Origin of the sequence: Clostridioides sp. GD02404, assembly GCF_045898275.1 — a bacterium.
Taxonomy (GTDB): domain Bacteria; phylum Bacillota; class Clostridia; order Peptostreptococcales; family Peptostreptococcaceae; genus Clostridioides; species Clostridioides difficile_A.
The window spans coordinates 1-50,514 of sequence record NZ_JBJOCA010000029.1 but is presented as its reverse complement, the minus strand read 5'-3'; the positions used below and the strand labels follow the sequence as shown (position 1 = coordinate 50,514).

General features: G+C 29.5%; 46 protein-coding genes and 2 riboswitches. Of the genes, 3 read left to right on the top strand and 43 right to left on the bottom strand.

Annotation, left to right across the window (positions count from 1 at the left end; all coding sequences use genetic code 11):
• Nucleotides 1–327 precede the first annotated feature (327 nt).
• The 7 genes from Q3287_RS15790 to Q3287_RS15760 form a co-directional block, all read right to left on the bottom strand.
• Nucleotides 328–3,252, bottom strand: a complete 2,925-nt coding sequence (locus Q3287_RS15790; protein ID WP_054270931.1) for a sigma 54-interacting transcriptional regulator — start codon at nucleotides 3,250–3,252, stop codon at nucleotides 328–330.
• 137 nt (nucleotides 3,253–3,389) lie between these two features.
• A complete protein-coding gene (fsa, locus tag Q3287_RS15785; protein WP_003423115.1) occupies nucleotides 3,390–4,040 on the bottom strand; it encodes a fructose-6-phosphate aldolase in 651 nt (216 codons plus the stop codon).
• Nucleotides 4,041–4,104: 64 nt separating this feature from the next.
• On the bottom strand, nucleotides 4,105–4,677 hold the full coding sequence (locus Q3287_RS15780) for a xanthine phosphoribosyltransferase (protein WP_054270932.1): 573 nt from the start codon (nucleotides 4,675–4,677) through the stop codon (nucleotides 4,105–4,107).
• A gap of 185 nt (nucleotides 4,678–4,862) precedes the next feature.
• Nucleotides 4,863–4,964: riboswitch (purine riboswitch) on the bottom strand.
• Between the two features lie 105 nt (nucleotides 4,965–5,069).
• Nucleotides 5,070–6,218, bottom strand: coding sequence for a mannitol-1-phosphate 5-dehydrogenase (locus Q3287_RS15775; protein ID WP_407964391.1), 1,149 nt, complete (start codon nucleotides 6,216–6,218; stop codon nucleotides 5,070–5,072).
• An 18-nt stretch (nucleotides 6,219–6,236) separates the two neighbouring features.
• On the bottom strand, nucleotides 6,237–6,659 hold the full coding sequence (locus Q3287_RS15770) for a PTS sugar transporter subunit IIA (RefSeq protein WP_021385085.1): 423 nt from the start codon (nucleotides 6,657–6,659) through the stop codon (nucleotides 6,237–6,239).
• A 30-nt stretch (nucleotides 6,660–6,689) separates the two neighbouring features.
• A complete protein-coding gene (locus Q3287_RS15765; RefSeq protein ID WP_407964390.1) occupies nucleotides 6,690–8,828 on the bottom strand; it encodes a BglG family transcription antiterminator in 2,139 nt (712 codons plus the stop codon).
• Between the two features lie 25 nt (nucleotides 8,829–8,853).
• Nucleotides 8,854–10,275: a PTS mannitol transporter subunit IICB gene (locus Q3287_RS15760; RefSeq protein ID WP_054270935.1), complete on the bottom strand. Its 1,422-nt coding sequence runs from the start codon at nucleotides 10,273–10,275 to the stop codon at nucleotides 8,854–8,856.
• A 594-nt stretch (nucleotides 10,276–10,869) separates the two neighbouring features.
• On the opposite strand from Q3287_RS15760, the gene Q3287_RS15755 reads away from it, so the two are divergent.
• The gene (locus Q3287_RS15755; protein WP_054270936.1) at nucleotides 10,870–12,369 is read left to right on the top strand and encodes an IMP dehydrogenase; all 1,500 of its coding nucleotides are present in this window, start codon (nucleotides 10,870–10,872) and stop codon (nucleotides 12,367–12,369) included.
• Between the two features lie 61 nt (nucleotides 12,370–12,430).
• On the opposite strand, the gene Q3287_RS15750 is transcribed toward Q3287_RS15755, so the two are convergent.
• The 9 genes from Q3287_RS15750 to Q3287_RS15710 form a co-directional block, all read right to left on the bottom strand.
• A complete protein-coding gene (locus Q3287_RS15750; protein WP_054270937.1) occupies nucleotides 12,431–13,588 on the bottom strand; it encodes a toxic anion resistance protein in 1,158 nt (385 codons plus the stop codon).
• Nucleotides 13,589–13,702: 114 nt separating this feature from the next.
• Nucleotides 13,703–14,623, bottom strand: a complete 921-nt coding sequence (locus tag Q3287_RS15745; protein WP_074178387.1) for a 5-bromo-4-chloroindolyl phosphate hydrolysis family protein — start codon at nucleotides 14,621–14,623, stop codon at nucleotides 13,703–13,705.
• A gap of 284 nt (nucleotides 14,624–14,907) precedes the next feature.
• Nucleotides 14,908–16,026, bottom strand: coding sequence for a 4-hydroxybutyrate dehydrogenase (locus Q3287_RS15740; protein WP_407964389.1), 1,119 nt, complete (start codon nucleotides 16,024–16,026; stop codon nucleotides 14,908–14,910).
• A 19-nt stretch (nucleotides 16,027–16,045) separates the two neighbouring features.
• Complete coding sequence (locus Q3287_RS15735) at nucleotides 16,046–17,353, bottom strand: acetyl-CoA hydrolase/transferase family protein (RefSeq protein ID WP_054270939.1); 1,308 nt, start codon at nucleotides 17,351–17,353, stop codon at nucleotides 16,046–16,048.
• A 25-nt stretch (nucleotides 17,354–17,378) separates the two neighbouring features.
• Complete coding sequence (locus Q3287_RS15730) at nucleotides 17,379–17,654, bottom strand: hypothetical protein (RefSeq protein WP_407964388.1); 276 nt, start codon at nucleotides 17,652–17,654, stop codon at nucleotides 17,379–17,381.
• 135 nt (nucleotides 17,655–17,789) lie between these two features.
• Entirely contained in the window at nucleotides 17,790–19,286 is a 1,497-nt protein-coding gene (gene abfD / locus Q3287_RS15725; RefSeq protein ID WP_054270941.1) for a 4-hydroxybutyryl-CoA dehydratase/vinylacetyl-CoA-Delta-isomerase, read from the bottom strand.
• Nucleotides 19,287–19,379: 93 nt separating this feature from the next.
• Nucleotides 19,380–20,771 (bottom strand): aldehyde dehydrogenase family protein, encoded by a 1,392-nt coding sequence (locus Q3287_RS15720; protein WP_054277115.1) that lies wholly within the window; start codon nucleotides 20,769–20,771, stop codon nucleotides 19,380–19,382.
• 31 nt (nucleotides 20,772–20,802) lie between these two features.
• Nucleotides 20,803–22,347 (bottom strand): acetyl-CoA hydrolase/transferase family protein, encoded by a 1,545-nt coding sequence (locus tag Q3287_RS15715; protein ID WP_407964387.1) that lies wholly within the window; start codon nucleotides 22,345–22,347, stop codon nucleotides 20,803–20,805.
• A gap of 26 nt (nucleotides 22,348–22,373) precedes the next feature.
• Entirely contained in the window at nucleotides 22,374–23,777 is a 1,404-nt protein-coding gene (locus Q3287_RS15710; protein ID WP_161803378.1) for a hypothetical protein, read from the bottom strand.
• A gap of 414 nt (nucleotides 23,778–24,191) precedes the next feature.
• Here Q3287_RS15710 and Q3287_RS15705 point away from each other — a divergent pair, with 414 nt between their 5' ends.
• Nucleotides 24,192–25,064 (top strand): LysR family transcriptional regulator, encoded by an 873-nt coding sequence (locus Q3287_RS15705; protein ID WP_054270945.1) that lies wholly within the window; start codon nucleotides 24,192–24,194, stop codon nucleotides 25,062–25,064.
• Between the two features lie 177 nt (nucleotides 25,065–25,241).
• Here the strand turns inward: Q3287_RS15705 and Q3287_RS15700 are convergent, their stop codons facing one another.
• The 16 genes from Q3287_RS15700 to Q3287_RS15625 all read right to left on the bottom strand — a co-directional run bounded on the left by Q3287_RS15700 (nucleotide 25,242) and on the right by Q3287_RS15625 (nucleotide 41,367).
• Entirely contained in the window at nucleotides 25,242–25,841 is a 600-nt protein-coding gene (locus Q3287_RS15700) for a hypothetical protein (RefSeq protein ID WP_407964386.1), read from the bottom strand.
• 112 nt (nucleotides 25,842–25,953) lie between these two features.
• Entirely contained in the window at nucleotides 25,954–27,033 is a 1,080-nt protein-coding gene (locus Q3287_RS15695; RefSeq protein ID WP_407964385.1) for a M24 family metallopeptidase, read from the bottom strand.
• Nucleotides 27,034–27,451: 418 nt separating this feature from the next.
• A complete protein-coding gene (locus tag Q3287_RS15690; protein ID WP_407964384.1) occupies nucleotides 27,452–28,027 on the bottom strand; it encodes a flavodoxin family protein in 576 nt (191 codons plus the stop codon).
• A gap of 253 nt (nucleotides 28,028–28,280) precedes the next feature.
• A complete protein-coding gene (locus tag Q3287_RS15685; RefSeq protein WP_054270949.1) occupies nucleotides 28,281–28,697 on the bottom strand; it encodes an arsenate reductase ArsC in 417 nt (138 codons plus the stop codon).
• Nucleotides 28,684–29,034 (bottom strand): thioredoxin family protein, encoded by a 351-nt coding sequence (locus tag Q3287_RS15680; protein WP_407964383.1) that lies wholly within the window; start codon nucleotides 29,032–29,034, stop codon nucleotides 28,684–28,686. The genes Q3287_RS15685 and Q3287_RS15680 overlap by 14 nt, the downstream gene beginning before the upstream one ends.
• 19 nt (nucleotides 29,035–29,053) lie before the next feature.
• Nucleotides 29,054–30,070, bottom strand: a complete 1,017-nt coding sequence (locus Q3287_RS15675; RefSeq protein WP_074178389.1) for a permease — start codon at nucleotides 30,068–30,070, stop codon at nucleotides 29,054–29,056.
• Nucleotides 30,071–30,148: 78 nt separating this feature from the next.
• Complete coding sequence (locus tag Q3287_RS15670) at nucleotides 30,149–30,451, bottom strand: helix-turn-helix transcriptional regulator (RefSeq protein WP_407811546.1); 303 nt, start codon at nucleotides 30,449–30,451, stop codon at nucleotides 30,149–30,151.
• Between the two features lie 451 nt (nucleotides 30,452–30,902).
• Nucleotides 30,903–32,048, bottom strand: a complete 1,146-nt coding sequence (grdD, locus tag Q3287_RS15665; protein ID WP_167639962.1) for a glycine/sarcosine/betaine reductase complex component C subunit alpha — start codon at nucleotides 32,046–32,048, stop codon at nucleotides 30,903–30,905.
• A 10-nt stretch (nucleotides 32,049–32,058) separates the two neighbouring features.
• The gene (grdC, locus tag Q3287_RS15660; protein WP_054277120.1) at nucleotides 32,059–33,591 is read right to left on the bottom strand and encodes a glycine/sarcosine/betaine reductase complex component C subunit beta; all 1,533 of its coding nucleotides are present in this window, start codon (nucleotides 33,589–33,591) and stop codon (nucleotides 32,059–32,061) included.
• A gap of 253 nt (nucleotides 33,592–33,844) precedes the next feature.
• Nucleotides 33,845–35,155, bottom strand: a complete 1,311-nt coding sequence (gene grdB, locus Q3287_RS15655; RefSeq protein ID WP_407964382.1) for a glycine reductase complex selenoprotein B — start codon at nucleotides 35,153–35,155, stop codon at nucleotides 33,845–33,847.
• 31 nt (nucleotides 35,156–35,186) lie between these two features.
• Complete coding sequence (gene grdA, locus Q3287_RS15650) at nucleotides 35,187–35,660, bottom strand: glycine/sarcosine/betaine reductase complex selenoprotein A (RefSeq protein WP_079739759.1); 474 nt, start codon at nucleotides 35,658–35,660, stop codon at nucleotides 35,187–35,189.
• Between the two features lie 112 nt (nucleotides 35,661–35,772).
• Nucleotides 35,773–37,059 (bottom strand): glycine/sarcosine/betaine reductase component B subunit, encoded by a 1,287-nt coding sequence (locus Q3287_RS15645; RefSeq protein ID WP_054270955.1) that lies wholly within the window; start codon nucleotides 37,057–37,059, stop codon nucleotides 35,773–35,775.
• Between the two features lie 268 nt (nucleotides 37,060–37,327).
• Nucleotides 37,328–37,645: a thioredoxin TrxA gene (gene trxA, locus Q3287_RS15640; RefSeq protein ID WP_021385220.1), complete on the bottom strand. Its 318-nt coding sequence runs from the start codon at nucleotides 37,643–37,645 to the stop codon at nucleotides 37,328–37,330.
• 68 nt (nucleotides 37,646–37,713) lie between these two features.
• Nucleotides 37,714–38,661, bottom strand: coding sequence for a thioredoxin-disulfide reductase (trxB, locus tag Q3287_RS15635; RefSeq protein WP_021385149.1), 948 nt, complete (start codon nucleotides 38,659–38,661; stop codon nucleotides 37,714–37,716).
• 95 nt (nucleotides 38,662–38,756) lie between these two features.
• On the bottom strand, nucleotides 38,757–39,128 hold the full coding sequence (locus Q3287_RS15630; protein ID WP_054270956.1) for a GrdX family protein: 372 nt from the start codon (nucleotides 39,126–39,128) through the stop codon (nucleotides 38,757–38,759).
• A gap of 103 nt (nucleotides 39,129–39,231) precedes the next feature.
• Nucleotides 39,232–39,342, bottom strand: a riboswitch (glycine riboswitch).
• Between the two features lie 330 nt (nucleotides 39,343–39,672).
• Nucleotides 39,673–41,367, bottom strand: coding sequence for a M3 family oligoendopeptidase (locus Q3287_RS15625; RefSeq protein WP_054277123.1), 1,695 nt, complete (start codon nucleotides 41,365–41,367; stop codon nucleotides 39,673–39,675).
• A gap of 512 nt (nucleotides 41,368–41,879) precedes the next feature.
• Between Q3287_RS15625 and yidA the strand changes: the two genes are divergently transcribed.
• The gene (yidA, locus tag Q3287_RS15620) at nucleotides 41,880–42,701 is read left to right on the top strand and encodes a sugar-phosphatase (protein WP_054270958.1); all 822 of its coding nucleotides are present in this window, start codon (nucleotides 41,880–41,882) and stop codon (nucleotides 42,699–42,701) included.
• 135 nt (nucleotides 42,702–42,836) lie between these two features.
• On the opposite strand, the gene saoL is transcribed toward yidA, so the two are convergent.
• The 11 genes from saoL to Q3287_RS15565 form a co-directional block, all read right to left on the bottom strand.
• Entirely contained in the window at nucleotides 42,837–43,478 is a 642-nt protein-coding gene (gene saoL / locus Q3287_RS15615) for a MerB-like organometallic lyase SaoL (RefSeq protein ID WP_243192665.1), read from the bottom strand.
• A gap of 12 nt (nucleotides 43,479–43,490) precedes the next feature.
• Complete coding sequence (gene saoA / locus Q3287_RS15610; RefSeq protein WP_054270961.1) at nucleotides 43,491–44,243, bottom strand: ABC transporter ATP-binding protein SaoA; 753 nt, start codon at nucleotides 44,241–44,243, stop codon at nucleotides 43,491–43,493.
• Nucleotides 44,243–45,049, bottom strand: a complete 807-nt coding sequence (gene saoP / locus Q3287_RS15605) for an ABC transporter permease subunit SaoP (protein WP_243192666.1) — start codon at nucleotides 45,047–45,049, stop codon at nucleotides 44,243–44,245. Before saoP ends, saoA begins: the two co-directional genes overlap by 1 nt.
• Nucleotides 45,010–45,798: an ABC transporter substrate-binding (seleno)protein SaoB gene (gene saoB / locus Q3287_RS15600; RefSeq protein WP_407964393.1), complete on the bottom strand. Its 789-nt coding sequence runs from the start codon at nucleotides 45,796–45,798 to the stop codon at nucleotides 45,010–45,012. Before saoB ends, saoP begins: the two co-directional genes overlap by 40 nt.
• A gap of 13 nt (nucleotides 45,799–45,811) precedes the next feature.
• The gene (gene saoX / locus Q3287_RS15595; protein ID WP_054277130.1) at nucleotides 45,812–46,903 is read right to left on the bottom strand and encodes an ABC transporter substrate-binding subunit SaoX; all 1,092 of its coding nucleotides are present in this window, start codon (nucleotides 46,901–46,903) and stop codon (nucleotides 45,812–45,814) included.
• Nucleotides 46,904–46,937: 34 nt separating this feature from the next.
• The gene (gene saoC, locus Q3287_RS15590) at nucleotides 46,938–47,396 is read right to left on the bottom strand and encodes a Cys-Cys-COOH (seleno)protein SaoC (protein ID WP_407964381.1); all 459 of its coding nucleotides are present in this window, start codon (nucleotides 47,394–47,396) and stop codon (nucleotides 46,938–46,940) included.
• The gene (saoE, locus tag Q3287_RS15585; protein WP_407964380.1) at nucleotides 47,389–48,474 is read right to left on the bottom strand and encodes an efflux transporter SaoE; all 1,086 of its coding nucleotides are present in this window, start codon (nucleotides 48,472–48,474) and stop codon (nucleotides 47,389–47,391) included. Before saoE ends, saoC begins: the two co-directional genes overlap by 8 nt.
• A gap of 25 nt (nucleotides 48,475–48,499) precedes the next feature.
• Nucleotides 48,500–48,757, bottom strand: a complete 258-nt coding sequence (saoT, locus tag Q3287_RS15580; protein WP_243192668.1) for a thioredoxin-like (seleno)protein SaoT — start codon at nucleotides 48,755–48,757, stop codon at nucleotides 48,500–48,502.
• Between the two features lie 88 nt (nucleotides 48,758–48,845).
• Nucleotides 48,846–49,178 (bottom strand): DsrE-related protein SaoD, encoded by a 333-nt coding sequence (saoD, locus tag Q3287_RS15575; protein WP_054270968.1) that lies wholly within the window; start codon nucleotides 49,176–49,178, stop codon nucleotides 48,846–48,848.
• Between the two features lie 263 nt (nucleotides 49,179–49,441).
• Nucleotides 49,442–50,254: a carboxylating nicotinate-nucleotide diphosphorylase gene (gene nadC / locus Q3287_RS15570; RefSeq protein WP_074178553.1), complete on the bottom strand. Its 813-nt coding sequence runs from the start codon at nucleotides 50,252–50,254 to the stop codon at nucleotides 49,442–49,444.
• 136 nt (nucleotides 50,255–50,390) lie between these two features.
• Nucleotides 50,391–50,514 (bottom strand): zinc ribbon domain-containing protein (locus Q3287_RS15565; protein ID WP_407964392.1); only part of this gene is annotated, 124 nt, incomplete at its 5' end.

Here is a 50,514-nt window from a genome sequence, read left to right as displayed (position 1 = left end):
TATATAATAATGTCTTGATTTTTTTAGAAATCTATGTACCATATATTTCTGAACATACCCAAAAAACTTATAATTTACCTATATTTTATTAATATATTTATTTTTTAATAGATAATAACAATACTACAAAAATAAAATAACAACACTATTAATAAACATTATTTTATAAGAAGTTATCCATAAATAAAAAAAGGTTAATACTATAAAATCAAATAAATTGATTTTATAGTATTAACCTTAAAGTTGAACAATTAATTAAATAAAATAATCTCTTTTCAAACTCCTACTAAAATTAATTATTTTTATTTTGTATTTTTATATTAAGAGCTAACTTAATATCTTTTTTATCTCATTTTTATCTTCAGTATTTAATAGAACTTCTAAAGTATGCTGGTCATTAATTTTTGAAAACAAGCTTCGTATCTCTTTTTTGTTATTTTCTTTAAGAGCTAATAATACTACTAAATCTACCATAAATTTATTATCCCATACAATAGGTTTATTTAACCGTGCTATGGCTATTGCAGGTTTTATAACGTTTTCTGGAAGACCATGTGGTACAGCTACTTTTGAACCCATCACAACACTTCCCATAGCCTCTCTTTTATATACACTTAAGATATACTTTGAGTCTACATATCCACCTTCTTCAAGCTTTGAAACAAGTGTATCAATTATATACTCCTTTGAAATTCCTTCAAAATTGTATAAAATCAAATCTTCATGTATTAAGTTATTCAATTGATTGTCACTATTTAAAGCTGGCGGTTTATTATTTAAGTGTTCTAAGACTTTATTAATACCATTTTTACCAAGTACTTCATTATAAGAAATAAAAGGTACATTTTTGTAATCTATATCAATAGTTCCACAGATAGCAATGATATTGTATTCAGCTTCAATATCATTTAACTCTTCTTCTAAATTATTATTTAAAAAAGCAATTGGCTTTACTTCAATTGAAGTATCATATTCCTTAATTTGTTTTTCTATATGCTCCTTTAAGTTTAAAGCGGTACCCACACCACTCAAACACAATGTAATAATTACATTCTTCTTTCCATATTCATTTTTTCTATAACTAAACTTATTTGTATTTATCATGGCATAATTTTTATTTTTCTTTAAATCTGCTATTATACCATCTAAACTTTTCCCTTCAATAGTTGCAAGTTTTCCTGCCTCCATTGCCAATAATGTATCTACTCTATTTACAGTTTTACATCTAATTCCAAGTCTTTTTTCAACCTCATCACCAAGAATTACTAAAGAACCCATATCAATTAGAACTAAAATCCCTTTCCTAGCTTCTATCTTTTGAAGTTCTTCTAATACATGTTCTATACCTTCTGATGGTGAATCTGTAAGTGCTATTTCTATACCTAATGTACATTCTATACCAAGAATATGATTTACGACATTAGACATTTCAATACCAACTTTACCATGTGTAACTATTACTACTTTTACTTTATCTTTTATACTTTCATCATTATAGCAAAATTTATTTATATAATAAGCTAAATATCCAAGTTCATCTTCTGGAAATGTTACTTGTGTTAAGTCTTCTACTATACCCATTATATATCTAGATAACTCATATTCCATTGGCATTGATGCTTTTATTTTATCTAGACTTGGATTTATTATAGTTTTTCCATCTTTTATCCTTCCTATAGCATGCTCGATATGAATTGCTAGAGCTAAATATAGTCCCTGATTTACATGTTTAAACTGCTCTTTAATAAATATTATTACCTTATCCATTATCTCAAGTGTAGACTCTTTTAATTGTCCACCCCAGTCTATTCTGCTTCTTCTGTCAGACAAGTTTTTATTATTTTTAATAGCATTAAACTTTTTATCCAACTTTTCTATAAATGCATTTTTTAATTCTTCTTCAGAAAAACATTTACTCTCCAGAACCTTAAGTTCTTTTTCTGCATAATTGTATATCTCACTTATTTCATTATCTGATAAAATTCTATTTTTTCCACTAACCAATTCACTAATATCTATATATATATCTTCAACTGAGAACTCAGAATACTTTTCATTTTCACAATTACAATCATAATACCCACTTTTTATATAATCCCTTAAACTATCTAAATCTATAATTACCTTATCACTAGAAAATATTGACTTACTAAAAGCCCTAGCACAGGTTACTTGTATATCACTCTTTAACTGACCTATATTTCCAGTACACTTATAATTCATTAGTGCGCACATAACTTCTTTAGTTATTATAAAATTCTTGTTTACTCTTTTTGCTTCTCTTTCAAAAAACTTTATTATTATCTCATATCTTTCAGACTTTGGTCTTTCACTCATATTAGGTAAATTTATTACCATTGGTATACGTCTTCTAAAAGTCTGAAGTAAATTAGAATTTGGATTTTCTGTTGTAGCACTTATTATGAGAACATTTGCCTTTCTAGTAGAACTACTTTCTCCTAATCTTCTAAATTCACCTCTATCTATTAATGAAAATAGTATCTCTTGCCCAGCAGCAGGCAATCTATGAATTTCATCTAAAAATAAAATTCCATTATCGGCCTTTTCTACAAGACCTTCTCTATTTGCATCTGCTCCTGTATATGCACCTTTTACTACTCCAAAAAGTTGAGCTATCAGTAAATTAGGATTTTCTGCATAATCTGCACAGTTAAATACTATAAATGGGCTATTTTCTTCTTTGATATTATTTTTCACAGCATATTTATACATACATGTGGCTAGTTCACTTTTTCCTACACCTGTTTCTCCATATATTATAGTGTGAAGACCATTAGGAGGATACATTATTGCTGACTTAGCTAAGTTTACCTTTTCTTTTAGGCTTCCCTTTATACCTATCAAGTCTTCAAATCCATCTTCTTCTACAACTTTACTTACCTTCACATACTTTCCCGATGACGCTAAGTCTTTGTCTTTAATACCACCCTTTGACTGATTTAAATTTTCTTCTTTTAATAATTTTGATACTGCACTTCTTGATATGTTATATCCATTATCTATTAATATCTCGGTTATTTTTCTTTCGGACATCTGAGGGTTTTCACTTACAATTTTTGATATATCTTTTATTAATATTTTTTTCCTTCTTTCTCTTGAATCTAAAATATTATTTTTTTTTCTTACTGCTATAACTTCAGACCTAGCTACGTCTAACATTTCAGCAAGTTCTTGGTCAGTATATGGATTTTTTTTGTCTTCTCTTTCTATTTCTCTTAATATTTTATCCATCTTTCGCCTCCTCACTTAAAAAATTAATCTATTTCAATATATTATACACCAAAATAAGACTAGGCAAAATAGCCTAGCCTTATTACTTAGAATTTCCATAATAACCTCTTTAATATACTTATAATCACACTTTGTAATTATAATTTTAAAGACGCACCTTCCCAATCCTTCATAAAGCTATCTATTCCTTTGTCTGTCAAAGGATGCTTAATCATTTGGTTTATAACTTTAAGAGGAACTGTTGCTATATCTGCTCCCATTCTAGCAGCTTGTAAAACATGTATTGGATTTCTAACACTAGCAACTATTATTTGAGCCTCAATACTATTTACACTAAATATATCAACGATTTCTTCAATTAAATCAAGACCATTTTGTGATATATCATCTAATCTTCCAACAAAAGGGCTTACATATGTAGCACCAGCTCTAGCAGCTAAAAGAGCTTGTCCAGCAGAAAAAATAAGTGTAACATTAGTCTTTATACCTTTGCTTGATAGTACTTTTACCGCTTTTAAACCTTCTGCTGTCATAGGTATTTTTATAACTATATTTTTATGTATCTTAGATAACTTTTCTGCTTCTTCTATCATTCCTTTATGCTCTAAACTTATTACTTCTGCACTTATTGGTCCATCTACTATTTCGCTTATTTCTTTAACTACCTCTATAAAATCTCTACCTTCTTTAGCTATTAGTGATGGATTAGTAGTCACTCCACATATCACACCTAAATCATTTGCTTCTTTTATCTCTTCAATATTGGCTGTGTCTATAAAAAATCTCATTAAAAAATCCTCCATAATTACATAATTAAAATACGTGCTAAACACAAGTATATAATATCATAAATTACCTAAATTTTACAGTTCCATTATCTATAGATTCAACTACTGCCAAAGACTCCAGTCTTACATTATTGGCCTTTAAAAGCGCCCCTCCAGCTTGGAAGCCTTTTTCAATAACTATTCCTACTCCAACTAGGCTTGCCTCTGCCTGCTCAATTAAATCTTTAAGTCCAAGAGCAGCTCTTCCATTTGCAAGGAAATCATCTACTATTAGTATCTTCTCACCTTTATTTATATACTTTTTAGAAACTTTAACTGAGTATTCCTTTGCCTTAGTAAATGAATATACATTAGTTTCATATACATCTTTATCCAAGTTTTTAGATTCTGATTTTTTTGCAAATACTACAGGTGCATTGTCAAAATACTGTGAAACAATTGATGCTATAGCTATTCCTGAAGCCTCTATTGTAAATATTTTATCTACCTTTTCTCCTTTAAATCTCTCTTTGAACTCTCTTCCTATTTCATTTAAAAAAGCTACATCAATTTGATGATTTAAAAAGCTATCAACCTTTAGTATATCATTTCCTGAAACACTGCCTTCTCTCAATATCTTCTCTTGTAAAGCCTTCATTGGACTCCCACCTAACCCTTTCTAAAATTAAAAATTATATTAACAAAAAATTATATTTGCTTTAATTTTGCTATATATTATCAGTATCTTATATTAAAATACTAAAAAAGCTCCTGTCTATATCATAGACAGGAGCTTAAAATTCAAAGTAATTAACTTAATATATAATTTAAAATAAGTATAAACTATATCTTCTTCACTCCTGTAGTCAAGCTATTAATGGTAGCTTAGTAGAAACATTTGAACCATATTATCAAAAATATACAGGTAAATATATTAATTTATTCTTTTTAATTATATATTATAATTCTCTATTATTCAACAAATAATTCAAACTGTGTAGAATAATATCCTATAAATAATTTATAAGAATTCAATTTTTTCAAGCAAATTTACAAATTTTCCATAGATACATAGCTTTTTTCAATATTATCTAAAAGTTCATCATCATTTATATTAGCTATTTTAGCAATGGCTTTTTTTACTCCATCAGACTTTATCAATTCTTGTAATTCAACACTTTGAGCATCTTCACTATTATTATAATGAAGTGCTGCACCTATTCCAAGAATCAGATTGTCAACTGATAATCCATATGACTTTGCTGTCATTAAAGGTTTAATCAATCTATCTTTGTCACTTAATTTTCTAAGTGGCTCTCTTCCAACTCTAACTACATCATCATTAAGATATGGATTTTTGAATCTATTTAGAATCTTTTCAATATACTTATAGTGTGCTTTGGAATCAAAGTTATATTTTTTAATTAAACCTTCTCCACTTTCTACCATAGCGTTTTTAACTATATTACAAATGTATTCATCTTTTATACTTTCTTCTATAGTCTTATATCCTTTTAAATATCCTATATAAGCTGTTATAGCATGTCCTGTATTTAGTGTAAACAACTTACGTTCTATATAAGCCATAAGATTCTCAGCTAAATTCATTCCAACTATATTTGGTATATCTCCTTTAAATCCTTGTTTTTCAACATTCCATTCATAGAAATTCTCAACTGTTACATCAAGAGGATTTTCATTTTTGCCTGGAGGAACTATTCTATCAACTGAACAATTTGGAAAACCAACATACATTTCTAAATAGTCTACTTCTTCCTTATTTAAATACTTAAGAACTTCCTCTTTTAGTGAAGAACTTGCATATATTGCATTTTCACAAGCTATTATATTTAATTTACTTGTTAAGCCTTTTTCTTTTCTAGTTTTTATACCTTTTGCAATTGTAGAAGCTATTTTAGTTAAAACTAAAGGTCCGACTGCTGTAGTTATTATTTCAGTTTCTACAATTTCATCTATTATTTCTTCTTTTATAGATGAAACTGCACTTATATTATCAATTACTTCATCTATACATTCCACATCTCTTATGTGTATAGTATATTTTTTATCTTTATTTATCGAATTTAATATTTCTTCATTTACATCAGCAAATACTACATGATAACCTGATTTAACTAATAAACCTCCAATAAATCCTCTTCCAATGTTTCCTGCTCCAAACTGAATTGCCTTTTTCATTTTAAGTTCCTCCTAAGATTAGTTGGCAAAAGCTTCCATAAAAGCTTGTTTGTCATTTGAATTTTTTAGTCTTTCTGTTAAATCATCATCCAAAACGATTGCTATATTAGATAATATCTCTAAATGTTCATCTCCAACACCAGCTATTCCTATTAATAAGTAAGCTTTTTCTCCATCAAAATCTATGCCATTAGGAAATTGTAATATAACTATTCCTGAAGATAAAATTTCTTTTTTAGCTTCATTTACACCATGTGGAATAGCAACACCCATTCCCATATATGTAGTCATTACTTTTTCTCTTTCTAACATAGCTGGTATATATTCTTCTTTTACATATCCATTTTCAACTAATTTTCTTCCTGCTAAAGTTATAGCTTCTTCCTTTGAAACACTATCTAATCCTAAAAATATATTATTCTCATTTAATACTTTACTCATAATATCAACCTTCCTTTTTTAATATTAATTTTATTTATCTATAAATGTTTTTAATCTGTTTGTATAAAAATTAAAAACTATATCTTTTACTTCTAATATCATTTCTTCTATAGAAAATTTATTTATTTTATTAGTAAAAACTATATTGTCAATTAGTGAACCACTTATTTCACTCATTATTTGTCTTTGATAGCTAGGTGAATTTTTAGGAAGCAACATAAAGACTACATTATCTATTTCTTCATTTGAATCTAGCATGATTTTGTTTTCTAACTTTATTATTGCTAACTTCATAATATCTATTCTTTCACTCATACAATGCAACAATAAAATTTTTGATTCTTCTATATATGGAATTGAGATTTTTAATCTTTCTTCTAATGCTTCTTTTATAGATATCATATCTTCACTAGACTTTGCAAATATCTTTGATGAATCTACAATAAGCTCACTTAAATCTTTACTTTTAAATTTTTCAAATTGAACTTCCTCTAAAAATTGAAGAATATCTTTTCCTATATTCATACTTTCTGTTATCTGCTCATAAACTTTATTCTTATTTTTAGTATCAGTTTTTACATTTAAATTAATTAGTTTATTTTGAGCTATAGATTTTATTTTTTCCTTGATTATCTGTTCATCCTCTAAACTCATAAATGGACCTACACATATATAATCTAAGTTTGTATTTAACTCAACTGTGGACACAATTAAGTCTACATCTTTTTCCCTTAAATACTCTTCATCTATGTTTATAGCTGAGATGGTTTCAAGTATGTTTAAGTTAGGAAACTTATTTTCAATCTTAGTTGATAAGAACCTTGAAGTACCTATTCCAGTTGGACATGCTACAACAATATTTATATTGGTATACATCATTAGGTTTTTTTCTATGGCTGATGCAAAATGCATTGCAATATATCCTATTTCAGATTCAGGTATTGAATTTACATTTAGCTTGTCTTTTATAATTTTAGAAATTTTTTCAACACCATTATAGGCATATGAATACTTAGTTTTTATTTCTTCTAAAAGAGGATTTCTTATTTCTAAGCCCATATTTAATCTATTTATAGAAGGACCTAAGTGATTAGCCAAGTCTTTAAACAATCTTTCATCATTTTTAAGACTTATTTTAAATTCATCTTCAGCTAAATCTATCATCTTGTTTGTAATATCCATTACTTCTATATCATCTAAGTTTAAAGCTTTATGATTTGAGGATGACCTTTGCTTTGCACCTCTGATATGCATAGTTATATATCCAACCTCATCTAATGGTATGTCCATATTAAAGTCTATTTCCATACCCTTTACAATTTCTTGAGCTAATCTAAATTCTTCTGTCATAGATAATTCTTTTAGAAACTCTTGGTCCATAGTTACATTTTCACCATTTTTTATTCTCTGTAAAGCCAATGAGATATGAACTACAAGACCTATATATGCACTATCAGCTAAATTTACATCTAAATCTGAAAGCTTCTTTGTTAATGCACTTTCAACTTTTCTTATTATGCACCTGTCCATTAAGTTTAAAAGTCTATTTTCACTTAAAATTTCTATTGCTTTATCCGTCTGTATGTTCTCACTTATATTTCTGACCATATCTAATATTTCTTTTTCATTGAATGAATCATATATAAGGTTTACATATGCTTCTCTAAAGCTTTTTTCTTGACCTTTTAGGTACACACCAAGCCCTGGTTTTCTAACAAGCTCAATATCAAATCTTTCTAGCCATTTGCTTGCTGAAGCAAAATCATTATTAAGTACCCCTTCTGATACTTTTAATATTTTTGCAAAATAATAAGATTTTACTGGCTCGTTAGAAATCAGTAGCTTTGATAATATAATTAAATTTCTTTCTTCCTTACTATATTCTTTTTCTATTTTTTCTTCTTCTAATAACTCAATTATAAAGTTTTGATTTTCTATATTTTCTTCTAATATTAACCCAACTCCTGGTTTTTTTACAAAATTAAAATCATTTTCATCAAACCATTTTTCAATTCCAGACATATCTCTAAGCACAGTTCTTGAACTTAAATCTAACTCTCCTGCAATCTCAGAGATAGTTATTGGAATATTTTTTTTTGAATTTTCTACTATCATTAGTATTATCTTTTTTTGTCTAGATGTAATCTTCTTTTTTTTCAAATTATCCACTCCTAATCAGTGGTACTTTTTATTTTTATTTAGACTCTAATCTTTTAAATAATGCATCTAAATTTGGGTCATTTAAAAAGTTGTTTATTGAAACTATCTCAACACTTGAATTATTCTTAGCCACTCTTTCAACTAGTGTATTATGAGTTACTACTATCTGTGTATCATCTGGAAGGTTATCAACAGATGAGTTTGTAATTTCTATACTTAAATCTAAGTTTTTTATTCTATTTTTAAATCTAGAAGCTCCCATTGCACTAGAACCCATTCCTGCATCACATGCAAATACAATCTTCTTAATTTCATTCACTTCAAGTTGTTTTTCATCAATGTTTTTATCAGAATTTTTACTTGCTGATTTCATGTCACTCATTTTTGCTTTAGCTTCTTCTAAAGTACCCTCTTCTTCACTTTGATTTGCTGAAGCTTTCTTAACAAATGGTGCTGCTACTAAGAATGATACAGCTGTTGCCACTGCAACCCCTGCTAATACTGGAAGTAATCCTCCCTTTGGTGCTAGTGCCATAAGTGCAAATATACTTCCTGGTGATGGCGCTGCTACAAGCCCAGCTCCTAATATTGAGAAAGTTAATATTCCTGCTGCTCCACCTGCCATTGTAGCTAATATTAGAACTGGATTCATTAATATATATGGGAAGTAGATTTCATGTATACCACCAAAGAAATGTATTATTACAGCTCCTGGTGCTGACTGTTTTACACTTCCTCTACTAAACATCCAGTATGCTAATAGAACTCCTAGACCTGGCCCAGGATTACTTTCTAATAAGAACATTATAGATTTACCTGCTTCTTTTGCTTCAGCTATACCTATAGGTCCTAATATACCATGATTTATTGCATTGTTTAAGAACAATACTTTTCCAGGTTCTATAAATGCTGAAACTAAAGGTAATAAACTTTTGCTAACTATAAATTGAACTCCAGATTCTATAAGAGCTGTACCTGCTACTATTGCTGGCCCTATTGCATAGAATCCTAATATTGCAAGAAGCATACCTATTATACCTATTGAAAAGTTATTTACTAACATTTCAAATCCTGTTGGGATTTTACCATCTACAAATTTATCGAATTTCTTGATTATCCATCCTGCAAATGGTCCCATTATCATAGCTCCGATAAACATTGGTATATCAGCTCCAACGATTACACCCATCGCTGCTGCTGCACCTATTACTCCGCCTCTTTGTCCAGCGATTGCCTTACCACCAGTATAAGCTATCAATAATGGTAAAAGGTATTTTATCATTGGGTCACCTAGAGTACTTAACTTCTCATTAGGCATCCATCCTGTTGGTATAAATAATGCTGTTATAAGACCCCATGCTATAAAGGCTCCTATATTTGGCATTACCATACCACTTAAAAATTTTCCTATTCTCTGTATAGATGTCTTTATTGTCGATTGATTAGAACTGCTCATAATTTTACCTCCATTTGAATTATATTCTATATCGATATGATTCCCTTTTGTTATACTTTTATTATAGAGTTTATATTTTCTAGTAACAACTTTAAGAAATCGTTTCTATGTCACTTAAGATAATGACATTTGTCATTTTAGTTTTTGTTTAACTTTATTTATGTAGTATTTTAGAGTATCTAGTGTTGCAAATAATACTATTTTTATAAAATATTTAAATTTAATATAAAAACCAATAATAATTCAATTAAATAATTTTATTAGAGGTACTTTTGGATATACTAATATAGACTTATTTGACCTGTGCTTTTGAAATTTGTACGCTCTATATAAATATTGTCAACATAAAGTGTATAAGTACAATGTATAGCTAATTAGATATTAATTTCTAATTAGCTACCATACAACATTAAACATTATTTAATATACAATTTTACCCTATAAAGCAATATATATTAAACAAATTCAATTAAAATAGTTTAAATTTTTCAAAAATCTCAATATTTGACAAAATACTTTAATAAAATTAAAGAATAAGTTATAATTAATACTATCAATTATAAAAAGTATAAAAATATAAGGAGTGATTAAAAAATGGCGTTTTATTTTGATACACCATCACATACTTTCAGTGAATACCTTCTTGTTCCAGGTTTCTCTTCTACTGATTGTATACCTGCTAATGTAAGTTTAAAAACACCTGTTACTAAATTTAAAAAAGGCGAGGAAGCAGATATTTATATGAATATCCCTTTGACTTCTGCTATTATGCAATCTGTTTCTGATGACAAGATGGCTATTGCACTTGCTAAAGAAGGTGGTATTTCATTTATATACGGTTCTCAAAGTATTGAAAGTGAAGCTGCTATGGTAGCACGTGTTAAGTCTCACAAAGCTGGTTTTGTTGTAAGTGATTCAAATATTAAACCTGAGAATACACTAAAAGACATACTTGAATTAAAAGAAAAAACTGGACATTCTACAGTTGCTGTTACTGAAGACGGAACTTCAACTGGTAAATTATTAGGTATTGTCGCAAGTCGTGATTATCGTATAAGCCGTATGGATTTAGATACTAAAGTTAGTGAATTTATGACTCCTATGTCATCCATTGTTTATGCTAACAAAGATGTTACTTTAAAAGAAGCAAACAACATTATATGGGACCACAAACTTAATTCTCTTCCTGTACTTGATGACAATGGTAATCTTGTTTATATGGTATTCCGTAAAGATTACTCTTCTCATAAAGAAAACCCACTTGAACTTTTAGATTCTTCTAAAAGATATGTAGTTGGGGCTGGTATCAATACTAGAGACTTTGCTGAACGTGTTCCTGCTTTAGTTGAAGCTGGTGCTGATGTTTTATGTATAGATTCTTCAGAAGGTTTTTCTGAATGGCAGAAAATAACTCTTGATTTTATTCGTGAAAAATATGGTGATACAGTTAAGGTTGGAGCTGGAAATGTAGTTGACCGTGAAGGATTCCTTTACTTAGCTGAAGCTGGTGCTGACTTTGTTAAAGTTGGTATTGGTGGTGGTTCTATATGTATTACTCGTGAGCAAAAAGGTATAGGACGTGGACAAGCTACTTCTATAATTGAAGTTGCACAAGCTAGAGATGAGTACTTTGAAAAAACAGGTATTTATATTCCAATTTGCTCTGATGGTGGTATCGTTTATGACCATCATATAACTTTAGCTTTAGCTATGGGTGCAGATTTCATAATGCTTGGTAGATACTTCTCTCGTTTTGATGAGAGTCCAACTAACAAAGTTAACATAAATGGTAGTTACATGAAAGAATACTGGGGAGAAGGTTCTGCACGTGCTAGAAACTGGCAAAGATATGACCTTGGTGGAGATAAGAAACTTTCTTTTGAAGAAGGTGTTGACTCTTATGTACCTTATGCTGGTTCTTTAAAGGACAATGTAACTCTTTCTTTAAGTAAAGTTCGTTCTACTATGTGTAACTGTGGAGCTCTTAGCATACCTGAACTTCAAAAGAATGCTAAACTTACACTTGTATCTTCTACTAGTATAGTTGAAGGTGGAGCTCATGATGTTATGTTAAAAGATAATAGAAATTTATAATATAAACAAAAGTGTAGTTGATTATAAAATCAGCTACACTTTTTTATTTTAATATGACCTTTTATTTAACTGTAAATTCAAGAAGCTTACTTTTAAGTTCATTTTCTATTTTTGATAGTTCAACTTCTGCTTCTTGTCTCTTTATTCTACCATCATGTTGTATCTTAACTACTTCATCAATAGTTGATATTAAAGATTGATTTGTTTTCTTAATTGTATCTATATCTACAATTCCTCTTTCTGATTCTTTTGCTGTTTCTATTGTACCCATCTTTAGAGTTTCTGCATTTTTTAATAAAAGCTCATTTGTCATATTGCTAACTTCACGTTGAGCTTTCATGGCTTGATTTAAGTGAGAAATCCCAAGGGCAAGTACTATTTGATTTTTCCATAATGGAATTGTATTTACTATAGTTGATTGAATCTTCTCTGCCATTAAATTATTACTATTTTGAACTAGTCTTATCTGTGGAGCCATTTGAAGAGATACCATTCTAGTTAATTCTAAGTCGTGAATCTTCTTTTCAAATCTGTCACAAAGCGAAACCATATCATTCACAGATTGAGCATCTTCTGTTGAACCAGATAAGCTGGCCTTTTCTCTTAATTTTGGCATTTCATATTCTTTCATATCTTTTAGCTTTTGTTTTCCTGCTATAATATACATAGTAAGTTCTTTTGAGTAAGCTAAGTTCAGCTCATACATCTTATCAAGCATAGCTATATCTTTTAAGATTTTAACCTGATGTTTTTGAAGTTCTTTACTTACTTTGTCTACATTTACCTCTGCACTATCATACTTAGTTTTTAGATTTGAGATTTTATTATTTGCCTTTTTAAAGATTCCTAAAAAACCACCTTGTTCTTTTTCGTCTGCTGAAAATGCTTTTAAATCAGTAACTAGATTTGTAAGCATATCTCCAACTTCCCCCAAATCTCTAGTCTTAACACTCTTTAGAGCTGTTTCAGAAAACCCTGCTACCTTTTTTTGAGCACCAGCTCCATATTGTAAAATCATATTTGTATTTGTAATATCTATTTTTTCTGCAAATTCCTTCACCATCTTACGTTCAGATTCAGATAGCTTTTCTTCTTCTGGGTCTTTTTCATCCTTTTTCATTAATAGGTCAGAATTATTTATATCACTTGTATTTGATTCCTCTGCAAATGGGTCAAGTGTTAAAGTTGGCATAACTGGTATATCATCTAAATTATTCATTATATCTTTCTCTCCTCTTCCTTTATAAAGTACTTATTAACTTATATACTGCATATTCCATACTCTATAACTACTTAATTGTTCAAAAATAACAGAATATTTTTTATATTGAAGTTAAAATTTACCACTTGTTAATCCTTCTTGAACTAACATGTTTTCTAAAACAGTAATATCTGTAGATATATCGATTGCTTCATCTTCAAATAGATAATCTAATTGATTTTCAAAAGCTATTACAATTGTACTCATTGTATTTTCAATACTTTCCATAGTTGTTGTTATATTTTCTCTATCTATACCTTGTTCTTCCAATGTATGATATGAATTCAATAACTTCAAAGTAGTTGGAAGATAATAGTCCATAAATTTTTGTATTTGAGTAAGTTTTGATGGGTCATGTTTTACAACATCAAATATTTTACTTGTAACATCTTCTACTTGTACAATTTTATTGCACATTGATTCCGATTTAATATTTTTATTAGCTTCTTTTATTTGTGTTAAATAATTCATTCCAGTATTTATAATTTTATCAACTTCATTAACTTCATCGGTTTTTTCTTCTTCTTTAACTTCATATGCTACATCTTCATATTTTGGCGGAGTAAAATCTTCATTTGTCAACACAATTTGATTACTTCTTTTATCAATATAAGTATTTATAAAGTAGTTTTTGTCTATCATCTTTTGTACATCTTTTATTATAAAATTTAATGACTTAGATGTGCTTTCTGCAATAAGTTCTACTGGAATAATATTCCTATTACTTATGATTGTACAATATTTTTTATAACGAGAAATTTGGTCTCCTAATCTCTTTCCTTTAAAAATACAAACACCACCTATGATTAAAAACACTGCACATACTTGAATAGGAAGTATTACAGCCCATCCAATTATAATAGAAATAGTTGAAAGTACTAAGGCAGATAATGTAAATAAACCTACTAAACCCCATCCAACTATTTTTAAAAATTTACTTAAAAATGAATTTATCAACACAGATTTTTTGGAAAAATTTTCTGATTTATACATAGTTTATATCCTTTCATTTTCATTAATATTATTAATATATTGCAGTTTGATTATACAATTACTTACTTATTACTGTCAAGGAATTTGAATTTCTACAAATTATTTCAAATAAAGTAATAGACTTAAATATAGGTATATTTTAAATTAAAAATATACTTATATTTAACTCCATATAAAAATAAGAGAACTTAACTTTAATTAAATTTAAGTTCCCTCATTTTTATTTTTATATAAATATAATTAGCATTGTTTATCTTTGCTATACATATTGATGAAAATTTATATTAATAAAGATTTGCAAATATCTCTCTTATTTCTTCTCTGCTAAGCTCTACATAATTATTAGCAAGTAATCTTTGTTGATTAGCTATTGTACTATCTGTAAATTCATCTATTTGACTTTCTACCATTCCATATTCTCTTAAGACTTTTTTAGCTATTAATTTATTTAAAAACTTTTCTAATTCTCCATAAACATCACAATTAGGGTCACATTCAAGAGCATCTGCTAAAATTTTTGTACATTTCGTAATTTTTCCATCAGGATCTTTTCTAGAATACATCTTAAATACTTCAGTAAAGAACTGATAATTTGCTTCACCATGAGCAACATGGAAAGCTGCTCCAATTGAATAAGATAGAGCATGAACTGCTGCACAACCAGCATTTCCAAAAGCGATTCCTGCATAATTTGATGCAAGAACAAAATCCTTAAGATGATTAAATCTCTCCTCATCACCTTTTTCAACTATTTGTTTATACCCATCCATAATCATTTTTATTGCTTGTAAAGAATACATTTCTGTAAATGGACTTGCTTTTGGAGAAAGATAAGACTCAATTGCATGTATAAGAGCATCTACTGAACTTGTAACAAAGAATTTATAAGGTAATCCCTTTACTGTCTCTGGAATTAAGACTGCATAGTCTGCATAAGTTTCTTCTACTGCAAGCCCTTTTTTAGTATGCTTGGATTTTAATTCTGCAATGGCTACATTTGTTACTTCACTACCTGTACCACATGTTGTAGGAACTACTACTAACTCTTTTATTTTTTTAGGTGCTACGTCTCCTTCAAATAAATCAATAGACTTTTCTGGAACATCAAGTGCTAATATCTTGCATATATCAACTATTGTTCCTCCTCCAAAAGCGATAATTCTATCAAAATTATACTTTTTCATTTCTTTTGTCATAGAATCTATCATTTCATCAGATGGTTCACCTGTTCCAAACTTTTCTTGGAAAATTAGATTTGTATCTATTCCAAGAGGCTTCATATATGGCTCATATATAAATTCATTAGTAATTACTAAATCATTTTTTCCTATTTTAAATTCTTCGTTGAATTCTTTAAATGTATCAAAATAAAATATTTTTGGAACTACTCTAAGTGCTTCCATTATTAACACCCCTCTATTATTAATATTTCTCATTAAATCTTTTTTCAAATTCTAACGCCAGACTTTCTCTTACACTTGGATGAGCTATATTAATTAAATTTCTTGCTCTTTCTCTAAGAGATTTTCCTTTTAGCTCTGCTATACCATATTCTGTTACAATGTAATCAACATCATTTCTTGATGTTGTTATAGGTGCACCTTCATCCACAATAGAGACGATTTTTGAAATCACTGTACCATCCTTTTTTGTAGTTATTGAAGGCATAGCTATAATTGCTTTTCCATCTTCTCCCATAGAGACTCCACGTATAAAATCAACTTGACCTCCAACACCACTAAATTGTCTAAGTCCCATTGCTTCTGCAACCACTTGTCCCATCAGGTCAACTTGTATAGCAGAGTTTATAGAAACCATTTTATGCTGTTTCATTATAACTGCTGGATGATTGACATAGTCTACAGGTTTAACTTCAACTGCTGGATTATTATGTGCAAAGTCATATAATTTTTTAGTACCCATTAAGAATGTAACTGTCATTTTCTCTTTATCAAAATTTTTATATTTGCCATTTATAACACCTTTTTCATAAAGAGCTAAAGTTCCATCTGAAATCATTTCTGAATGAATACCTAAATCTTTTTTATCCGTTAAAAATAGCATAACTGCATCTGGGATTCCACCAATTCCAAGTTGTAAAGTAGAACCATCTTCAATTAATGAAGCACAATTTTTACCTATTGCTTCTTCTACTTCTCCAATCTTTGCGGGTTGTAATTCATATAAAGGTTGTGATTTTTCCACTATATAATCAAACTCTGATACATGAACTACTTCACCATAAGTTCTAGGAAACTGGTCATTCACTTGAACAATTACTGTTCTAGCAGTTTTAATAGCTTCATAAGTATAATCAACTGATGTACCTAAACTACAATATCCATGTTCATCTGGTGGAGTTACCTGTGCTAACACAACATCACATTTTAATCTTTTTTCCCTAATTAACTTTGGTACTTCATGGAAGAATGCAGGTGTAAAGTCGCCATCTCCGTTCTCAATTGCTTTTCTTACATTTCCACTTACAAACATTGGATTTACTCTAAAATGAGCTTCCATCCCCTTAGAAGTATATCCACCACTACCTAAGCTTACCATGTGTTTAATCTCAACATCTTTATATTGCTCAGCATTTTCAATCATAGCTTCTACTAGTGCAGGAGGCTCACCTACACAATGTGCAAATACTACAGTATCCCCATTTTTAATCTGCTTTACGGCCTCTGTAGCACTACATAATTTACTTTGATACAATTCTTGCCAATTCAATGAAATCCCCCCATTTAGCTCTTTTTTAAGTTTCACAAATTGCTGATTCAATTATATTTATAGCTCTTTCTATATGGCTAAAATCCCATATCTTAATACACTCATTTTTTACTTTATATGGTTGATAGGATGCGCATAAAGTTGCGCATCCTCCAATTATAAGTAACAAATCATATTCCACATTTTCTTGTGCTATACTAAAATCTACTCTACCATCGAAGTGCTCTTTGATTATTGTAAGAGCCTTCCCTCTTTCGTATCTAGGGTTACAGCCCCCACAAAATCTAACTCCACAGGTCATCGTGTAAATTCTCCTTCTAAAAATATCTTTATCTAACAATCCACTACTATTTTATAATTATTTCTTATCCCATATATTTTTTCATTAATTAAAATCGATATACTTTTCCCTTTTATATATCAACTTGTAAATTTCCTATAAATTTAGAGCTTTCTCTTTTTTTATCCCTGCAATTGTCTTAGCTAACTCTTTTTTCTGACCTATATTTCCTTGTCTTGAAATCATTATTCTTTGAGCTTGTGGTGAACCTGCTCCATGCATTGATTCAGTTCTATAACCAACAGCAGATGAACCAAGACATATATTTTCTAAGAATCTTAATATTCTCATTCTTTCTTCTGTTGAAGCTACTGAAGAAGCTTTAAAATACTTATTACATACTTCGCCAATAGTCATTCCACTTGTTCCAACTTTAAGGTCTGATTTAAAGTCTTTTTCTGAAGGCATAGTAACCATAAGACCACCAGCTATATCTTCTGCAAGTCTTACTATTTCATAAGGAAATCTAGTTACATTCTGTTTACATACATTTGCAAGAAGTAAATCTATTTGATAGTTTCCAGCTTCTGTCTTATGCCCTTCTGATGAACATGCTATACCACAACAATATAAGCTTTCATTAAGATGAGTCATTTCTATTAACTTATCTTTTATATGTGAAGCTTTATTTGCTCCATTATAATCAGCTGCTAAAGCTGCTGCTCCTATTATTACATCACCTACACCTACTTTACAACCACCATAACTTTGTCTGTGGTATCCAGCAAATCTCTCAACTAACATACCAGAGAAATCCCACTCTCCACATAAGAAAATTCTATCATTTGGAACAAATACATTATCAAATACTACTAAAGCTTCCTGACCACCAAATTCTTTATTTCCTAAATCAACATCTGCGCCTTCTTCTAATTTTCTAGTATCACAAGATTGTCTTCCATAAATCATGAACACACCCTCAGCATCTGAAGGAACTGCAAATGATACAGCATAGTCTTTATCTGCTTCTGTCATACTTATAGTAGGCATTATAAGATGCTCATGTGAATTTATTGAACCAGTTTGGTGTGCCTTTGCTCCTCTTACAACTATACCATCTTCTCTTCTTTCTACTATATGAAGAAACATATCTGGGTCAGGTTGAGCACTAGGTGACAATCCTCTATCTCCTTTAGGGTCAGTCATAGCACCATCAACTACTAAATCGTTTTCTTGTATATAAGTTAAGTATTTTACAAAATTATCATGATATTTAGTTCCATGAGCTTTATCACACTCGAATGTTGTTGAATATACTGCATTAAATGCGTCCATACCAACACATCTTTGGAAACAAGAAGCTGTTTTTTGACCACATAGTCTTTGCATTTTCACTTTTTTCACTAAATCATCAGTACTTTGATGAAGATGCCCAAATCTATTTATTTTTTCGCCTGTAATATTTGAAGTAACTGTCATTAAGTCTGCATATTCTGGGTCATGAGCTAAATCATAAGTTGCTGCTACACAATTTATAGATGGTCTAATCATAGGATGGTCAACCCAATTTTTAACCTCTTCACCAAACATATAAACCTTAGTGTTTAATTTTCTCAAACTTTCAATATATTGAGCTCCTGTCATTAATGCCATAATAAAACCACTCCTTTTTTTATAAAATTTTTTATTTATGTTAATTATAATACTTCCTTCTTATGTCTGTTTCTTAATATTTTTTTCTAAATCCTATCCCCAAAGTTCTTCATCTGTAGGAACTTCATTTTCTGGCATATAATAAGCAATTCTAGAAATATTAATTAAATGCTTATAGTCAAGATTTTCAGAAATACTGTTATTTCCCCAAGAACCACAACCTAGAGTATTAGTAGGTGCAAGACCATTAAAGAAACTTCCTCCAGCACTAGTAGCACAACATTGATTAATAACGAATCTTGATACCTCTATATTTTCTCCTGCATATTCTATATTTTTAACTGTATTTGAATGGATAGATACACTATGCCCTTTTCCCTCTACATTTAGATTTGCTTTTGCAATAGCTACACCTTCTTCAAAGTCTTTATACTTATATGCAGATATAACTGGACACATTTTTTCTTTTGCAAGTATATCCTCTTCTCCTGGACCATCAGCTTCTATTACTATTATTTTTGTATCTTCTGGAATTTCAACACCTGCAATTTTTGCAATTGCATGAACAGATTGACCTACTGCATCTTTATTCATAGCTTTATTTATAAACATAGCATTTCTAAAAGCTTCTTTCTGTGCATTATCTCTAACTATAAAACCTTTATTATTTTTAAATTCATCCATTACTTTATCAAACATTTCCTCTGCTACTATCACTGATTGCTCTCCTGAACAAATTATACCATTATCAAATATTCTTCCTGCTATAATTTTAGGTACTGCTTCTTTAATATCTACATCTCTATCTATAATACATTGAACATTTCCTGCACCTACTCCAAGTGCTGGTTTTCCACTTGAGTATGCGGCTTTCACCATTCCCATTCCACCAGTAGCAATTACTACATCTGCTGATGAAATTAAATTTCTTGTATTTTCTCTTGATTGTTGGTCAAGTATTTGTATTAGATTTGCTGGCGCTCCTATTTTTTCTAATTCTTCATTAATCATATCTACAGTTTTAGTACTGCATCCAATTGCTTTATGGTGTGGTGTGATAATGATTGCATTTCTTCCTTTAAGGGCAAACATTGCATTACTCATAGGTGTAACGATTGGATTTGTACAAGGAGTTATTGCCGCTACTACTCCAATTGGTTTAGCTACCTTTGTTATTCCAGTTTCTCTATCTATATCAATTATACCAACTGATTTTTTATCTTTTAGATTGTTATATATAACCTTTGCTTTACTTTTATTTTTAGCTACCTTGTCTTCATATACTCCCATTCCAGTTTCTTCTACAGCAAGTTTAGCTAAGTATTCAGCATTATAATACACTACTTTCCCAACTATCTTTACTATTTTATCTACTTGTTCTTGAGTATAACATTCAAACTCTCTTTGAGCTTTTCTAGCTCTCTCAATATAACCATTAATGTATTCTTTACTTAAATCTTCAAAGTTTTCTATTGCTTTTTCCATTTTAAATCTGCCTCCCATTTATTAAATATTTTTATAATGCACTTTTAAAAGTTTCAGACTTTTTCATTGTACCTGTATTCATAAATTTACTATGCCATGATAAAGCTTCATCCAATATGTGAGGAGTTTGTTTTGCTCCATTTTGACAGGCTCTATTTAAATAATCTCTAAGTTGTTCTTTATAATCTGGATGAGCACAATTTTCTATTATTTTTATAGCTCTTTCTCTAGGCGCAAGACCTCTTAAATCAGCATATCCCTGTTCTGTTACAATTACCATTACATCATGTTCAGTGTGGTCTACATGAGATACCATAGGTACTATTGATGATATATCACCATTTTTTGCAATTGACTCAGTACTAAATATAGTTATTGCTCCATTTCTAGCAAAATCACCAGAACCACCAATTCCATTCATCATTTTTGAACCCATAATATGAGTAGAATTTACATTTCCATAAATATCAACTTCAATTGCAGTGTTCATTGCAATTACTCCAATTCTTCTAGCTATTTCTGGATTATTACTAATCTCTTGAGGTCTCAATATAATCTTATCCTTAAAGAAATCAATATCTTCTTCAAATTTTATTAACCCTTCTGGTGATGGACTTACAGACGTAGTAGAAGCCATTGTGACCTTACCCATTCTTATTAAATCCAACATAGAATCCTGCACAACCTCTGTATAGCAAGTTAAATTTTCAAATTCAGATTCACATAATCCATATAAAACAGCATTGGCTACACTTCCTACACCAGATTGAAGTGGAAGTAGATTTTTTGACAATCTACCTGACTTTACTTCTTCTTTCAGAAAAGCGATAATATTATTTGATATTTTTTTTGAAGCTTCATCTACAATACCTAATGGACGTGTCTTATCTTGCATATTAGTGATTACGATTCCTGCAATTTTATCTAAGCCACAAGGTATATATGTTGTTCCAATTCTATCTTTAGGATGATTTATTTCTATTGGCTTTCTATGTGGAGGATTTTCTGTAATATATATGTCTGCCATTCCTTCCATTTCCATTGGTTTTGAAAGATTTATTTCAACTATTACTTTATCTGCACTTTTTATAAAAGAAGGTGAATTACCAATACCACTGGTAGGTATAATATCTCCATTTTCGGTTATTGCAAGTGCTTCTACTATAGCTACATCTACTTTAGGTATAGTTCCATAGTTTAAAAATTGAGTAGAATGACTTAGATGCATATCTATATAATTAACAACGCCTTTATTAATGTTATTTCTAAGTGTAGAATTAGTCTGATAAGGAAGCCTTCTTTCAATTATACCCGCTTCTGACCATGCCCCATCTACCTCTGGGCCTAAAGATGCACCTGAATACACAGTTAACTTTATCTTTTCTCCTCTTTTAGCCCTTTCTGCAACTGCTAATGGCACTGCTTTTGGATAACCTGAAGGTGTAAATCCACTAAGTCCAACAACCATTCCATCATTTACAATTTTAGCAGCTTCATCTGCATTCATAATTAAATCACATAACTTTTCATTTCTTAATCTTTCTCTTAATTCTTCAAATACGCCTTCATTATTCATAAATATCCCCCCATATAAAGTCTTATTTACATTGGAAGTTTGTGTAAAACTATAACCAATATAACTTTAGTTAACAATGCAAATGGATACGTGGCTCCATAACCTGCTGCTGGGTCATCACTGTCAAGAGCATCAACAGCTGCTCCAAGACCTGGAGTTGATGTCATACCACCACAGACAGCTCCAGATAGTAAAATCCAGTTTAATTTAAATATATATTTACCAACTAAGAATCCTATCATCATAGCTGTAACACCCACTACTATTGCTACAAAAGCCAGATGCATACCAGATGTCATAATTGAATCAACTACTTTACCACCATATCTTAATCCAACTATTGCTAAGAAAAACACTAGACCTATTTGCTTTAAAATGTTTAAAACCTTTTCTTCCATTCTGAAATTTACTGCCCCTATCTTACCTACATATCCAAGTACTAGAGATACAATTAGTGAGCCACCTGTAGCTCCTAATGTGAAGTATCCTAATGGTCCCATAAATACATGTATTCCTCCTACCAAATATCCAGCCAAACATGTTAAGAAAAATGTTATTATATTAAATGGAACTTCTGGTATCGTTTTACCTGCAACGCTATCTCTTGCTTCTTTCATTTCTTTTTCATATTTTCTTCTTTCCTCTTTAAGGTCCATCCTAAATATTTTTGGAAGGAAATTTACACCTAATATTACTATTAAAACTCCAAAAGGATATGCAACTGCATGCCCTATACCAACACCTGCTTCAGCATACGCAATATATTTATCTATTTGCTCTTGAGTTAGTGATGTAGTTGTATTTACATCTAATTTTCCTTCTGGGTCAACAACTTTTAAAATTTCTTTCTTATCTTCTATTGAAGCTTTTTCAAACTCCTTTGATACATCTTCTGCATGTTTACCAGCTGTTTCTAGAGCAGCAGCTAATCCGGGTGAACTTGTTAATGCCCCTGTATAAACACCAGAAACTTCATAAGCACTGCTTCCTTTGTTACTTGATAGTAAAGTCATTGCATAAGTCATAGAACCTCCTATAAAAGTTATAAGAACTCCTAAAACTACAAATCGTGCTCCATACTTCTTTAATACAGCTTTCATATCTTTTGCAGCTAATAAACCAACTGCTGCAACAAATATTATCAAAAAGAAATCAAAGAAGTCAGGAGAAATAATTCCATTTCCCATCATGACAGTTGCTGCCTTATACCCTGCTGCTGTTTCTCCTTTTGCTATTACTGAATTCCCCAAGCTATATGCAAGCCACCCAATAAATAATCCTGTAAATAATGCTCCTGATACCCCAAAATTAAACTTCCCAAATTTAATCTTTCCAAATAAAATTCCTGTAATTACAGCAGCAAACATAAGGACAAAAGGATTCATTAAAAAATCCATTAACTCAAACTTCACTAAATCACTCCCTTTCATCGTTATTAAATTAACAATTATTACTAAAAAATATATTTCTCCTTTCTCCCTAAAACTTTATTTTGTTATTAAATTAACATTACTAATTAAAAAAATTTTCCCTTATTAATATCAATCTTTTTCTTTAGGATTTAATTAACAATCTAGTCTCGAAAATAATTGTTTATTTTTAAATAGTTAAATTTTTAATATTCGTTGCTATAACTCGATTATAAATTGATTATCATCAAAGTATATCAGCTATTTTCTTTTGTTAATTTAATAATAGCACTATTCTTAATAGATTGAAAATATCAAAAACTTATGATATGATAGTTTAAAACTATTCTATTTTTTTACAACAATATACAAAACTTATATTGTCGTTAATTATATACTTGTCACTAATACATAAATGAAAGGAATTAATATCCAATGAATATAAATTATTTATATTATTTTCAAACAGTTTGTAAATATAAAAACATGACCAAAGCTGCTGAAAGTATTCATATTTCCCAGCCATCCATAACATTAGCTATTAAAGAATTGGAAAAAGAACTTGGTTTTGAGCTTTTTTACAGAATAGGAAACAAAATAGAATTAACTCCTGAAGGAAATATTTTCTTAGACAAATCAAAAAACTTTACAAGACAATTTGAAGATTTTCAAAGTGATGCACTAGACTTAGGAAAAAAGAGAAAAGCCTCTCTTAAAATAGGCATTCCTACAGTCTTAGGTACTTTTTTACTTTCAAAAATACTTCCTAGATTTAATGTAATTTATCCAGATATAGAACTTAAAATCTTTGAAGTTCCAACATTTGTTGGAGCTAAAATGATTGAAGAATCTTCACTCGATTTTTGTATTGGCATAATCGATAGTGATATTTATGATGATATAGATTCAAAAACAATCTACAAAACAGAATTGTATTTAGTTACAAATCCAAAAAATGAATTGGCAAAGCAACCTATTATTTCAAATTATATGTTAAAAAATGTACCTTTTGTCATATTATCTGAAGGTTCTTATCATTATAAAATTATAACAAAAAGACTTGAAAAAGCTAAACCAAATATAATTTTGCATTCAAATCAACTTTCTACTATACGTTATTTATTAGAAAATAACTTAGCTTCAACAATATTGTATAAAGAAATATTTCAAAATACAGAAAATCTCTGTTCAATTCCATTAGAGCGTGCAATTACTGCAAATATTGGTGTTCTTTGGAGAAGAAATCAGTACATATCTCATAGTATGAGACTTTTTATTGAATATATGGCATCTATTCATATAAATTAGTTTCATTTATGTTATATAAGTACAATATTTAATTTAAATAATACACCATAAATATTGTAGAGTATCAGCATAAAAATAAAATATATAATCTCAGAAAATTACAATTGTATACATTTACATCTAAATATTATTATACTGATACTTCTAACAATATTTTTTTAATTATTAATCATGTTTTTAATCAGGTCTACTTGGACAACCTAACAAAAAACCCACGCATCCTGATACAAAATCTCTCATCTGTGAAATAGTACCTAAAGAAGCTGGAGCTATAGTTGTAAAATTCCTTACGACAAAAAGTACTATTAATGCTACAACACAAATTACAGTAGCTATAATAATTTGTAATTCACTGGTTTCTCCTTCTTCAATACCTTCAATTTTATTAACAGATACTTTATTTTCATAATTATCTTTCTCTGAAGTAAATCCAATAGTATTTTTGACATTCATCACATTATTTTGACTTGATTCTTGACCTTTATTAGCTGAATTATCATCTATAAAAAGATTTGAAGATACATCAGTATTTATATACTTTCTTGAAGGTCTCTTTATAAAATTAGCACTTAAAAAGTATCCAAATATAGCTGCTGAAGTTGTTCTTACTACTACATCAATGGTTGTAGTATCTTGTGAATTTACTTCGTTGACAAATAGAGTGTATATAGATTGAAACATGAGTATTGCCATTACAATTATTAAACATCTGTCAATTAGTTTGATTTTATACCAGGCTTTTTTTATATTTTTTATAAGTTTATGTTTTTTATACACAGATATTATCACCTCTCACAATAAAATTAAGCCCTCTTTACTATAATATGTAACGAGAGCTTAATGGTGAGATTATGTTATATTTTATGTAAAAAAGTATATAAAAAACAAATTATTTGTCTAAAATCATCAAATCTTTAGGGAATTTAGTAAGTCTTTCTGGTCCGTTTTTGGTAATCAGAACAGTATCTTCTATTCTAACTCCACCCCATCCTGGGAAATAAATACCTGGTTCCATTGTTATTATACATCCTTCTTCTATAGTTTTATCGCCATAATTACCAATGAAAGGCTCTTCATGAACATCTCTACCAACTCCATGCCCTATACCTTGATAATAATAATCTTCATATTTTTTAACAACTTTTCTTATTTCAGCATCTGGAATTGTAGCATGTACACCAACTTTCATGTTTTCAACACCTACATTTTGTGCTTCTTTAACCAAATTATATACCTCTAATTGCTTTTCGGAAGCTTCTCCAACTATAAAAGTTCTAGTTGTATCAGATATATAACCATTATACATCGCACCATAGTCTATAAGTACAAAATCTCCTTTTTCTATGACCTTATCACTAGGTTTACCATGAAGTAATGAAGTCTTTGCACCTGATATCAATATAGTCTCAAAACCTATATTTTGTGCTCCATTCATCTTCATAAAATACTCCAATTTTGTAGCCAATTCAATTTCACTAACTCCAGCTTTTATATGGGGAATCAATTCTTCCAATGCCTTATCTGCTATCTCACATGCTTTTCTTGTATTCTTGATTTCCTCTTCATCTTTTACATATCTTAATGTCTCTACAATATTTTCTGTAGGTATTAATTCTCCATTATCTTTCTCAATCAGATTTTTAAGTTCCTCGTATTTATCAAACACTATATTAGTTCTTTCAAATCCAAGTTTCTTTATACCTACTTTATCACATACGCTTTTTACTGCTTTTGCCACACTTCTATCAAAGTTATGCCAATTTATAATTTCAAAACCTTCGCAAACATTTTCTGCAAGTTCCATATATCTACTATCAGTAACTAAGAAATTACCATCTTTACAAATCACTGCATATGCTTCCTCATCAGGAAAACCACTTATATAATTTACATTGGTCTTCTTAGTTAAATATAGTGCATCAAGACCTTTGGATTCCAATAATTCAACTACTTTTTTTACTTTGCTCATGATTTTGCCTCCAAATAATAAATTTTACCTCAATTATATTATATCATTAATTAGTGTTCTTTTTTATCTAATAGATACTTTATTTCTAAAATTTTTTCATATCTTTCTAACTTTATTTTAAGATTTCATTAGTTTTATCTAAGATATATTCATAAGTTTTGTCAATACTTATTAGGAATTTTTTCATTATATATGTGGATTAACCAAAATTTAGTACTTACAAAAAACCTCGTTCCTTATGACTATATTGAAAATGAATGTTTTTTGGCTATGAAATCGCTTATAAATAGAGTGTTTATGTTGATAATTCAAATTTTTATATGAAAATTTTAAGTAAAATAGTTACAAATATAATTATAAGAAAGATAAGGAATTATTACAATATTTACCGTTTTTCAATTAACATCTGAAGTAGATTTTATATATTAATATCCTTTGATATTTTAAATCCAATGTTATAAGCTTTTTTTAATATTTTAGGATTATTTTCAATTGAATTTTTTTCAAATGCTTTAGTAGCAATTATAGTTTTATAATGATTTAGACCCATTCCTTTAAGATGCTTACTTGTATATCTAAAATATCTTTTAAAAAATATTGATAAAGGTGCTGCTTGAGTATAAACCATGATTATTTTTTTATTTCCAAATCTAGGTATATGTTTACCTTTATCTATTGTTGTAAGTGGATAAAGTCTATCTAATAATAACTTGGTTTGAGCTGATACCTGACATATATAAACTGGCGAACCTATAATTACATACTCAGCTTTCTTTATATCTTCATATACTTGAATCATATCATCTTTAAGTGAACATGAATAATTTTTTCTACAATATAAACATCCTTGGCAACCTTTTATATTCATATCATTTAAGTAATATTTTTTTACATCAACATTATTTTTGTTTGCTCCTTTAATTATTTCATTAATTATTGTATCTACATTACCATTTTTCCTTGGGCTTCCTACAAATGCTACTATTTTAGACATTTTCAACTCTCCTATTTAATATATATTTGCTATATTAAGAAATATTTGCTCCAAATATTTTTCTTTTTCTTCATATCTTCAATTTGAAAATTATTATAAAATATCGTATCTATTTTATTTATTGTATTTTCAGGTATTTTAATAACATTATCTAATTTTTTAGTGTTTGATATGAATCTAGTTCAATATTATATTACTAATTTACTGCTTATAAGCAAGATTAATAATTGTATAAAAAAGAGAAGTTGATATTTTAATTAGTACTATTCATTTTGATTCTTTTGGAAAGTAACAATATTTTATCTAATATTTCATTTATCACAAAGATAAATTCTTCATCACTTTTCCCTGTGGGGTCATTTATTCCCCAATCTTCTCTATATATACATGGAAGATATGGACATTCTACATTACACCCCATTGTAATAACAATATCAACTTCGGGTATGTCTTTTAATAACTTTGAATATTGCTCTTTTTCCATATCTATATTATAAATTTTTTTCATTAAACGTACAGCATCTTGATTTATTTGTGATTTCACCTCAGTACCTGCTGAATAACTTTCAAAAACATCTAAACCTAGTTTCTTTCCTAATGCTTCTGCTATTTGGCTTCGACAAGAGTTATGAACACAGATAAAAGCTACTTTGGGTTTATAGGCTACCATGTTTTTCCCTTTCTATAATTGATTTCACTTCATCAATTGTTAATACCTTACCATATGATACAACCTTGCCATTCATAACAAGTGCAGGAGTGCTCATTACTCCATAGCTAGCAATTTGAGTAAAATCAGTTATGTGCTCAATATTTAAATCTAAATTCATTTCTGAAATTGCTGTACGTGTTGCATTTTCTAAAGCTATACATTTTGCACAACCAGAGCCTAGAACCTTGATTCCATCTTCTTTCTTTGTCATTTCTGCATGTTCCATAGTTTCTGATGTACAATCTCCACTACAGCAACATGTTTTTTTTTCTTCTTTTTTACCAAATAATTTCATCTTAATTTCCTCCTAGTTTTTATAATATTAAAAATGTATGCAAAACATTAAACAAATAACCAACCACGATAATACCAATTGTACAAATAGCTATAAATAAAGCCAGTAATTTTGGTTTTACAGCTTTTTTAAGCATAATCATAGATGGTAAACTTAATGTTGTTACAGCCATCATAAATGCAAGTACAGTTCCTAATTGTGCACCCTTAATTAACAATGCTTCTGCAACAGGTATTGTTCCAAAAATATCTGCATACATAGGAACACCAACTAATGTTGCTAAAATAACACCAAACGGATTGTCACTACCTAGAATTGTTTCTATCCAAGTTTCTGGAATCCAGTTGTGAATTATAGCACCAATTCCTACACCTACTAAAATATAAGGGAATACTTTTTTAAATGTTTCACTAACTTGTTCTTTTGCATATTGAACTCTATCTTTTCGTGTCAAAGATGGTGAGTCAATATCTACATGACTTGCATTTTGTATAAAATCTTCAACATATTTTTCCATGTGCAATTTTTCGATAATAGTACCACCAATAACTGCAATTAATAGTCCAACTATCACATAGGCAATTGCAACTTTTGCACCAAATATACTCATAAGAAGTACAAGGCTACCTAAATCTACCATAGGGGATGAAATCAAGAAAGAAAAAGTAACTCCTAAAGGAAGCCCTGCACTTGTAAAACCTATAAAAAGTGGTATAGAAGAACATGAACAAAATGGAGTTACTGTCCCTAATAGAGCAGAAACAATATTTGCTCCAATACCATGAAAGCGACCCAAAATCTTCTTACTTCTTTCTGGTGGAAAATAACTTTGTATATAAGATATAATAAAAATCAAAATACATAAAAGTATAGTGATTTTTATAACATCATAAAAAAAGAATTGAACACTACCACCTAGTCGTGTAGTATTATCTAATCCTAAAAATGATAATGTGTTGCCAATAAGACTATTTAGCCATTTCATGCCAAGAATTTGGTCTTGAAAAAACAGTATGGCTATTTGTAATATTTCCAAAACAATTCCTCCATTCTATTTTTCATATCAATTTTATTTGATATGTTTTTTTTAATAAAAGCCATCTGTAGATGACTTTTATTTGCAAGATTCTGTATCTGTATTAGGTGTTGTGATTTCTAATAAACGCTTACTAGCATATTCACTGCCCTTTTTACTAAGGCTATAATGTGTCCATTTTCCATCTTGTCTTGGTGATACTATTCCTGATTCACACAATATTTTCATGTGATAAGATAGTGCAGATTGACCAATATTCATTTTATCAATTAAAACACAAGCACATTTTTCTCCACTCCTTAAAAGTTCGAGAATTAAAAGTCTTTTTTCATCACAAAGGGCTTTAAATATTTTTGCATCATCTTTATAGTTAATCATCATTTTTCACCTCTCATATCAAAATATTTTGATGTGTCTATCGTACTATATTAATATTGCTTTGTCAACAGTCACATCAATTTTATTTGATATGATTTATTGATTCTTTTTTGACTAAATGCTCTATACTTAAATAATTTTTCTTTATACATAAAACTTAATTAATATCCTCCACAACAAGATATCTTTTTATAGTCTAACTTCTAATTACTTTTTATAGAACTGTTTAAATTAAACAATTTATCAGAAAAGGACATCTTAGGGCTTTGTAAAAATAATTTAAGAGTAGATATATATTTCTTAGAAAAAATACAAAAATAAGGTTATGATTTTTAAAACCATAACCTTATAAATACTTAATTTTCACTTAAAAAATAAATTTATATTTAAAGAGTACACATAAACATTTCCCAACTTATCAATTAGAAAATCACATCTTTTAATATACTCCTACCTATTTTGCAGTATATCCAGCTTTAGTTAAAGTTTCAACTGCTAAATCACCTTTAGCTTCATTTACTAAAACTATTGGACCTGTACAACCCATACCACTTTCAGCATAGATTCCATTTTTCCATAACTCAGATACTGCATCTTCTAAATCCATTATATCAACACCAGCTATTTGACGAGTAACAACCTCTTTATCTGGCATTTTAACTTCTACTTTTTCAGCTTTAACTTCTTTTTTAGTAAGAGAAGATATAATATCATCAAATTTTGCTTTTTTAACTTTTTCAAATTCACTTCTTGCAACATTACTTATATCGCCCTTTACAACATCATAGGCGTATTTTAGTGCATTTGCTACTACTGGAGAACCTGATGCTCTTGATACTATAAGAACTCTTCTATCATAGTCTTCTCCAACCCCTGGACCATATCCAAAGCCTTGAGCCTCATAATCTCCACCTGTAGTATATGAAGAAAATACTTTCATAAATATATTTCCAGATAATGTATCAGTAACCATAACATCAGGTGCACCTACAAGTAAATCATTACCTCTCATTACACAGCCACCATCTGCTCTAATTGAATCAGCAAACTCCATGTCATATCCATTATCTTTTAATTCTTTTAAACATTTCTCAACTTGTCTTGCTCCATCTACATTAAGTATTCCAACCTTTGGGCATTTATTCCCAATTGATTTAGCTGTAGCAATACCATAAATGGCATTTCTCACCATTGCTTCTATTCTATTAGTAGCACTTGTTCCTGTTGTAGTTGCAAGTATCATTTCTTTTCCTTTGGCTGGAGTTATCACTCTACCTACTGTAGATACACCTATTGGAAAATTATAGTGCATAGTAACACAAGCATCAATGTATCCTGAATCTAATAATTCTTCCATTTTTGAATGCATTTCTTTTTCATCATTAACTTCAACTACTTCAAGGTCAGTTTCTACTTTTGGTCCAATAAGTACTATATCAAATAAATTAGATTTTGCTAATTGTGCACCATTAACCATGTTCTCTACACCATGTTCACTTCCAAGTGTAGTCACACCAATTTTTACTTTTTTGCCAAATTCGCCGCTTTCTATTGCATTAGCTACTTCTAAGAATACATCTGCGATTACTTTTTTTGACATATCCTCACCCCTATTCTTCTAACATGTCTAGTGCTAGTTTTTTCATAGATTCAGCTATTATCTTCTTAATTTCATCCTTAGAAATTCCTGAAGTCTCTTCAGTAATACCTGTATTTCTTTCAGCTATAAAAGATACTCCATCAAATAAGTTAGTCATTCTTCCTAAGAATAAACTACCTTTTCCAACTATCATAGCTCTATTTCTCTCGCCTGTAGTTAAATCATCTATTAAAAATCCTATATAAGGAGCTCCTGATGGTATATGTCCTTGAGTTGGTGCCCATCCTGGTAATCCTTTATTAGAAACAAAGTCTTTTAACTCTTTCTTTTCTAAATCTCCACGCTTAACAGCAAGTGCTCCTATCATTTTATAGTTTGCTTCTGGAACATCTCCTGCTCCTGCTGGCTTAGTTATATCTGGGTTTTGCATTTCAACAGAGTATACATCGACATCTGTTATTTTTAAATTAGCTCTATCAAGACCTGAAGTTATAAGTGCTGTCATAACTGCTTGAGGTGAAGAACCAGTTCCAACAGTATGCTTGCCTGTTAAATCAGTTCTTATAACTGGATTTATTCCATCATTTTCAGATACAAGTACTGCAAATCCTCCAACAACATCTTCAAGTACAGGAAGTCCTTTTTTAACATGGTCTTTAGCATTCATTCCAAGTTTAGCACTTGCTCCACCTGCTACTACCATTACATTCTTGTGTATTCCAGCTTTTACTAGAGCTGCAGCTTGAATTAATGCATGTGTTGGTGCTGCACAGAATCCTCTTGTGTCAGAACCAGTTGCATTTTGAAGTCCTGCTATCTCAGCTATTGATTTAGCAAAGTTTCCTCCACCTCTTTGGTTTATATCTCCACAAGCTTCTTCTGAACACTCAATAACATAATCTATTTCAGCAGGGTCTATTTTGCTATGTCTTAGCATTTGAATAGCAGATAAAACTCCAGATGCTTTTACTACTAAATTTTCAAACATTGTATGAGCATTTAGGTTAACATCTACATCATGTGCTCTTTTTACATAACCAATGAATTTTCCATTATGGTATAATCCTTCTGCTATGTGTGTTGCTACTAATTCTTTACCTTCTTCTATATCATCACCCTTTAATTTACCTACAAATGGAGCAATTTCAGGGTAGTTGTTTTCGATTTTTGGTTTTACTTCATCAATAAATTCTTGTGATAATTTTACTAAATCAAATGCATCACTTATTTGCATTAAAGCTATGAACTCATCTTGAGGCATTATTTCTCCAAATTTACCATTTCTATTTCCCTCAATCTTTTGTTCACACCATGGCATTGGTAAATCTCTTAATTCCTCTGGTCTTCTATTTCCTATATAAACTTGATTTGGCATGTAGTTAACTACATCTTCGTAACTTCTTATATGATTGCTTACTTCCTTTAAAAATTCTGAATCTGGATTTGTTGCTCTTTCAACTGTACAAGTACTTCCATTTTGCACTATCATATCTGGAGTATGAATAAGTACATAGCCTGCCCCTTTTAAAACTGGATAAGTCATTTTGTGCACCTCCATAAATTTTATGAACACTTATTTTTTAATTTAATTAAAGACTCTAATTGTTGTTATTTTTGTTTTGTTGTATATTTGATTCTATTATTGTTTATGTATTTTGGCATTTTTTAAGATTTCATGAATGAATAACTCCAATTTACCCATTCATGAAATCTATATTATTTTTTTGTGTATAGTTATTTTTTATTTTTAGTGTGTGTTTATATTTTTATCTATATAATATATGTGTGTGTTATTTTTATTTTTCAAATACTGTTTGACCATCTACTTCTGTAGTTAAAGCGTTTAATGCTTTTTCTACAAGGCCTCTTCTTAAGGCTTTTTCTTCTGTAGGGTCAAGCGCTGGATTTCCAAGTGGATGAGGTATTGCTATAGTTGGAACTATTCTATTAGCCCCTACTGTTAATGAAATAGGTACTACTGTACACATATGAACTACTGGAAGTCCAGTTTTTTCTATTTCTTTTACCATCGTTGCACCGCAACGAGTACAAGTACCTCATGTAGAAGTTAATATTACTGCATCTACACCATCAGCCACTAATGCTGCCCCAATTTCAGAAGCATATTTTTTAGAGTTTGCAACAGATGTACCATTACCTACAGTTGTGTAGAAAGTTTCATGTAATTTTCCAATCACACCTTCTTTTTCTAAATCTCTAAGAACATCAACAGGTAATACTCTATCTGCATCTAAATTTGCATACACTGGGTCATATCCACCATGTGCAGTTTCATAAGTCTCTTCTGTTAAATCCACAACTCCTGCTATAGAATAAGTTCCATATTTAGAAGCTGAAGAAGACTCTATTCTATCAGGGTTTCCTTTTGGAACTATACCACCTGAAGTAACTAAAGCTATTTTGCATTTTGATAAATCTTTTACAGCGTTACTTGGGTCAACTCTATCAAAGTTTGGCATTGGGTATTCAGTTTCAAATGGTTCACCTTTTATTTTCTTAACTAACATGTCAACAGCTCTCTTAGAACCTCTGTCTTCATGGAAATAATTAACTCTTATTCCTCTAGCTATGTATCCTTCATCTTTAGGAGTTCCAATTTCTTCTCCATTAGCAAGTTTTACTGCAAGCTTTGCTATTTTAGGAAGTGCTTTTCTCATACCTGCTGCAGAATCAGAAGTTTCTACTACATAAACTTCTTTTTTGAACATATCTGCACCTGGATTTTCAATATACATACCTGTTAGGGCTGGTATATTTAAAGCATCTTTTACAACTTTAGTTATTGTTCCAGCAGCAACTCCATATCTACCAGCATTAAATGCAGGACCAGCTATGAAAAGTTGTGGTTCAAAACCTTTTATCATTCCTAAAACTTCTTCACTTGCACTGTCTATATTTTCATTGAAGTAGCTATCTCCACATACTACTGTTCCAACTATTTCAATATCTTCACCTAATAATTTATCAAGTTGTAAACTTATTGGAGGTAAAGTTTCTGCCACATGTGGCTTAGTATCAGCTTTTTCTTCTCCACCTATACCAGCAAAGAACTGATTAATATAATGTACCGCTTTTAGTTTTCCCATCTCTTAGTTTCACCCCTTTTGCTTTTAGGCATTAAAATTTACAAAATTCTTCTCTTATACCAGACATTTCTTCTTCTATTTCTTCAACTTCTAAAACCATTTCCATCATACTTATTTGATCTTCATATACAGTTTCATCAAATAAAGCTTTCATTGGTTCTTCTACAACATGGTAAACACTTAATCCTAAAGCAACTCCAGCAAGTGGTCCAGCGAAAGTTGGATCCCCAGCAGTTACTGTTTCGGCTGCAAGACCTGCAGCTTCGGCTTCAGCAGCACCTAGTAAAATCACAACATTTTCAGCTCCGAATTTATCAGCAGCTTCTTTAACTCTGTTTTGATTTTCTAAGTCCATAGCCCCAGCAGCAGTTCAGACAAAGCATTCTGTAGATGAGAAAACAACCTCTGCTCCTTCTACTGTTTTTACACATTCTTCTATCGCAGGTCCTGGTATACCATCACGGTCACCTATTATAAGAACCTTTTTATTACTAAGTAAACTCATAATAATCCTCCTTATTATATTTCTAATATATTTTTTTATATCTATAACATTTATTATAATTTATCTATAATATGTTTAATTAACATTACTCAATCGTTTAATAAAATACTTCTTAATATCCTTTAGCAGTTAAATGACCAAATCCTGTTTCATTAGTTGCACCTGTTATAGCTTGTATTTCAACTTCAATAGTTCCATCAGCCTTTAAGCTTCCATCAGAACCACCAGCTATTACATCTACTACTTCTAAATGACCAATTACTTTATCTAATTTAGGAAGTACTACAACTTGGTTAGCATTTCCACCTGTTACAACAGCATCAGCTCTTACATCTGCATCTGCAAGTGATTGAGAACCTCCATCACGTCCAGCATATTCATCTGTAACTATAACAGTTTTTACACCTTGCATTTCTATCTTCTTACAGTTCATTATAAGGTCAGTATCTGGATTTCCAAAACCTTCTTGTGAAACTATAACTGCATCTAATCCTAGGTATTTACATAATTTAGAAGTCCAGTTTGAAGATCTTTCTTTGTCTGCTAGGTAAACATTTTCATTAGTTATAATTACACCTACAAAGTTTATATCTTTGCCATGTCTTGCATATAAGTCTTCAACAACTCCATTGTTTATATGAACATAACTTGGGTTTTTGTCACACGCAGAAACACAGTTACCACTTACAATTGCTCCGTCCATTAATTCTGTTGGATATAATAAAGTTGGTACTATTTGTTTTGCATCCACTCCATATACATAAGTATCATGTAATAATCCTTGAGTTTGAAGCATGTAAACATATCCTACTTTTGGAAGTTCTGGATATTCTTTTATTGACTCAAGAAGAGGCTTAGTTTCATATACTGAAACTTCATCTGGAGTAAGATTTCTTGCTGCTTCTCCTAAATACATTGCTGCTTTAAATCCTATCATTCTAACAGCTTTTTCATGAGCATATTGTTTTAAACCATCAATAGGTTCAGCTATTACTACAACATTATTTAATTTAGAAAATGGAGTGTATTTAGCTCCTTCTCCAGTCATGTCTACTATACCTTCTTGGAAACCTACTATTTTTCCAGTAGTTACAACAGCTACACCTTTTAAAGCATGAGTTTTTCCTTCTCCTACAGTGTCAACTTTAGACATTATACCTGGGAATATTCCCCCATTACCTTCAACTTTTACTCTTGGCTCGATAACATCTTTTACAGGTGTTATTCTTACGCTTTCACCTGGACGAGCTAATTCTATATCTATAGATTTTATATGCTCATCTCCACCAATCTCTTGTAGCATCTCTTGCTTATTGATGAATAATACTCCATCTTTTACTTCTGTTACATCACCAAATTGAATATCTTTTATAAAGATTTTCCCTAATTCAAGACGCATACTTGCACCTCCTGTTATTTAATTTGTGTATATGCATTTGAGTTTTTCTCAAAATTATATCATTTTATAACTTTTATTAAAGATAATTTTATAATATAGTATTTTTATGTCTTAAATATTTGTTATATTATTAAAAAATATTTACTGTAAAAAAATTATTTTATTTAAAATTATTTTTTTAACAAACTTGAATATAAAAACCTCTTTTATCTTATTATCTTCAGACTAAAACATATTTTTACTTTATTGTTAATATTTCGCCAATATCTTAAAGATATTTTTTAATCATGTCTTCTATATTAGGAACTGTAGCATCATCTTTAGTAACTTCGTCTACTTTTTCCCCATCTTTGTATATAGCCATAGTTGGAAGACCTAATACTTTTTGTTTTATAGCTAATCTTCTAGCTTTTGTCGTATCCATCTTACAGAATTTTATTTTGTCCCCATAAGTCTCAGCTAATTTATGAACATCTGGCATTAAAGCTTTACAAGGCTCACAACCTTCACTCCAGAAATCAACAAATACAAAACCTTCTGCGTTTAAAACTTCTTCTTCAAATGTAGCCTTATCTAAATCTAACATTTTATTTTTCCCCCTTGAAATTTTTATTTTATTTTAAATATTATTTATTAAATTGAATTTACATACTTTTAGTTTCCAAACTTTTCATCAATGTATTTCTCAGCTACTATAGATGCAATTGCTCCATCATTAGTTGCAGTTACAACCTGTCTTAGAGTTTTAGATCTACAATCTCCTGCTGCAAATACACCTGGTATGTTAGTTTTCATGTCTTCATCAGTTATTATATAACCCTTTTCGTCCATATCAACTTTACCTTTGAATAAATCAGTTTGAGCATCTAATCCAACGAAAACAAATACTCCCATTGTTCCATCTTCTTCATCTGCAAAATATTCATGAGTTTCTCCAGTAATCTTGTTTTTAAATACTACTGACTCTAATATTCCATCACCTTTGATTTCTTCTATTACTGTATCTAATAAGAATTCTATCTTTGGATTAGCTTTTGCTTTTTCTTCAACACTCTTAGCACATCTAAATCCTTGTCTTCTATGTACAATTGTTACTTTTCTAGCAAATTTAGTTAAATACATTGCTTCTTCTAATGCACTATCTCCTCCACCTACAACAAACACTTCAAAGTCTTCAAAGAAATCTGCATCGCAAGTTGCACAATATGAAACACCTTTACCAGTAAGTTCTTTTTCCCCTGGGCAACCAATTTTTCTTGGAGTTGCTCCTGTTCCTATTATTACTGCTTTAGCTCTATACTCTGCTTTTTGGCCTTTTAAAACTTTTATATCTCCATCTAGCTCAGTATCCACAATGTTATCTCTTAGAATTTCTGCTCCAAACTCTTTGCATTGTTCAACCATTCTAGCTATTAAACTTGGTCCTGTTGCATTTGGAACTGACCCTGGATAATTTGCAATTTCATGTGTTATTACAATTTGCCCACCAGTTTTGTCTTTTTCTAGGATTAGAGTATTCAACTTTGCTCTTGCCCCATAAAGCCCTGCTGCAAGCCCTGCTGGTCCTGAACCAATTATTACTAAGTCATATACATTTTCCATTTTGACTTATCCTCCCCAATTAGATTTCTCATTTTATTTAATATTAAATTAGATTTAATATTTAGGCTGCTTTAATAACTTTTTAACAATTTTTTTTATTCATACTGCATTCTTTGTATTGTATTATAAAATATATCATAATCAATTACTCTAAAGTCGTCTTGAACACTTTCTGTCCATTTTGGAGTCTTTTTATTATTCTGAAATTTACTTGCAGTGATGATTGCTTCTTCAATTAAGGTTAAAGAGTTTATATCCAAACGATTTCCTCTCTTTAGTATAATAGTTCTATAAGGTGTTTCATTTGGTTTTACACTCCCATAGAGTGGATGAGATAAAAGTTCATATCCTTCATGTATCAAATCTCTACTTGCTTCTAAGATACCAATATAAGTTGTGTCTTTAAACAAAACTTCTCTTTCTTGAACTTCTTCTCTTACTTTTGGATTATTTGTAATTATTATCATTTTTTTACTCTCTTTCAATCTTTTATTTATTACTTGATAAATAAAAAACAGGAAAAACAAATCTCCCAATTTGTCTTCCCTGTTAAAATCATTTTCAGAGCCCCGTCCAAGTACAGTCATTTTTACCTGAGAATTTCATCTAATCTTTTGGGTAAATAGGATTAAATTTGTCCCTTCGGTCGCTTTTTATAAAGCAGTCTCCCATACTCTTCATCCGGATTATTAAGTTATCAGAAAATTGAAAATTAAGCAATTTATCCTTTATTTTCTATAAATAGCTTTTTTCTATCTCTGTTGACTTAAGTATATAAACATTCTATAAAATTTGCAATAGTTTTTTTATATGTATTTTGTATACATTTTTACTTTTTTTTCCAAGTGTTGATATTGCATATTTCCTGTATTTTCTTTTTTTTTTAAGTACAAACCTTTTTGGGTTTACTTTCTCAAACTGATTAAAAATATAACTATTTGTGTATCATCCCTTTGATTTTTACATATTCTTTAATTTTTCTTTTTTATATAGTAAAATTCTCATAATTTTTTATAATTTGCTATCATTTACTTCATCAAACCAAGATTTAACCTCCCCTATGATAGACTTAACACAGTCATTATCAAATGGTGAATGTAGATTTCCCACACTTACAATATCTAAAAATGATTTTGTTCCTCCAACTCTACAAATATTTATATAATCTTGCCATCCTGCATCTCTATCTTGAATCATTTTTTTCCAAAATTGTAATGCACAAAGTTGAGCTAGTACATAGTCTATATAATAAAATGGATTTTTAAATATATGACCTTGCTTAAACCACCAACACCCTCTATCTAAAAAAGAATTATTGTCATAGTTCCTATGAGGTAAGTATTTTTTCTCTAAATATCTCCATTTTTCTTTTCTTTTTGCTTTATCCTCATTAGGATTTTTATAAACATAATGCTGAAATTCATCAACAATTATTCCATAAGGTATAAATTTGACGGCTGTTGACAAGTGAGTAAATTTATATTTATCTGTATCTTCTTTAAAAAACAGATTCATCCATGGCCATGTTATAAATTCCATACTCATTGAATGAATTTCACAGCTGTCAAGTGTTGGAAAATTAATCTCTGGCATATCAATCCATCTAGACATGTATAACTGGAACGCATGTCCTGCTTCATGTGTTAATACATCTATGTCATCATAAGTTTGGTTGAAGTTAGAAAAAATGAATGGTGACTTGTAGTCTGGTATGTAGGTACAATAACCTCCTGCTCCTTTTCCTTTCTTTGTTTCTAAATCCATAAGTTCATTTTCTAGCATAAAATTAAAAAATTCCTCTGTTTCTTTTGAAAGTTCACTATACATCCTTTGCCCATTCTGAATTATGTACTTTGAATCACCTTTTAATCTTGCATTTCCTGTTAAAAATTCCACGTCTTCATCTATGTAACTTAAGTTTTCTAGACCAAGTCTTTTAGCTTGTTTTTTATAAAGCTCATTGGCCATTGGAACAACATATTTTAATACTTGCTTTCTAATATTTTCTACCATATCTTCTCTATAGTCACTTCTCATCATTCTGATATATCCAAGCTCTACAAAATCTTCAAAGCCTAATTTTTTAGATATCTTATCTCTAAGTTTAACTAATTTATCAAATATGTCATCAAATTTTGATTCGTTTTCTTCAAAAAAATTATAATATGCTTTGTTGGCCAATTCTCTTGTCTTCCTACAATTAGAGTACATAAACTTTCCCATACTAGATAAATTTCTTTCTTCTCCATCGAACATTATTTGTGCTGATGCTAAAAGTTTAGTATACTCTGAACACAATTTATTTTCTTCTTGCAATTCACTTATTATATCTTTAGAAAAACTTTTCAGAGAATAGTCTATTATTGTGAAAAATTGTTTTCCAAATTTTTTTATTAAATCACATTTAAACTTTGAATTTATTACAACATCATAAAAATAAGAATTTAACTCTTCATACAAAGGCAAATATTCATCCCAGTAATTTTTTTCCTCTTGATAGAATTTATTAAGTGTATCTATACTGTATCTTATTGATGCTATATTTGACAACGTTTCTATTTTATTTCTCAATAAATTAATCTTATGTATATTTTCTTGTTGTTCTTCATAGGTACAGGATTTTTTTATATCTTCTACACACTCCAAAAATTCTTTTTTTATACTATCATAATTGGGCCTTTCATACTTAAATTGTGAAAACTTCATTTAAAACGCTCCTTTGCAACTTTATTTTATATCTTTATATCATACTTTTATATCTTCGATATACATAGTTTTATATACTGCCTAAGTCTAATTTATAAATTATTATATATATTAAATATTCTTTACATTGTAATCATGTTGAATAATAACATATGATTGATATAATTACAATATTTTGTGATATAAAATCAACTACCATGTATATTATTAGAAAAACATTTATATAAAAACCGTAGCTTTTATAACAAATACTTCTATTTACATAACAATGCAAACGATATCATTTTTATAATTGATACTTACAAAACAATTAAAAATCTAATTTTTAAATATACATATTATATAGATAATATTTTTATCAAAAAATTAATATTATTAAACTTTCTAAATTGCTTATCTCTTGGTATAATAGTATACAAAACTAATCATATTTTCCACTGAAATTTTGTTCAACACTAGTTGTGTCAACGTTTTCACAGGAAAATTGAGTATATAATTTACTGGAGGTTGATATGTACAAATTAATCGCATTAGATATTGATGGAACAATATTAAACACACAAAAAAGGATTACTCCTGAGGTCTTTGATTCTATTCAAGAAGCAAAAAAGGCTGGTGCCAAAGTTGTTATAACAACAGGCAGACCTCTTCCTGGTGTAAAAGCACTTCTAAATCAATTAAACTTAACAGATGAAGGTGATTATGTTATATGTTTTAATGGAGCCGTTATTCAAGAAGTCAAGAGTGAAGAAATTATACATGATGTGGAAATGACTTTAGATGACTTTGATTTTATATATAATAACGTTTGTAAAAAATATAATACCAAAATACACATAAATACAATGACCAATTTAATTACACCAAACGAAATTCCTGGTAAGTATACTCTTCATGAAGCTAAATTAAATGATATAGATGTTAAATATATACAAAAAGATAAAATTGATGAATCTATTAAAATCTGTAAAATTATGATAGTTGATGAACCAGAAAGATTAGAAGAAATTATACAACAGCTACCTAAAAATTTATTCAATAAATATACTATAGTAAGGTCTGCTCCTTTTTATCTAGAGTTTTTAGGTAAAACTACTAATAAAGGAACTGCACTTAAGACATTGTGTACTAATTTAGATATTCCTATAGAAGAAGCTATTGCTGTTGGTGATGAAGAAAATGACCAACATATGATAAAGTATGCAGGTCTTGGTGTAGCTATGGGAAATGCACGTGATAGTATAAAAGAAATTGCTGATTATGTTACAGATACCAATAACGAAAATGGAGTTGCAAAGGTTATAAATAAATATATACTTAATAGAGCTATTTAAACATATAAAAAACTAAAAATACATCTTTAGCTTTAAATTCTATTTAATCTATATACTTGATAATAAAAGTATATAGATTAAATATTATCTAATATTTTTAGCTAAAGGTTGTTTTAGTTTTTCATATATGTATATCTAGAATAATACTTTTTGTTTCAATTTAAATATTTTATATGATTCTACTATTGCTTCATTAATATCTAAACAATATACATCATCGTCATCTGATAAACCAGATTCTTTTATCCAAGCATCAAAATCATTCTTCGTCCAGAAGAAATTCATTATATTTCAGCAACTTGCTGCCCAGTTTGAATATTTATCAAGATTTATATGAAGCACTCTTAAATGTGGGTTATTGACGTATTCAATTTTTTCGTTTTTTATAAAGATTTCTATTTCTTTCCCTGTAACACTACACATAGAATTTATTCTTACATCTTGATTAAATGTGCAAGAAGTTCCTATAGCATCTATAGCACACATTGCACTAAAACTTCGCCCATCGCTCAAAGTTACTTTATGATTAGTTGGTAATGCTGATACAGGATATATAAAATTTATACTATCTTCATCAACAACCATTATATTTTTATCAATAAAATATTGTAATGTATTTTCTATATATTCCTTTTCTAACTTCAAATTTTTACTTATATATTCAATCACTTCCTGAAGTGTAACACTAGAACCTTTATCTATTATTACATCCATAATAGATAGTCTTATTTTTTGTTGTACGTTATCCAAACTATTGTATTTTTCTATTTGACTCATATCTACTCCTCTTTAAACTTCATAACACTTCGATAAAGTATCAGTTAATCTATTCTTATATTCTTCATATTTTTTACTTCCTCTAACTCTAGGTCTTGGAATATCTATGTTTATATCGTCAATAACTCTTCCTTTATCTCTTGACATTACAATAACTCTATCACTCATATATACAGCTTCGTCAACATCATGAGTTACCATTAATGCAGTTATTTTCTTTTTTGTCCATATTCTTTCTAGCTCTTCTTGTAAGTTTTGTCTCATTTGAAAGTCAACTGCTCCCAATGGTTCATCCATTAATAATACTTCTGGATTGCATGCTAAGGCTCTTATCATAGCAACCCTTTGTTTCATCCCTCCAGATAATTGATGAGGAAACAATTTTTCTTTCCCTTTTAAATCTGACATAACTAAAAGTTCTTCTAACATTTCTTCTCTTTTTTCCTTTGGTATTTTCTGTTGTTTCATAGGAAATAGAACATTTCCTCTTATAGTTTTCCAAGGAAATAAAGCATAATTTTGAAATATGAAAGCTCTATCTATACCTGGTTTTTTAACTTTTTTATCATTTATAAAAACATCTCCACTTTCTGATTTTTGAAATCCACCTATTATAGTAAGTAGAGTCGTTTTTCCACACCCTGATGGCCCTAAAAGACAAACAAATTGACCATTTTCTATATCCATACTTATATCTTCTAAAACCTTTGTATGTACTTTATTATTTACAAATGTTTTATTTATATCTCTTACACTTAACTTCATTAATCTGCAAACCTCCATCTACAAAGGATTTTATTTATAAACTTTAATACTCTATCTATTATAAATCCTATTAAAGCTGCAAATATCATAAGCCCAATTAATACATCTGTATGCATTAATGTTTGAGCTTGTACCATTGAGTAACCGAGACCGGCACTCGTAGCTATAAACTCCGCTCATATAACAGACATCCATCCTGTACTTATAGCTATTCTTGAACCAGTTAGTATATCAGGAAGAGACGCTGGCACTATTACATTTGTAAATATTACAAATGGCGATGCCCCCATACTTCTAGCTGCATTATAATAATCTTTTGATATTGCTCTTACACCTTGAATAGTATTTAAGATTATAGGAAAAACTCCTGAAAAAGCTATTAAAAATATTGTTGGACCATCTCCTATACCAAACCATACTATAGTAAGAGGCACCCATGCCATTATAGGAACCTGTCTTACAGAATCTACGACTGGAGATAAAACTTTTTCAAAAGTTTTAGAAAATCCCATGATAAACCCTATTGGAAGCCCAAATAATAGCGCATACATAAACCCTTTGAGTACTCTCTGTAATGTTATAAAAAGATTAGTAACTGTCTCTACATCTGTTACACAATAAAAGAAACCTTTTATTACATCTACTGGCATTGGAAGTAATAAAGAGCTTCCTATATCTTTTGCCGCAAAATGCCAAACTGAAAATATAATGACTAAGAGTATTATCTTGTATAGAATATCCATACTACTATCAGATTTTTTCTTAGTTAATCTATCTCTTTTATCTTTAGAAACTTTAATTTCCAATTTCTTATTTCCTCCATATCTATATTTCTTATATTCTTGTACTCTTTCAGTGTATTCTTAAATGTAGATTCATTATTTAAAGCATCAACACTTTTATTGTAAAGTTTTATAAAATCACTATATGTTTTACTTTTTTTAAATTTTTTGCTTACAACTAAAACATAAGTATCATAATCTCCCAATTCAGTTGTAGATTTTCTTGTGCCTTCTAATCCGATTGATTTTATACAGTCTATTACAACACCATCTACTAGATTGCTTTCTAATCCATATGCTAATGCAGTCCCTAATAAAGGAGATATTTCTACATTTTCATAATATTTCTTCACTAATTTTGACTGATAATTTCTGTTTTGAATGATTCCAATTTTTTTAGGATTGCTATTACTTAATAAGAATACATCTGAATTTTGAACTACTGTGCCAACAATTTCAAATCCACTAGTTACATTTACATACTGTTTTGCGGCATCTTTACATATAATTGCTATATCTATTTCCTCTGAACTCAGAGCCCATTGCATTGTACTTGCTCAGCAATCATTAATTGTAAAAGTATCCATTACATCACTTACTTTTATATTTTCAAAGTAGTCTCTATTTACCATATAATTTATTACAAAACCAGAGGTATCATCGGATACCCCTATTCTTAGTTTTCCTTCTATTTCTTCTTTATCTTCAAAATTAAAAAATATTATAAATATACTTCCCAAAACAATAATAAAAAGTATTATTATATTTTTTATATTCTCCATTTATTTATAATACCTTTGCTTTCCAATCTTCATAACTCATACCTTCAGGAAACTCTGGATTAACTTTTTCTTTTATAAATTTATCAAAATCATCTGCTCCACAAGAATCCAATAAACTTGTATCAATTGTATCTTCATATTTAGGTATATCATCTAGTGCTTTTAAATCTTTATACATTTGTAAATTGTTTTTATATTCTTCTCCTGTAACTTTCCAAGTAAGTGTTCTACCTTCTCCAACTGTCTTTTTATAAATAGTTCTAAGTGCAACTTCTTCTTCTACATTATAATATTTTGCAAATATCTTAGCAGCTTCAGCTGGATTTGTATATATGTATTCTATTGCTTTTGTATGGGCTAGAACCAATTTTTTTGCTAAATCTGGATGTTCTTTTATAAAGTTTTTGTTTAATGAGAATGAACAACAGTTATATTCTTTACCATTAGCTTTTTCTTTATATTGAGTAGATGCTATTATTTTTCCTGCACCATCATTTTCAGCTACAGAACCCCAAGGGTCACAAGATGTAAATGCTTGTATTTTTCCAGTCTTAAGAGCTAAGTATTTATCTTTATCTGAATCCATATTTACAATTTCATATTTTGATGGGTCAGTTGGTAGACCTGTTTCTGGTCCATAATCACTTGTCCATAAGAAATCACTCATATCTGTTGCAATTTTTTTACCTAGTAAATCTTTAGGTTCTTTTATATCTTTTGAAACTATTAAATATTCAGAACCACCAGTATGATTATTAGCTGCTATTGTTATTGGTGAACCTTTAGGTATAGCCCCCACAAGACCTTTTGTTCCTATATAACCGGCATCCATTTTCCCTGCTGCCATAGCTTCAGGAACTTTACCATTTCCAACAGTTTTTACATTAAGACCTAAATCTTTATATATTCCAGCTGCTTCTGCTACTGGTCCAGCAGTCATATGGTCACAGTTATAATACCCTACTGTTATTGTATAATCATCCTTCCCAGCTTTTGCTTCTTCTTTCTCTTTTGGTTTACTACTACAGCCTGTTAGTATAGATGCCCCCATTACACTAACTAAGATTAATGCTTGAATCTTCTTAGATACTCTCATCTAAATTTCCCACCTTTGTGTATTATTTTTATTTTTAGCAACATTTGTCCATATCTTCTCCAAATAAATCAACAAACTTGTTGCCTTCTACCCTATAAATTGCATACCCTACATTACCATTCTTAGAACCTGATACAATTACTTCTATTGGTGGTTCATCATCAATATTTTTAAAATTTATAGTTTGATTCTCTATAGGTGCTGGTATTGGTTTTGTTATATAATGACTGTTTTTGTCAGAAACTACCACTACCATTTCATTTGAATTACTACCTTTTTTATATATAACTACTAAATCTTTTTTCCCATCATTATTTAAATCTTCTTCAGCACAAGTTATTATATTTTCTTTATGATTTTTTCTAAAATATTCCAATGTTTCTTTATTCACATTTGGAATAGAGGCATCTTCTTCAAGGTTATCATCCACTATCTTTGATAAAACTATTAATGCTACTACTATACAGGATATTATAACTATCTTTTTAAGCATGATTTCCTATGACCTCTTTCATTTTTGGTATTATTGATTTAAATGCAAATAAAATAATTAAAATCGTACACACATATTCAAAACTATCTGGTATATTTAACATTAGTTTATTTGCCAACTGTATTGAAGAATTTGTTGTATCTAAATTTACTGAATTGTCATTTACTAAAAGTAAATTTGTTATGTATCCAATTATTATTGAGGATAGTGTCAAAGTTACTGAATATATAATAACAGTTCTTTTCCCAATAAGTTTAAACATACTTATAAGTTCTGGTAAGTTTGTAGCTGCTCCAGCTATTAAAAACGTTATCGCTATCCCAGGAGAAGCTCCACTTGCAACAAGGGCAGCTATAAATGGAATATGTCCTACTGCACAAACATACATGACACATGCAAGTATTGCTATACTTCCAAGAGATATCAATCCTGGATTACCTAGATATTTTTGAATTATGCTATTTGGAAAAATTGTTGTTATAAAACCTGCAAAAAGCATTCCCATTACTACATATTTACTAATAGTAAGAGCTAACTCTCCAAAAGACCATTTAAGACCATCAATCAGATTTTCTATAAAACTTCTCTTTTCTTCTTCTAATTCTATTACATCTTCATCTGAATCATTATGCAAAGATAATTCTTCTTTTCCAAAACAATTTCCTAAAAATCCTACTAAAAATGGCACTAAAAAACCAGCTATTAGATAAATAATTGTAACTTTAGGCCCCAAAAGACCTAGACAAAGAACTACAGCTATTGGATTTATTATTGGAGTTGATGTCATAAAAGCAAGCACTGGTCCTAGGTATGCTCCGGAATAATACATACTTATACCAAGTGGGATTACTCCACAGCTACATATTGGTAAAAACATTCCTGAGATAGTGCTTTTAATCAAAGAAGAAAATTTCTTATTTCCAAGTTGTTTTTGAAACCTTTTTGGAGTTAAAACATTGTGAAGTACACCTGCTAATATAAAACTTATCATAAGCCATCCTGATGCTCCATTCAATGTAACTATAGAAGCTACTATAGTCTCTTTAATTCCATTTAAAACAATTTCTAATATATTCATTTTTGATACTCCTAATTTTAAACTTTTAACTATTATTTATAGCTTCTACTATCGCCTTTTCAATTGTATCTTTATTTAATCTGTCATATTTTTTTTTCTGATTTATTATTAAAGTTCCTTTTGTTATAATTCCATATTTTTTTACATATGAAAAATCTTTACCTGCCTGATACAGTTTCACTTCCAATTTATCAGTATACTTTTCTGACATTTTTTTTATAAACACTCCATGCTCATCACAAGATGGTCAAGTATTTATAAATTCAACTAAAACTTTAGACATTTGTTCATCCCCTACTCAAACAATTTATCCTTGACTTAAAATAATCCACAGAAAATAAGTTTTCCCATGGATTGTATACCAAACTGTTTTATAATGTTATGACTTGATCTATACCTGCACTACCTAAACAAGCATATAAGTTTGGAAAGCATCCAATCGTAGCCCCATCAACCAAGTTATTCTCTATCCCTCTCTCTATAGCACATTGGTCACAAGCCATTATTATCATATCCGTTTTTTTATGTAATTCACTTAGTTTTTCTCCTATTGGATTCCCTTTAGATAAGAATAATGTATTATCCATAAAGAAAAACATCCCTAGAACATCTACTCCATGAGTTCCTTGTTCTAATTGTGGTATTATCATTTTGTCTAAAATTTTATGTACATTAGTACTATTGAAGATATATGCTACTTTCATTTTTATTCCTCCATCCAATTCTTTCCTAAATTTTATACAAATTTTTACATATACAATTATATTATAAGTTCTTTTGTATTTATCTGTAAAATAGATAATAACTATATCATCAAAAGTGTATATAGTATTTTTCTATATAAATTAAATTATTAATTAAACTTTTCTATATTTTTATTAATTTTAATAAATAAAAGATAGACTCCATAAATTTACTATGTAAATTTATGGAGTCTATCTTAATTAAATTTATATCAATATCAAATTTATATATTTCTCAGATTTTTCATACTTATATCGAGAGCTTTGACAGAGTGTGTAAGTGCTCCTACAGAAACAACATCCACTCCAATTTTTCCTATAGATTCTATAGTATCTAAATTCACATTTCCAGAAAATTCTACAATTGCTCTTCCATTTATAATATCTATAGCTTGTTTTGCCATTTCTAAGCTCATATTATCCAACATTATTATATCTGCTTTTGCTTCTAAAGCTTCTTTTACCATATCTAATGTTTCCACTTCTACTTCTATTTTTCTAACAAAAGAAGTGTTTTTTCTAGCTAGTTCAACTGCATTTTTGACACCACCAGCGGCTCCAATGTGATTGTCTTTAAGCAAAATTCCATCAGATAAATTAAATCTATGATTACATCCTCCACCTACTTTTACAGAATATTTATCTAATATTCTAAGATTAGGTATTGTTTTTCTACTATCTAACAATTTTGTATTTGTACCTTCAAGCTTTTCAACATATTTACTAGTAGTAGTGGCTATACCACTCATTCTTTGTAAATAATTTAATGCTACACGTTCTCCTACAAGTAAATTTCTAGTATTCCCAGTTAATACAGCTATCTTTTCACGATTTTCTACTTTATCACCATCATTTTTATATAACTCTACATCTACATTTCCAAGTATCTCAAAAACCCTCTTAAATACACCTAATCCAGCTATTATACCATCTTGCTTACAAATTAAATCTACAGTAGACTTAGAATTTTCATCCACAATAGAATTAGTTGTTATATCTTCACTTGGAACATCTTCTATTAAAGCATCCTGTATCATTCTATCAATACTGAACCTCCCATGACTAAAGTCACAGGGTTCCTGTTTCACAGAATTTTGCATACTAAAATATGTCTTACCAATTCTCCACAGGCTATCCCCGTAGTTCCTACGGTTCTTACATAAGTTATTTATTTTAAACTGTTATTAGTCTTAGTCCTTCTTTTAGTATATTTATACTCGCATTTGTGTCTCTATCGTGAGTTACATTACAACAAGGACAAATCCATTCTCTTATATTTAAATTCTTAACTTCCTCA

Excerpts from the sequence above, each read along its gene's own strand:
- Q3287_RS15790 (WP_054270931.1), bottom strand. The coding sequence starts at position 3,252 with ATGGATAAAATATTAAGAGAAATAGAAAGAGAAGACAAAAAAAATCCA.
- fsa (WP_003423115.1), bottom strand. The coding sequence starts at position 4,040 with ATGAGATTTTTTATAGACACAGCCAATATTGAAGAGATAAAAGAAGCA.
- Q3287_RS15780 (WP_054270932.1), bottom strand. The coding sequence starts at position 4,677 with ATGAAGGCTTTACAAGAGAAGATATTGAGAGAAGGCAGTGTTTCAGGA.
- Q3287_RS15775 (WP_407964391.1), bottom strand. The coding sequence starts at position 6,218 with ATGAAAAAGGCAATTCAGTTTGGAGCAGGAAACATTGGAAGAGGATTT.
- Q3287_RS15770 (WP_021385085.1), bottom strand. The coding sequence starts at position 6,659 with ATGAGTAAAGTATTAAATGAGAATAATATATTTTTAGGATTAGATAGT.
- Q3287_RS15760 (WP_054270935.1), bottom strand. The coding sequence starts at position 10,275 with ATGAGCAGTTCTAATCAATCGACAATAAAGACATCTATACAGAGAATA.
- Q3287_RS15755 (WP_054270936.1), top strand. The coding sequence starts at position 10,870 with ATGGCGTTTTATTTTGATACACCATCACATACTTTCAGTGAATACCTT.
- Q3287_RS15750 (WP_054270937.1), bottom strand. The coding sequence starts at position 13,588 with ATGAATAATTTAGATGATATACCAGTTATGCCAACTTTAACACTTGAC.
- Q3287_RS15745 (WP_074178387.1), bottom strand. The coding sequence starts at position 14,623 with ATGTATAAATCAGAAAATTTTTCCAAAAAATCTGTGTTGATAAATTCA.
- Q3287_RS15740 (WP_407964389.1), bottom strand. The coding sequence starts at position 16,026 with ATGGAAGCACTTAGAGTAGTTCCAAAAATATTTTATTTTGATACATTT.
- Q3287_RS15730 (WP_407964388.1), bottom strand. The coding sequence starts at position 17,654 with ATGACCTGTGGAGTTAGATTTTGTGGGGGCTGTAACCCTAGATACGAA.
- abfD (WP_054270941.1), bottom strand. The coding sequence starts at position 19,286 with ATGGCATTAATGACAGGAGCTCAATATATTGAAAGTTTGAGAAAATTA.
- Q3287_RS15720 (WP_054277115.1), bottom strand. The coding sequence starts at position 20,771 with ATGGAAAAAGCAATAGAAAACTTTGAAGATTTAAGTAAAGAATACATT.
- Q3287_RS15715 (WP_407964387.1), bottom strand. The coding sequence starts at position 22,347 with ATGAATAATGAAGGCGTATTTGAAGAATTAAGAGAAAGATTAAGAAAT.
- Q3287_RS15710 (WP_161803378.1), bottom strand. The coding sequence starts at position 23,777 with ATGAAAGGGAGTGATTTAGTGAAGTTTGAGTTAATGGATTTTTTAATG.
- Q3287_RS15705 (WP_054270945.1), top strand. The coding sequence starts at position 24,192 with ATGAATATAAATTATTTATATTATTTTCAAACAGTTTGTAAATATAAA.
- Q3287_RS15695 (WP_407964385.1), bottom strand. The coding sequence starts at position 27,033 with ATGAGCAAAGTAAAAAAAGTAGTTGAATTATTGGAATCCAAAGGTCTT.
- Q3287_RS15690 (WP_407964384.1), bottom strand. The coding sequence starts at position 28,027 with ATGTCTAAAATAGTAGCATTTGTAGGAAGCCCAAGGAAAAATGGTAAT.
- Q3287_RS15685 (WP_054270949.1), bottom strand. The coding sequence starts at position 28,697 with ATGGTAGCCTATAAACCCAAAGTAGCTTTTATCTGTGTTCATAACTCT.
- Q3287_RS15680 (WP_407964383.1), bottom strand. The coding sequence starts at position 29,034 with ATGAAATTATTTGGTAAAAAAGAAGAAAAAAAAACATGTTGCTGTAGT.
- Q3287_RS15670 (WP_407811546.1), bottom strand. The coding sequence starts at position 30,451 with ATGATGATTAACTATAAAGATGATGCAAAAATATTTAAAGCCCTTTGT.
- grdD (WP_167639962.1), bottom strand. The coding sequence starts at position 32,048 with ATGTCAAAAAAAGTAATCGCAGATGTATTCTTAGAAGTAGCTAATGCA.
- grdC (WP_054277120.1), bottom strand. The coding sequence starts at position 33,591 with ATGACTTATCCAGTTTTAAAAGGGGCAGGCTATGTACTTATTCATACT.
- Q3287_RS15645 (WP_054270955.1), bottom strand. The coding sequence starts at position 37,059 with ATGCGTCTTGAATTAGGGAAAATCTTTATAAAAGATATTCAATTTGGT.
- trxA (WP_021385220.1), bottom strand. The coding sequence starts at position 37,645 with ATGTTAGATTTAGATAAGGCTACATTTGAAGAAGAAGTTTTAAACGCA.
- trxB (WP_021385149.1), bottom strand. The coding sequence starts at position 38,661 with ATGGAAAATGTATATGACTTAGTAATAATTGGTTCAGGACCAGCAGGG.
- Q3287_RS15630 (WP_054270956.1), bottom strand. The coding sequence starts at position 39,128 with ATGATAATAATTACAAATAATCCAAAAGTAAGAGAAGAAGTTCAAGAA.
- Q3287_RS15625 (WP_054277123.1), bottom strand. The coding sequence starts at position 41,367 with ATGAAGTTTTCACAATTTAAGTATGAAAGGCCCAATTATGATAGTATA.
- yidA (WP_054270958.1), top strand. The coding sequence starts at position 41,880 with ATGTACAAATTAATCGCATTAGATATTGATGGAACAATATTAAACACA.
- saoA (WP_054270961.1), bottom strand. The coding sequence starts at position 44,243 with ATGAAGTTAAGTGTAAGAGATATAAATAAAACATTTGTAAATAATAAA.
- saoX (WP_054277130.1), bottom strand. The coding sequence starts at position 46,903 with ATGAGAGTATCTAAGAAGATTCAAGCATTAATCTTAGTTAGTGTAATG.
- saoC (WP_407964381.1), bottom strand. The coding sequence starts at position 47,396 with ATGCTTAAAAAGATAGTTATAATATCCTGTATAGTAGTAGCATTAATA.
- saoE (WP_407964380.1), bottom strand. The coding sequence starts at position 48,474 with ATGAATATATTAGAAATTGTTTTAAATGGAATTAAAGAGACTATAGTA.
- saoD (WP_054270968.1), bottom strand. The coding sequence starts at position 49,178 with ATGAAAGTAGCATATATCTTCAATAGTACTAATGTACATAAAATTTTA.
- nadC (WP_074178553.1), bottom strand. The coding sequence starts at position 50,254 with ATGATACAGGATGCTTTAATAGAAGATGTTCCAAGTGAAGATATAACA.